Genomic DNA, 57,671 nt, shown 5'->3' with positions numbered 1-57,671 from the left:
GGTCTTGAGCTCCAGGACGTAGTCGCCGCCCCCGCCGGGCTCGCCGAGCAGCGCGAAGCCGGGCGCCTTGCGGCGCGGCGACGCGAGCGCCGCGTTGCCGAGTCCGCCGCGGCCGCCCTGGGCGAGCACGAACTTGGTGCCGACGCCGACGAGGTCCTCGACGAGCTCTTCCTTGCCGCCGGGCAGCAGGCGCTTGATCACGGTGCCGTCGGGCACCGGCAGCACCAGGTCGCCGCCGTCGGCGCCGCTGCGGTTGCCGCCCGCGCCGGGCTTGCCGCTGGTCGCCTTGCGGTGCGGCGAGTGGTGGTACTCCAGCAGCGTGGTGACGTTCGGGTCGACGACGAGCGACACGTCGCCGCCGCGTCCGCCGTTGCCGCCGTCAGGGCCGCCGAGCGGCTTGAACTTCTCCCGGTGGATGGAGGCGCAGCCGTGGCCGCCGTTTCCGGCCGCGACGTGCAGCACCACGCGGTCGACGAAGGTGGTCACGATGGTCCTCCAAGAGGAGTTGGTACCGACAAAGCCCGAAGGCGGACCGGCTTTCCGGTCCGCCTTCGGGGTCAAGCAAGGGTGTCCCTAGGCAGGCCTTCAGGCCGCCGGGACGATGTTCACGACGCGGCGCCCACGACGGGTGCCGAACTCGACCGCACCGGCGGAGAGCGCGAACAGGGTGTCGTCGCCGCCACGGCCGACGTTGGCACCCGGGTGGAAGTGCGTGCCGCGCTGGCGGACGATGATCTCGCCGGCGTTGACCAGCTGGCCGCCGAAACGCTTCACGCCGAGCCGCTGGGCGTTGGAGTCACGGCCGTTACGGGTGGACGATGCGCCCTTTTTGTGTGCCATGTCCCCTACTTCCCAGTCTCGATGCCGACGACCTTGAGCTGGGTGTGCTGCTGGCGGTGACCCATGCGCTTGCGGTAGCCGGTCTTGTTCTTGTACTTCAGGATGTCGATCTTCTTGCCCTTGGTGTGGTCGACGACCTCGGCCGTCACCTTCACACCCGCGAGGACCCACGGGTCGCTCGTCACGGCCTCGCCGTCGACCAGGAGCAGCACGGGGAGCTCGACGGTCTCGCCGGCCGCGCTCTGGACCCGGTCAGCCTGAATGACATCGCCGATGGCAACTTTGTGCTGCCGCCCACCGGCGCGAATGATCGCGTACACGCGAACCCGCTCTCTGTTCGATCGGAACCCATGACGCCAGCCGATCCCGACCGATGCCGGGCGGCCTCCCCCGGAGTGACTCCGGGAGGGGGGTGCTCAAGGGCTTGGCATAAACATGCCGAGGGTCAAGACTACGGATCCCGTCACCCCCGGGTCAAACCGGGGGTGACGAGGGCGTTGTCCGTACCGCCGGTCAGCCGCGGGAGGTCGCGGAAACCGGCTCGGGAGCCGTCTCCGCACCGTCCGAGCCGCTGCCGGACGCGCCGTCCGGCTGGGCCGCCTCCGGGGAGCCGGCCGGGCGGGTGGCCCGGCGCGGCGCCCTCTTGCGGGTCCGGGCCGGAGCGGGCTCCGGCGCGGCCTCGGGCGTCGCGGCGGGCGTCTCCGCCGCCTTCTCCGCCGCCTTCTCCGCCGCCTTCTCAGGCGCCTTCTCAGGCGCCTTCTCAGGCGCCTTCTCCGGCGTCTCCGACGGCTGCTCCGCGGCGGCCTCGGCCGCCGCCTTGCGGGTCGTCTTCTTCGCCGCGGTCTTCTTGGCGGTCGTCGTCTTCTTGGCCGCCGTCTTCTTGGTGGCGGCCGTCTTACGCGCGGCCCGCTTCTTCTTCGGCTCCTCGGCGGGCGCCTCCTCGGCGGCCGGCTCGGCTGCGGCCTCCTCGGCCGCCTCCTCGCCCGTCCCTTCGGCGGCCGCCTCGGGCTCGGCGGCGGGTGCCTCGGCCGGCTCGGCCTCGGCCGCCTCGACCGCCTGCACGGCCTCCACGACCTCGACCGCCTCGGCGACGGCTTCCGCGACCGCCTCCGCGGTCTCGGCGGCGGTGGGCGCCTCCACGGCCTCGACCGCCTCGACCGCCTCAGCCGCTTCCACGGCCTCGACCGCTTCGGCCGCCTCGATCGCTTCGATGACCTCGACGGCCTCAGCCGCCTCTTCGGCGTGCTCGTGCTCGTCGTGCGTGTGCTCGGCGGCGGCCGCGCCGTTGCCGTTCTGGCCGCCCTTGCCGCGCCGACGACGCCCGGAGCCGCCGCCCTGCTTGGCCTCGGGCGTGTCCATGCGGACGATCACACCGCGGCCGTTGCACTTGTCGCAGTTCTCGGAGAACGCCTCCAGCAGGCCCTGGCCGACCCGCTTGCGGGTCATCTGGACCAGCCCCAGCGACGTCACCTCGGCGACCTGGTGCTTGGTCCGGTCCCGGCCCAGGCACTCCAGGAGGCGCCGCAGCACGAGGTCGCGGTTGCTCTCCAGCACCATGTCGATGAAGTCGATGACGATGATGCCGCCGAGGTCGCGCAGCCGCAGCTGGCGCACGATCTCCTCGGCCGCCTCCAGGTTGTTCCGGGTGACGGTCTCCTCGAGGTTGCCGCCCTGGCCGGTGAACTTCCCGGTGTTGACGTCGACGACGACCATCGCCTCGGTGCGGTCGATGACCAGCGAGCCGCCGCTCGGCAGCCACACCTTGCGGTCCAGCGCCTTCATCAGCTGCTCGTCGACGCGGTACGTCGCGAACACGTCGACGTCGCTCGACCACTTCGACAGCCGCGGCGCCAGGTCGGGCGCGACGTGCGACACGTAGTCGTGGACGGTCTCCCACGCCTCGTCGCCGGACACCACGAGCTTGGTGAAGTCCTCGTTGAAGATGTCGCGGATGACCCGGACCGTCATGTCCGGCTCGCCGTACAGCAGCGCCGGCGCGTTCGCCGTCGCGGCCTTCTTCTTGATCTCCTCCCACTGCGCCTGCAGGCGGCTGACGTCGCGCGCCAGCTCCTCCTCGCTGGCGCCCTCGGCCGCGGTGCGCACGATGACGCCCGCGTCCTCGGGGACGATCTTCTTCAGGATCGTCTTGAGGCGCGCCCGCTCGGTGTCGGGCAGCTTGCGGCTGATGCCGGTCATCGTGCCCTCGGGCACGTAGACCAGGTAGCGGCCCGGCAGCGAGACCTGGCTGGTCAGCCGGGCGCCCTTGTGGCCGATCGGGTCCTTGGTGACCTGCACGAGCACCGACTGGCCGCCCTTGAGGACCGCCTCGATGCGGCGCGGCGAACCGGCCTCGAAGTTGACCTCGCCGGCGTACAGCACGGCGTTGCGGCCCTTGCCGATGTCGACGAACGCGGCCTCCATCGACGGCAGCACGTTCTGCACCTTGCCCAGGTACACGTTGCCGACGTACGAGGTCGCCTGCTCCTTGTTCACGTAGTGCTCGACGAGCACGCCGTCCTCGAGCACGCCGATCTGCGTGCGCTCGCCGGTCTGGCGCACGACCATCACACGCTCGACCGCCTCGCGGCGGGCCAGGAACTCGGCCTCGGTGATGATCGGCACACGTCGGCGGCCCTGCTCGCGGCCCTCGCGGCGGCGCTGCTTCTTCGCCTCCAGGCGGGTCGAGCCCTTGACGCTCTGCACGCCGTCGCCGGCGTCCTCGCCCTCGGTCGCACGGTCGCCGCGGCGGCGCGGCTCGCGGACCTTGACGACGGTGCGCTCGGGGTCGTCGGCGGACGGGGTGTCGCCCTCGGCGCCGTCCCGGCGGCGGCGACGGCGACGGCGGCGGCTCGTGGTGCTGCCGGCCTCGCCCTCGTCCTCGTCGGCGCCCTCAGCGTCCTCGTCGACGTCCTCGGCACCCGCCTCGTCGGCGTCCTCGGACTCCTCGCCCTCGGCGCGCTCGCCCTCGCCGCGGCCACGCCGGCGACGGCCGCCCCGGCGACGACGGCGGGTCGGGCGGTCGCCGGACTCGTCGCCCTCGGCCTCGAGCTCGGCGTCGTGCTCCTCGCCCTCCGCCTCCTGCTCGTCCTCGACGGCCTGCTGCGCGGCACCCGGCCCGGCGACGGTGACGCCGGCCATGCTCGCGGCGGCCTCGGCGGCCGGGTTGCGGCGGGTGCGGCGACGACGGGTGCGCGGCTCCTCGGCCGGCTCCTCGTCCTCGTCCCCGGCGGCGGCCGCGGACGGCGCGGACGGTGCGGCGAACACCGGCGCGGTCGCGTCGGGGGCCTGGAACAGCGGCTGGAAGATCGCGGCACGGCGCGCGCGGGGAGCGGGCTCCGGCTCGGGTTCGGCCTCCGGCTCGGCCTCGGGGGCCTCGGCCTCGGGCGCGGTCTCCTCGACCGGCTCCTCCTCGGCCGCAAGCTCCTCGGCGGGCTCTTCCGCCTTCGGCTCCTCGGCAGCGGGCTCCGGCTCGGGCTCGGCGGCCACACGCTTGCGGGTACGCCGCGTCCGACGCGGGGCGGGCTCCTCGGCCGGGGCGGCCTCCTCCGCCTTGGGCTCCTCGGCGGGCTCTTCCGCCTTCGGCTCCTCGGCAGCGGGCTCCGGCTCGGGCTCGGCGGCCACACGCTTGCGGGTACGCCGCGTCCGACGGGGAGCGGGCTCCTCGGCGGGGGCCGTCTCCTCCGCCTTCGGCTCGTCGGCCTTCGGCTCCTCGGCGGCGGGCGCGGGGGTTTCGGGGGTCTGCTCGGTGCTCGCCGCGGGCGGCCCGGCCGGGCGGGTCGCGGCGCGACGGCGCCGGCGCGGTGCCGGGGCGGACTCGGCGGGGTCGCCGGCCGTGTCCGCGGCGGTCACGGTCTCGTTGGAAGTGGCGGTGTCGTGCGCCTGGTCTCCCTGGCCACGGGCATCATCGGATGCCACACCGTTCGGCTCGTTGTCGAGCATGCGGGTCTGTCTCCCGTCACGCTTCCGGGCGCTCCACAAAGGGCGCCGCACAGAAGCTCGTTCTCGCTCGCCGGCCCCGCACCGGGCGGGGCCGACGAAAGTCTGTCGGAATGCGTCTCAGGCACGGTCGTTCCGGGCCGAGACGTCGACGACGGTCCGCTGCTTCGGTCCGCAGCACAGCCCGCCTACAGTTCCTCGTTCCCCGTCGAGGTCACCGCATGCTCGGGCGCGAGCGGATCGGTCACCGCACCGGTCTCGGCGTCGAGCGGCCCCTGCGCCAGGCGGGTCACCGCGGCGGGTACGGGCGGCGCGAGGTCGGCGACCAAGCGAAGACCGGACAGAACGTCGTCGGGTCGGACGGCGGGTGTGGTGTGCCGTACAACCAGTCGCAGTATCGCACAGGGTCGGTCGCCGCTCCCATCGACACCCGGGTGACCTGCGTCAATCTCATCATCGGACGGTGTGCCCCGCTCGAGGGGCGAGTCCAGGGCCGCGACCGCGGCCCGCGCGTCGAAGGTGCGCATGCCGTTCTTGGTCATCCGCTCGACCTGGACCGACTCAGCGCCCATGAACGCCGCGACCGCCTTGGCGGCCGTCTCCGGCTCGACCTCGGGCAGCCGGATCTCCCACACCGACGCCTGCAGCCGCTCGGCCAGGTTGCCCGGGGCGGCCTCGACGACCTCCAGCACGTCCAGGCCCGGGGGCAGCGACGCGTCGAGCAGCGCGCACAGCTCGGCCGGCTCGCAGCGGCGGGCCACCGACAGCTCCAGGTACTCGGCCTCGCTGGCCACGCCGGTCGGCGCGGCACCCGCGTACGACACCTTGGGGTGCGGGGTGAACCCGGCCGAGTACGCCATCGGCACCTCGGACCGGCGCAGCGCGCGCTCGAACGCCCGCTGGAAGTCCCGGTGGCTGGTGAACCGCAGACGGCCGCGCTTGGCGTAACGCAGGCGCAGTTTCTGGACGGCCGGTGCGGGCGGCGGTCCTTCGGGCATTCGGCGTGCCAGGGCTGCTCAGTCCTCAAGTAGGGATCAGTGTGATCACGGGATGGCTCTGGCTCCAGGGTACGGGGAGCGGGAGGCCTTCTGTCATGGGTGTGTCATCGTCCGCCCCGACGCAGGGCGCGCCGGACGTCACGCAGTGTCGCGCGCACGCTCCGTCCCGCCTCGCTCACGGAGCTCCGCACGGTGCTCCCCGCCGAGCGCAGCGCGGCGACGGCCTCGGCGAACACCTGGCGGAAGGTGCGGCCGACCGCGCGGGCCGCGTCACGCACCGCGTGGCCGACCGGGGTCAGCACCTGGCGGTACAGCGCGACGAACGGCCTGGCCAGCGCGCGCAGCCCGGCCCGCAGGAGCCGGCCGGCCCAGCGCAGCGCGTCCCGCGCGGCACGCAGGACCGGACGCAGCACGTACCGCCACGCGGCCACGAACGGCCAGGCGAGGACCAGGCCGAGGAAGCACAGGACGCGCCACACGACGCGGGCGCTCCACCGCAAGGCGCCGCCGACGACCCGCGCCGTGGCGCCCAGGCCGCGACGCAGCCGGCCGCCGCCCCACTTGACGCCCCGGCCGAGCCGGACGAACGGCCAGACCAGGACACCCGCGACCAGCACGCCGAGCCGGGCGGCGGCACGCGCGGCCCACGCCAGCGGCGGCCGCAGATTTCGTCCCAACCAGCGAAGCGCGAGCCCCACACGAGTGAACGGCCACACGACGACCCGCCACGTCCAACGCAGCACGTGCCCGAGCCCGACGGCGGTGGCTCGGGCGAGCCGGGCGAGGCCGCGGGCGAGGAACACCGCAGGCCGCGCGAGCGCACGGACCGAGCGGACAACCACATCCCGCCAGAGCCACCGCACAACACCGACGAGGAACGAGAGAAACCACGCGAACATCGTCACGAGCGCCGACATGGCGCGCCGAAGCCCGCGGCCGAACCGCCGCAGCCCGCGCGCGAGCCACGAGAGCGGCCGCCGGAGCAGCCGCCCGAACGCCGCCAGCCCCCGCGCGAACGCCCGCCCGAGCCACCGCAGCCCACGCCAGAGCCGCCGGAGCGGCCAGACGAAGCCGCGCACCAGCACGCGCAGCACCCGGCCGACGACCTTCAGCCCACGCCCGAACGCCCGGAACCCGGCGGCGAACCCCCGCCCGATCCAGCGCCCGAGCCACCGCAGCCCGAGCCAAAGCCGCCGCAGGGGCCAGACGAGACCACGGGCCAGAACCCGCAGCACACGCCCGAGCGCCCGGAGACCCCGGGCGATCCACCGGCCCAGCCACCGCAGCGCGGCCCCGAGCCGCCGGAACGGCCACGCGACCCCGCGCCCGAGCGCCTTGAGGCCCCGGACGACCAACCGCCCCAACGCCTTCAGCGGCGCGGCCGCCTTCCGCCCGACCCGGACCAGCCCGCGCCCGACCTGCCGAAACGGCCAGACGAGCCCGGCCCAGAGCACCCGCCCGACGCGCTTGGCCGCCTTCCCGAGGGCGAGAGCAAACGCGCGCACCAGCTGAACGGGCACGACGACGATGATGGCGACGACCCGAAGCGGCCAGACCAGCCACGCGGGCGCGTTCTGCGCCGCGGGCTCGACGGGCCGGCCGCTTTCGACGAGGCCGACAGGCTCGACCTGCTGGACGGGCTCGACGGTTTTGACGAGATCGACGGGCTCGACGTGCTGGACAGGCTCAGTCAGGTCAACGGGCTCGACGTGGTCGACAGGCTTGCCGAGATCGACGGGCTCCACGACCCGGGACGGCTCCCCGGCCCCCGGCTTGCCGAGGTCGACCCGCTCCGCATCGCCCCGCTCGGCCGCGACAGGCTCCCCCTGTCCGCCTCTGTCCTGCTCCCCTGCGGCCATGCGCCCTCCCCCGGAACCCCTGGCACCGGGCAGGACGCCCCCCGCCCGGCCACGGTTCCCCCAAAGCGCCGCAGCCTATGCGACGGTTGCCCCACCGCCGCGATGTGGCTGGAACTGCGACGGCGCTACGGGGTCGACCCGCTCCGCATCGCCCCGCTCGCCCGCGACGGGCTGGACGGGCTGGACGGGCTCGACGGCTTCGACGAGGCCGACCGGCTCGGCGGGGGCGACGGGTACAGGGGCTTGACGAGGCCGACGGGCTCCACCGCAGGGGACGGCTCCCCGCGTGCGCCTCCGTCCTGGTCCTCCACGGCCATGCGCCCTCCCCCGGAACCCCTGGCACCCGGCAGGACGCCCCCCACCCGGCCACGGTCCCCAAAGCGCCGCTGCCTCCGCGACGATGCGGTCGGGGCCGCGACGGCGCTCCGGAGACGTCGCGCACCAACGGGGCACCGGGCTCACGTGGGGACCCGCACACGCAGGCGCTCGATGCGCGGCTCGATCAGCGGCGCCGGCGGCACGGTGTTCGCGTTGTCCTCGAAGAACAGCTCGAGCGCCTCGCGCACCATGGCGAGCGCCTCGGTTTTCGTGCGGCCATGGCTCGTCACCTCGACGTCGAGGCAGCGTGCCACCCACCACGGGTCCTCATACGACAGGACCACCGTCAAGTCCAGCTCGCGGTCGTGCACGGCCTCAACCTACGGCCGTCGCGTGTCCGCAGGCGGCGAAACGAACGGGCCCGGAGGCCTCCCTTGCGGGTGGTCTCCGGGCCCGGGGGGCTCGTCGGGGCTACTTCACGACCGACAGGGGCAGCAGCTTCTGGCCGGTCGGGCCGATCTGGATCTCGGTGCCCATCTGCGGGCAGACGCCGCAGTCGAAGCACGGGGTCCAGCGGCAGTCCTCGACCTCGACCTCGTCGAGGGCGTCCTGCCAGTCCTCCCACAGCCAGTCCTTGTCGAGGCCGGAGTCGAGGTGGTCCCAGGGGAGGACCTCGTTCCAGTCGCGCTCGCGGGTGGTGTACCAGTCGACGTCGACCGGGTCGTCGGCGAGGGCCTTGTCGGCGCAGCGCATCCAGCGGTCGTAGCTGAAGTGCTCGCTCCAGCCGTCGAAGCGGCCGCCGTCCTCCCACACCGCGCGGATGACCTTGCCGACGCGGCGGTCGCCGCGGGACAGCAGTCCCTCGACGATGCCCGGCTTGCCGTCGTGGTAGCGGAAGCCGATCGACTTGCCGTACTGCTTGTCGGCACGGATGACGTCGCGCAGCTTCTGCAGGCGCTCGTCGGTCGTCTTGTGGTCGAGCTGCGGCGCCCACTGGAACGGCGTGTGCGGCTTGGGCACGAAGCCGCCGATGGACACCGTGCAGCGGATGTCGCGGCTGCCGGAGACCTCGCGGCCCTTGGCGATGACCTTCTTGGCCATCTCCGCGATCTGGAGCACGTCCTCGTCCGTCTCCGTCGGGAGGCCGCACATGAAGTACAGCTTCACCTGGCGCCAGCCGTTGCCGTACGCGGTGGCGACGGTGCGGATCAGGTCCTCTTCGCTGACCATCTTGTTGATGACCTTGCGCATGCGCTCGCTGCCGCCTTCGGGCGCGAACGTCAGGCCGCTGCGGCGGCCGTTGCGGGTCAGCTCGTTGGCCAGGTCGATGTTGAACGCGTCGACGCGGGTCGACGGCAGCGACAGGCCGATCTTGTCCTCGGTGTACCGGTCGGCGAGGCCCTTGGCGACCTCGGCGATCTCGGAGTGGTCGGCGGACGAGAGGGACAGCAGGCCGACCTCTTCGAAGCCGGTCGCCTTGAGGCCCTTCTCGACCATCTCGCCGATGCCGGTGATGCTGCGCTCGCGGACCGGGCGGGTGATCATGCCGGCCTGGCAGAACCGGCAGCCCCGGGTGCAGCCGCGGAAGATCTCGACGGACATGCGCTCGTGGACGGTCTCCGCGAGCGGCACCAGCGGCTGCTTCGGGTACGGCCACTCGTCGAGGTCCATGACGGTGTGCTTGGACACCCGCCACGGCACGCCGGAGCGGTTCGGCGCGACGCGCTGGATGCGGCCGTCGTCGAGGTAGTCGACGTCGTAGAAGCGCGGCACGTACACGCCGCCGGTGGCGGCGAGGCGGAACAGCAGCTCGTCGCGCCCGCCGGGGCGGCCTTCGGCCTTCCAGGCCCGGATCACGTCGGTGACCTGGAGCACGGCCTGCTCGCCGTCGCCGACGACGGCGGCGTCGATGAAGTCGGCGATCGGCTCGGGGTTGAAGGAGGCGTGGCCGCCGATGAGCACGATCGGGTCGTCGGCGCCGCGGTCCTTGGCCTCCAGCGGGATGCCCGCGAGGTCGAGCGCGTTGAGCAGGTTGGTGTAGCCGAGCTCGGTCGAGAAGCTCACGCCGAAGACGTCGAACGCGCCGACGGGGCGGTGCGCGTCGACGGTGAACTGGGGCACGGAGTGCTCGCGCATGAGCTTCTCCATGTCGGGCCACACCGCGTAGGTGCGCTCGGCGAGGACGTCCGCGACCTCGTTGAGCACCTCGTACAGGATCATGACGCCCTGGTTGGGCAGGCCGACCTCGTACGCGTCGGGGTACATGAGGGCCCAGCGGACGGCCGCCGCGTCCCAGTCCTTCACGGTCGAGTTCAGCTCGCCGCCGACGTACTGGATCGGCTTCTGCACGCGCGGCAGCAGCGGCTCCAGGCGCGGGAACACCGACTCGACAGACATGGTGCATCCTCCGGGAGGGGATGGGGGAACAGCCTCCCAGCCTAACGCCTGCCCGGAGCGGCTGAGACCGCTGCGACGGGCGGTACGCCGGGGCCCACGGGGACGACGCGCACGCACCGGCACGGGTTCCGGGCCGCCGCCGCAGTAAGTGCGGTGGTCGCGTCGGGCTCGAACGAGACGATGCGCAGCGGCGTCGGGGTCTTCCGGGCGTAGATCTCCAGGTTGTCGGCCCAGTTCCGGCTGACGTACCACATGGGGTCGAGCGCGGACCGCGCCTCTTCCTTGTCGACGGGCACGAGCGGCATCGTGGCGACGTAGTCCTCGAGCCTGCCGAGCTGGTGGTTCATGGCGGCGGCCTGCATGGTGACCAGGGCGCTCTGCCAGTCGGAGCGGCCGTGGCGCAGGACGACCATGGTGAACGTGCCGTCGCCGAGGAGCCGGCGCCGCTGCATCGCGACGAGTTCGTTCTGTGCGGGGCTGACGATGAGTCCGGCGGCCCATACGCGGCCCCAGGTGTTGTTCTCGGCGGGGCGGCCGGACGCGAACTCGGGGCGCCCGAAGCTGACGCCGCCCGCGATCAAGACTCCGGCGAGCGCGGCGGCGAGGGCGGCGGTGCCGCGCCGGAGCCACAGGCGCGCCCCGGTCGCGGCAGGTGCGCGTCGCTGTCTGCCGCGGCCGCGCAGCAGCGTGCCGCTGCCGCCGAGGGCGATCAGGGCGGTCACGAGCCACGCGTAGAGGAGTTTCTCCAGGTAGTAGGAGGACGCCCCGATGCGGACGCGCTGGTAGAGCCACAGTCCGCAGGCGACGCTCGCGGCGGCGGCGACCTGGACGGCCATGAGCCGCTGTGTCGGCGCCCTGCGTGCCGTGGTGACCGTCATCACGACCGTGACGAGCGCGGTGGCGGCGAACAGCAGGTGGCGCGGCGCCTGGACGATCGGGCCCCGCAGCAGCAGGTGCGAGCCCGCGTGGAAGTCGCCGGCCAGGCGCGGCACGGCGATCGGCAGCAGCACGAGCGGGGCGACGCAGAGCAGGGCGGCGGCGGTCGCGACCGGCCGCGTCTTGAGCCGGGCGCGCATGCCCCACAGCGTCACGGCGGCGGCGACGCCGAGGGCCGGCACGTACAGCGGATATGTGAACGCGACGCCGGTCAGCGCGAGTCCCGCGACGACGGTCTGCTCGACGGGCCGGTCCGGGTAGCGCACGAGCAGCGCGACGGTGAGCGCCGTGAAGACGAGGCCGAGCACCTGGGAGTCGAAGCCGTACCAGACGAACGCGGTCATGATGCCGGTCGCGACGAACGTGCCGATGGCCGTCAGGACGAGGACGCCGCGCCATCCGGCGGCGCGGTGCCCGGCGACCCAGCGGGCGGCCCAGACGACGACGAGGGCGAGGAGCGCGTAGCCGCCGAGCAACAGGCCGTAGTAGCGGTGAGCTTCGGCGACGCCGTCGCCCGTGGGGCCGCCGGACGTGCGGAAGGAGTCGACGAGCGCATAGAGGAAGCCGGTGCCGCCGGGGTAGTTCGTCGCCATGCCCGGCACGAGGACGTCGTGGGTGCGGCCGGGGTCGAGGAACGGGTAGCCGTCGAAGCGCAGCACGGCGTCGAACATGCTGAACTGGCGCAGCCGGTCGCCGGTGTCGTTGCCGGCGAAGAACGCGAGGGCGTCGACCGCGGGCCGGTTGACGGTGGGCCAGGCGGCCATGAGCCACGCGCCGAGGCCGGTGCCGAGGACGACGAGGTCGCCGCCGGTCACGCGGCGCGGCAGCGCGGGCGCGCGGCGGGCCGCCCAGCCTGCCGCGACGAGCACGCTCCAGCCGAATCCGCCGACGGCGACCGGGTGCAGGCCCCACGGCCACACGGAGAACAGCAGTCCGGCGGCCAGCGCGCCGCCCGCGACGGCTCCGGCGGCGATGACGAGCCGGTCGAGCAGCGTCCCGCCGGTGCGCAGCAGCGCGGCGGTCCCGACGACGAGCAGCGGCAGCACGACCAGGTCGGCGTGCGCCAGGTGCGCGAGCAGGACGACGGCCCAGCCGGCGGCCAGCAGACCGAGTGCGGCGGTGGTGCGCCGCGACGGGCTGCCGCGCCGCACACGCGGGCCGCCCGGAACCGCCGCGCGTGCGACGGGTGGTGCCTCAACACGGTCGAGCACCTGTTCCCCTCCCAAGAGCCGCCGTCAGATCGGCTTGCCGAGCCGGTCGACGCGGACGACGGTGACGCCCAGTTCGGGGCGTTTCGCGGCGAAGGCGCGCAACTCCCGTTCCACGGACGGGTCCCACACGACGACCCGGAGCGGTACCGGGCTCCCCGCGAGCAGGTTGTGCACGCGGCGCAGGCTCGCGACGGCGCGTTCCGACAGCGGGCCCTCGGGCTCCGCGGCGCCGGTGGGCGCGGGCCGCTTGGCGGTGCCGGGCGCGAGGTCGGTCACGGCGGCGAGCTTGCCGAGCGTCTTCTGCAGCGTCCCGTACTGGTGGTTGAGCATCGCGAGCAGGTTGGACGCGTCGACGTTGCGCCACGGGTCGTCGGAAAGCAGCGAGATGGTGGGCACGCCGTCGCCCGTGTAGCCGGCGAAGTTGAGGACGTCCATGCTGCGCATGGTCAGCGGGTACGGGTAGGTGATGCTCCGGGACGCCCACACCGTCCCCCAGTTCATGTCGGGGCCGGGCCGCTCGCCGCTGTACTCGGGTTTCCCCCAGTGCACGGCGCCGACGAAGGCCACGGCCGCGAGCGCCGTCCCGGCCGCGACGACCGCGCGCCGGCCGCGACGCGTGCGGCGGGGGTCCGGCACGGGGTCGCGGCGCAGCCGCAGCATGACCGGCGCGATACCGACGAGGCACAGCACCGCCCAGGCGTGCAGGGCCTTTTCGAAGTAGTAGAGGGTGCGGCCCACGGACACGATCTGGTACGCCCAGAACACCGCCAGCGCGGCGGTCGCGGCGACCAGCTGCCCGAACATGACGCGGTACGCCGTCGAGCGCCGCGTGCGGCGCCAGGACAGCCCGATGACCGCGGCGATGCCGAGCGCGACGAGGAAGCGCCGCTGCATGCGCACGATCGGGCCGGGCAGCAGCAGGTGGTTGCCGACGTCGAGGGTGCCGATGAGGCGCGGTACGACCACGGGCACCAGAACGAACGGCAGCGCGGCGAGCCCGACGCCGAGGTAGCCGCGCAGGTGGCGGCGCAGCCGTGTGCGGTAGCCGTACGCGCCGACCGCGATGCACAGCGCAGCGGGCACCGCGAACAGCGAGTAGACGGACACCAGGGCGACCACCAGCGCCCCGACCAGCAGCGCGTGGTCGCCGGCCGGCAGCGGCGGCCTGGCGATGACGGCCACGAGGACGGCGAAGAAGGCCAGGCCGAGGATCTCGGCGTCCGACTCGTTCCAGAACTGCGCCATGAGCGCGCCGGTGCACAGGTACGCGCCGACGCCCACGCACGCGAGGGTGCGCAGGCGCTCGTTCACGATGGGGCCGGCGACCCAGCGGCACGCCCACACGGTGCACAGCACGAAGAACGCGTATCCGGCGATCGCGAACAGGTAGTAGTGGTGGAACTGCGCGGTCGACGGGCCGGTGTCCGTGGTGGAGCGTGCGAAGAAGTCGCCCAGGGCGTACAGGAAGTGCATGCCGCTGGGGTAGTTGCTCTCCATGCCGGGCAGGGCGATGGTGCGGGCCTGGCCGACGTGCAGGAAGCCGTACCCGCCGACCTGCTGGATCGCGTCGAACAGCATGAAGTGCCGCATGCGGTCGCCTTGTCCGACGGCGAGCATGTACGGCAGCGACTTGCGGAAGCCCAGCCCGTGCGTGGGCCACCACAGCGTGGCCGCGGCGGCGAGGCCCGAGGCCGCCGCGACCGCGTCCGGCCAGCGAACGCGGAGTGGAAGCGACGGGCGCCGGCCGGTGGCGAACGCGACCGCGACCAGCGCGGTCGTGCCGCACGCGGCGATCGGCGCGGGCGCCAGCCCCCACGGCCAGACGGAGAACACCAGCCCCGCCGCGATCGCCGCGCCGCACAGCAGGACGGCCGCGAACACCAGGCGGTCGAGCAGCGCGCCGCCGGCCCGCAGCAGCGACGCGGTGCCGAGGTAGACGACCAGGAGCGACAGCGGGTCGGCGCCGACGGCGTGCGCGCCGAACGGCAGGGCCCAGGCGAGCGCCAGCAGCGCGGCCCACCGCGGCCATCCGCCGCGCCGCTCCGTGAACCGCCGGACGCGGGCGGTCAGGGCGCGGACGCCGGACAGCCGGTGGAGCATCATGCGGGCTCCCGCGCCTCGGGCACCGCCTTGGCGGTGTTGAGCACGCCCCGGGCGAGCAGCGCGGCGACGGCGGCGCTCACCAGGTCGGCGACGGTGAACAGGATGCGGGAGACCAGCGCGAGCGCGACCGCCTGGCCGCGCGGCATCGTGGTGGCCAGGGAGGCGACGATGACGATCTCGCGGACCCCCGCGCCCGACGGGAGCACGAACGCGAACACGCCCGCGGTGAGGCCGACCGCGATCGCGCCGACGCACAGCAGGAGTTGGCCGAGGTGCGCGGGCGCGACGGCGCGCGCGAGGATCCACAGGTGCAGGCCGAACAGGCTGTACCCGAGCCCCGACAGCCCCGCCACGCGGCCGACGACGCCCCAGGTGAGGCGCAGTTTGACGGGCGGCCTGCGCAGCAGCCGCAGCACGAGTTCCCCGGCCCGCGCCAGCACGGCGGGGCTGAGGGCGACGAACCCGACGGGGAGCAGGACGAACACCCAGGCCACGCCGGGTGCGTCGTCGAGGAGGACGGGCAGCGCGAGGATGCCGAGCAGCATCGACACGACGATCGAGATGATGACGTGCAGGATGGTCGCCGTGAACAGGCGGGCGCGGGAGACCTGCGCCTTGCGGCCGAGTTCGAGCTGGAGCACGTAGCTCCACACCGAGCCCGGCACGTACTTGCCGAGCTGGCTGACCAGCTGGATCTGCGCGCCGGTGCGGAAGCCGACCGGCCGTCCCATGCTGTCGACGAGGACCTGCCACGCCAGCACGCCCACGGCCATGCCGACGAGCAGCACCGCGCCGCTGACCGCCACGGCGTACCAGGGCAGTTCGCGCAGAGTCGCGGCAACGTCGCTCCAGTGCCGCAGGACGATGTACGCGATGCCGCCGACCGCCAGCACGAGCAGCAGCGGCCGCAGCAACGCCACCAGTTTGCCGACCCGGCCGAGCCAGGCCTTGGAACGGGACGGCGCGGGAGTGGGCTCGGGCACGGGACCGGCGGCACCGTCGCGGGCCCGGTCCGCCCGGGGAGTCCCGCCGACGTCGGCCCCGAGGTCGACCCCGAGGTCGGCCGCGTCGGTTCCGGGACGGGCCTCGTCCGGCGCGGCCTGCCCGGCCGCTGAGCCGCTCACCGACGGGCCTGGGCGGGACGCCCGACGGTCGTCAGCCGGGTGAACTCGCGCGGCAGGTCGTAGCCGTCCCAGACGGGGGCGAAGGACAGCGCGGATCCGAACGGCACGATGCGGTCGATACCGCGCCCGGCCACGGCGGTCGCGAACGCGGCGAGCTCGTCGGCGGCGAAGCCGAAGTGGGTGAGCGTCTGGTCGCGGCGGCCGAGCATGGGCGCGAGGTCGGCGAGGCTCGCGAGCGTCGCCGCGGGGAACGCCCCCGCGCCGAGCCAGCCGCGCGGTGTGTCGAGCGGATCGGCGAGGTCGAGGACGGCGAGCGTGTCGCCGGCCCGGAAGTCGAGCCGGGCGGCGCGGCCGACGGCGGCCTCTCCATAGGCGGCGACGCGCTTGTGTACGGCCATCGCGGGGTCGAGGGGTTCGCCGCGCGCGGCGAGCAGCGCCTCGAGGCGGGCGAACAGGTCGGCGCGCGTCTCGGCGGCGTCCGCGTCGGTGCCGACCACGTAGAGCGCGCGCGGCGAGGCGCACGCGGCCTGGTCGAACCAGTAGCTGTCGTTGTAGAGGTCGGCGACGGCGCGGTCGCGCTCGTCGGGTGCGGCGCGCAGCCAGCCCTCCGCGGAGACGACGGCGTACGAGGCGCGGTCGGGGAACGTGAGGTCGCGCGCGGCGGGGGCGAGGGGCGCGCGCCGGACGGCGTCGACCGAGTGGTCGCCGCCCCACACCACGCGCAGGTCGCAGCGCGCCGACAGGGCGGCGGTGGCCCGGTCGTCGCGGTCGTAGGTGATCATCTTCTGGGTCGCGGCGACCGCCGGGTGCGCGTCGGCGAGCGCGGCCCCGAGGCGGTCCAGGACGAGCTCCGCGGCCGCGCCCGAACGCGGCGAGACGCGGACCACGTTGCGGTTGCCGGTGAGCGCGGCGAGCGCCCACGCGTACACGAAGATCGTGTCGACGTTGGCTGGCGGGATGTGGAAGACCAGGCCGCGCGGGAAGCGCATCAGGCGGGCGCCCGCGACGTCGGGCTCGGCGATGCGGGCGAGCTGCGCGTCCAGTTCGGCGCGGCGCAGGAAGAAGCCGAGCGGCGCGAGTTCGGGGTGCCGCCGGACGAGCGCGGGCTCCAGCAGGGTGCGGCCGAAGCCGACGAGGAAGTCGGCGATCCGCGGGTCGCCGACCGCCAGCGGCCCGCCGGGCACGTCGGCGGCCAGCTCGTCGAGCAGTCCGTCGAGTTCCCGGTCGGGTCCCGCGGGACAGCGCTGACGGATCATCATGCGGGCTTGTCTCCCTGGGATTCTGCGTAGGTGTCGCTGCAGCCGCGGGCCTCCGCGCGGGGCAGTCGGCCGAGCACGGAGAACCGCTTGCCGGGCCAGTGGCCGTCGTCGACGCCGTGGACGACGCCGAGGTCCTCGGTGAGCAGGACGTGCCCGGGGTACGACCGCGGCAGCGCGCTGACCACCTCGATCACGCCGGGGACGCCGACCGGCTGCTCGGCCCACGTCACCGGGTCGCGGACCACGACGTCGGCGAAGTCGGGGCAGTACAGCGCGTCGCCGTCGGGGCCTTCGACGAACACGGTGCCGATCTGCTCGACCATGCCGTAGTAGTTGTGGATGCGGGTGAGGCCGGTGTCGGCGGCGAACCGCGCGCGGAACGTCGCGTTGTCGACGGCGCGGTCGGCGAGCTTCTTCCAGCCGCCGGAGTGCACGAGGATGCCCTGCGACAGGTCGAAGCGGTGCCGGGCGGCCACCTCGTACAGGTACTGCCACACCATGAAGGTGAAGCCGAACACCAGGAACGGCGCGTTCCCGTGCGCGGTGAGGAAGCGGGCGACCGCGTCGGGGTCGGGCCGGCCGTCGGCGTCCAGCACGTAGGTGTGGTCGCGGCCGAAGCCGGCCATGCCGAGCACGCCGGCGCCGCGCGCCGAGAACGAGCGGCGGTCCTTCACGACGGACGGCGTGTCCACCATCAGCATCGGCAGCCGCCGCCCGCCGAGCACCGCCTGGAGCGTGCGGCTGAGCGCGCGGGTCTGGTCGGCGGCGGCCTGCCGGTCGAGGTGGATGCGGGACACCTCGGCGCCGGTGGTGCCGGACGAGGTCAGCGTCTTGAACACCGCGTCGGCGGGCACGCTGGCCAGGTCGTGGTGCTTGAACAGCCGGACCGGCAGCCACGGCAGGTCGGCGATGCGCGCGCCAGGGTCGCCGGCCGGCACGCCGAGCGCGCGCAGCACGCGGTCGTACGGCGCGCAGTTGGCCCGGTGGTGCTCGGTCAGCCGGCGCAGCTCGGGCAGCAGGTGCCGCTCGCGGTCGTCCTGCGTGCGGGCGAACACGAAGTCCCGCACGGCGCTCGCTCCGGGGTCCGCCGCGATGGTCATACGCCGGCCTCCAGCGCGCGGTAGTCGATCTTGCCGCTGGCCAGCAGCGGCAGTGTCGGCACGGTGCGCACGTCGAAGCCCGACGCGTGCACGCGCAGCCGTTCGGCGAGGGTGCGCCCGGCGGCGCGGCACAGTTCGCTGTCGGCGCCCTCCAGCCACACCACGATGCGGTCGTCGCCGGGGACCGCGGCCGCGGCGGCGTGCCCGCGCAGCAGGTCCTCCAGGTCGTCGAGGCTGACCCGGGTGCCGAAGACCTTGCCGATGCGCTTGAGCCGGCCGGTGACGGTGAGGAAGCCCTCGTCGTCGAGCCGGCCGAGGTCGCCGGTGGCCAGTACGCCGCCGAGGTCGTCGCCGCGCATGAGCTCGGCCTCGGACTCGGCGTAGCCCATCATCACGTTGGGGCCGGAGTACACGACCTCGCCGACGGCCTCCCCTGCCGCCTCGGCGACAGGGTGGCCCACGCCGTTGCGCCCGGGCGCGGCCGTGTCGAGCGGCCGGATGGCGAACGCGCCGCCGGGGATGGCCCGTCCGGCGGTGCCGAGCTTGTCGGCGAGGCGCTCGGGCGGCAGCACGGCCATGCGCGCGGTGGCCTCGGTCTGCCCGTACATGACGACGAGCCGCCCGCCGACCTTCTCCATGCGGTCCGCGAAGTCCCGGACCAGGGAGGTGCGCAGCCGGCCGCCGGCCTGCGTGAGGGTGCGCAGCGCGGGGTGCCCGGCCGGGTCGAAGCCGATGCGGCGCAGCATCTCGTAGTGGTAGGGGACGCCGGCGAAGCTGGTCGCGCGGTGCTCGTCGACCGACCGCCAGAACTGCCGGGCCAGCACGCCGTTCGACTCGATGAGCACGGTGGCGCCGACCACGAGGTGGCTGTTGAGCACCGACAGGCCGTAGCTGTAGTGCAGCGGCAGGCTGGTCGGGGCCACCTCGCCGGGGCCGAGGCCCAGCGCGAGCGCGATGGAGCGGGCGTTGGCGAGGACGGCGGTGCGCGACAGCCGCACGAGCTTGGGGTTGCCGGTGGAGCCGCTGGTGGTGAGCAGCACCGCCAGGTCGGGGTGCGGTTCGGCGGCGTCCGGGTCGATGCGGACCCAGCCGGCCGAGTCCAACGCGCGGTAGCCGAGTGGGGCGGGGCCGTCGGCGCCGACGATCGCGGCCGGGCGGAAGCGGTGCGCGAGGGTCTCCAGCGCGGTGCGGTCCAGCGCGGGGTCGAGCAGCAGCACCGGGCGGGCGGCGGCCAGCGCGCCGAGGTAGCGCAGCACGCCCGGCAGGTCGGGCGAGGTGAGCGCGAACACGATGCCGGGCGCGAGGCGGGTGTAGCACTCGGCGGACTCCGCGACGCGGCCGCGCAGTTCGGACCCGGTCAGCCGGGTGCCGGAGGCGGCGTCGAGGAGCACGGCGCCGGGGTGGACGAGCTCGTCGGCGAGCGGGCCCGCGGTGTCCCCCTTCGGCCCGCCGCTCGACGGTGCGGGGTCGGACGCGTTCGTCACAGGACCAGGCCTCCGTCGACGCCGAGGATCTGCCCCGTCACGAACGCGGCGTCGGGGCCGCACAGGAAGCGGATCGCGCGGGCCACGTCGTCGGCGGTGCCGACCCGGCCGAGCGGGGTGTCGGCGGTGCGCGCGGCGACCAGGTCGTCGGGCAGGTGGGCGATCATGTCGGTGCGGATGACGCCGGGGGCGACGGCGTTGACGCGGATGCCGTACCGGCCCAGTTCCTTGGCGGCCGACTTGGTGAGCGCGCTGACCGCACCCTTGGACGCGGCGTACGCGGCCTGGCCGGCGTTGCCGCGTTCACCGACGATCGACGCAAGCAGCACGATCGCGCCCTGCCGCTTGCGCATCATCACGCGCGCGGCGGCCTGGAGGCAGGCCAGCGTTCCGGCGACGTTGGTGCCGAGCATGCGGTCGACCAGGTCGTCGCGGATCATGCCGATGAGCGCGTCCTCGAGCACGCCGGCGTTGGCCACCAGGCAGTCGACCGTGCCGTGTTCGCGCGCGACGTCGGCGAACAGCGCGCGGACGGCGGTACTGTCGGTGACCTCCAGCGCGCGGCCGGACACCGGGACGCCGTACTCGGCGGCGACGCGCGCGGCCGCGTCCTTCGCGGCCGCCTCGTCGCGGCCGGTCAGGACGACGGTCGCGCCGGTCTCGGCGAGCGCCCGGGCAGTGGCCAGCCCGATGCCGCGGGTGCCGCCGGTGACCACGCAGACCCGGTCGGCCGGCCGCGCGGCGCGCGTGTCACTCACCGACGCCCAACTCCCGCAGCATGTCGTACGCCACCTTGTAGGCGTTCATGTCGATCACCTGGTCGGTGTCGAACTGGACGTCGAACTCGTCCTCGATCGCGGCGACCAGCGCCATGTGCCCGAGCGAGTCCCACTTGTCGATCTCGCGGTAGCGCAGGCTCTCGATGTCGGTGTCGCCGTCGAGGTCCAGCGCGTACGCGAAGACGTTCTTCAGCCGGTCGTTGGTGGACACGGGTTTCCCCTTTCCTGCCCGTCCCGGGCATGTCGCTGGGTGGTGGACGTCAGGTGTGCGCGGGGGCCGGGCGCTCCCACGCGGCGAGCAGCGCGGCGATGTCGGCGGGCAGGCCGTCGGGCACCGCGGCGCGGCCCTTGACGTACTCGCCCATCGCGGCGGCGGTGTCGCCCTCGATGCCGACCCGGCTGAGGCCGACCTCGTTGACGCCGACGGTGCGCGCGGGATTGCCGACGGCGATGCTGAACGGGCCGACCTCGCGGCGCACCGAGGCGCCCATGCCGACCATGGCGCCCGGGCCGATGCGGCCGAACTGGTGGACGGTGGCGCCCATCCCGATGTTGGCGTGCGCGCCGACCTCGGTGTGGCCGCCGAGTTGCACCGAGCACGACAGGGTGACGCCGTCGGCCAGAACCACGTCGTGGCCGGCGTGGCTGCGCACGAGCAGGTAGCACTCGTCGCCGATCCGCGTGCTGCGCCGGGTGCCCTGGTGCACCGTGACGAACTCGCGGATGGTGTTGCGGTCCCCGATCTCGACACCGGAGCCGTCGAGTTCACCCTCCCAGGCGACCGGGTGCGGGCCGCCGCGCCATTCCGCGGGCGTGCCGATCGTCACGTGCGGGCCGATCCAGTTCCCGTCCCCGATCCGGCACGGCCCGACGATCACGCTGTACGGTCCGATGACGTTGCCGTCGCCGAGGACGACGCCGTCACCGACGACAGCGGTGGGGTGGATGCGGTTGGCCACGGTGATTCCTGACTTTGGGTGGGTTTCGCCGCACGGACCCGGCGCGCCTCGGCCTCGACGTGCTCCTCGTCGAACCGCTGGAACACCCGTGCGGGGTTGCCGCCGACCATGCAGCGGTCGGGAACGTCCTTGAAGACGACGGACAGCGGCTGGACCGTGACGAAGTCGCCGATGACGACGCCCGGCATGATCACGCTGTTGCCGCCGATGAAGCAGCCCTTGCCGATGGTGATCGGCTTGCGTTCGATCAGCTCCGAGCCGGAGTGGTTCTGCAGGGTCATGTTGGCGAGCCAGCTGGAATGCGTGAACACCAGCACGTTGAGGCCGATGCTGGTGTGCTCGCCGATGCGCAGGCCGCCGCTGGCGTCGAGCACGGCGCCCTCGCCGATCCAGCAGTGGTCGCCGATCTCGAGCCGCTCCGGGCTGACGATCTTGGCGCGTTCGCGGATGCGCGTGGTCGGCGGCAGCCCGTAGAGGGCGGCCCGCTCCGAGTCGTTCATGTACTGGCCGACCAGGTCGGTCAGGATGCCCGGCCGGAGCCGGCGGCTGCGCTCGTCATCCAGGAACATCCGCCGCCTCCTCGCGGACCAGGCCGAGCATCCGCTCGAACACCTCCAGGTGCTGCTCGGTGACCCGCTCGAGGGTGAACTCGGCGTGCACCAGCGCGCGCTGCCTGGCCGCGATCGCGGCGCGCTCGGCCGGGTCGTCGAGCAGCCGAATGAGCGCGAGCGCCAGTTCGTCGGCGTCGTGGTTGGACACCAGCACCGCGTTGTCCCAGTTGCGCAGCCGGATGCCCGGGAAGTTGGTCTCGCGCACCGCGACGACGGTGGCCCGTCCGGCCGCCATCGCCTCCAGGCTCGCGGTGCCGCAGCCGCCGCCCGACAGGTCGTGGACCTCGATGTCGGCGGCCGCGAAGTAGGACGGGACGTCGTCCTTCGGCACCGCGCCGACGCACACCACGGCGTCCGCGACGCCGAGTTCGCGGGCCCGCGCCAGGAAGGCGTCGTAGTAGATGTTGCCGACCACCACGAGCTTGGTGTCCGGGTACTTGCCGAGCACGGCCGGGAGCGCGTCCATGAGCAGGCAGCGGTCGCGGAGCGGGATGACGTGCCCGACCGAGACGATCAGCGGGCGGTCGCCGAGGCCGAGCTCGGCCCGGATGTCGCGGCTGGGCGGGCCCTCGAAGCGGGTCGGGTCGACGGCGACCGGGATGTAGTCGTAGCGGTCCGCGGTCGCGTCGTACCGGTCGGCGCAGTAGGTCGCGGCGAGTTCGTCCATGATCACGTAGCGCGGGTCGTAGCGGCGCAGCACGCGGCGCAGGAAGACCCGGTCGATCATGCGGAACGCGCGCGCGTAGAAGGCCCGCGGGCTCTCCAGGCGGGTGTGCACCGACAGCAGCACCGGGACGCCGCGCTTGCGCGCGTAGCGTCCGGTCAGCCAGCTCAGGTCGAGGAACTGGCCGTGCTGGTGGATGACGTCCGGCCGGAAGTCGTCGAGCAGCCGGAAGACCCGGCGCAGGTTGCGCGGCCCGGTGGTGAACGTGATGTCGAAGTCGATCGACAGGCCCAGCTTGGGCATCACGAACGCGGGCAGCCGGTGGATCCGGACGCCGTCGGCCTCCTCGTACGCGGGTGCGCCGCGGTACGCCGCGGTCAGCACGATCACCTCGTGCCCGCGCGCGGCGTACTCCTGGGCGAGTGCGGCGGACAGATGGGAGCTGCCGCCCACGCGTGGCGGGAAGAAGTTGTTGACGACGGCGATGCGCACGGCGGGAGACCTTCGGTGTTCCGGGAGTCGCGGGCTGAGGGGGTGGACGGGGTGCGCGTCAGACGGCGCCGCGCACCAGTTCCGCCATGCCCTGCTCGACCGAGACCAGCGGCTCCCAGCCGAGGACGTCGCGGGCCCGGGAGATGTCGGCGGCGCGCCGCGACACCAGCACGTCGCGCGGGTTGAAGCGCGGCTCCATGGACGCGCCGACCGCGGCGATGAGGATCTTGGCGAGCTGCGCGATCGAGGTGTCGACGCCGGTGCCGATGTTGACCGGCAGGTTGTCGCGCTCGCTCTCGAGCGCCGCGACGACGGCCCGCGCGATGTCGGTGACGTGCACGAAGTCCATCGACTGGTCGCCGCGGCCGTCGATGACCGGCGGCTCGCCCGAACGGATGCGGCGCAGGAAGGTGTTGATGACCGAGGTGTAGTAGGCCTCGGTCTTCTGGCCCGGGCCGTACACGTTGAAGAACCGCAGCGCGACCCACGACAGGCCCTTGGCGCGCTGGTAGAAGCCGAGCAGGTCCTCCCCCATGCGCTTGCTGATGCAGTACGGGGTGAGCGGCGCGAGCTTGTCGTCCTCGTGCATCGGGAGCTTCTCGGGGTCGCCGTACACCGACGCCGAGGACGCGAACACCAGGCGGCGCACGCCGTGGTCGGCCGCGGCGGCGAACACGTTGTGGTTGCCGGTGACGTTGATGTCGATGCTCTCGTACGGGTCCGCGATGCTCTTGTTGATCGACACCGTGGCGAAGTGGACCGCGTGCGTGCAGCCCTTCATCGCGTTGTGCACCGCGGCGCCGTACCGCACGTCCTGCTCGACCAGGTCGACCATGCCGGTCGCGGCGTACTCCTCGACCCGGGCCCGGTCGCCGCGCAGCATGTTGTCGAAGATCCGCACCCGGTAGCCGCGTTCGAGCAGGATCGGGATGGTGTGGCCCGCGATGAACCCGGCACCGCCGGAGAAGAACACGGTGGGGACGGACACGCTGAACTCCTGGTGGCTTGCGCTGGTCGGTGGGTGGGACGGGGTCTCAGCTGCTGTTCTCGACCGCCTTGCGCAGCGCGATGGCGACCCGCTCGACGTCGGCCTCGGACAGCTCGGCGTGCATGGGGACGGCCAGCTGGCGGCGGAACAGGTCGGCGGACACCGGGCAGGTCTCGCGCGCGCCGTACACCGGCTGCACATGCGAGGCGTAAGTGCCGAAGTTGCAGCCGATCTCCTGCTCGCGCAGGTGGGCGGCGACCCGGCCGCGGTCGACGCCGGGGTCGAGCGTCACCAGGTAGGACTGCCACGTGGTGGTGCGGTCGTCCGGGACGCCGGGCAGCGCCACGCCGTCGAGACCGGTCAGCAGCTCGGCGTAGCCCTGTGCGACGCGGGCGCGGGCGGCGAGCAGTTCGGGCAGCCGGGTCAGCTGCACGCGCATGATCGCGGCGGCGATGTCGGAGAGCTTGTAGTTGTAGCCGGCCTCGTCGAAGACCGGCACGGGCAGTTCGGTGCTGGCGGCGCGGTTCCAGGCGCTCTCCAGGCCGAACGCGGCGAGTTTGCGGACCTTGGCGGCGAACGCCGCGTCGTCGGTGACGACGGCGCCGCCCTCGCCGCAGGTGATGCCCTTGCGGCCGTGGAAGCTGAAGGCGGCGACCGGCGCGAGCGAGCCGGCGGGCCGGCCGCGGTACGTGGCGCCGGCCGCGCAGGCGGCGTCCTCGATGAGGAACAGGTCGTGGCGGGCCGCGAGTTCGCCGAGCTCGGCGTAGTCGGCGGGCAGACCCGCCGCGTCCACGGCGACGATGCCCACGGTGCGCGGCCCGATCAGCGCCGCGACCGCGTCGGGGTCGACGGTGCCGGTGTCCGCGCGGACGTCGGCGAACACCGGCGTGGCACCGGTGTACAGCACGGCGTGGCCGGTGGCGGGGAACGTGTAGTCGGCGACGATCACCTCGTCGCCAGCGCCGACGCCGTGCGCGAGCAGCGCGAGGTGCAGGCCGGCGGTGCAGTTGGCGACCGCTACGGCGTGGCCGACGCCGCACGCGCGGGCGAACTCCTCTTCGAACGCACGGCACGCGGGGCCCGCACCGGCCACCCAGCCGGACCGGAAGACCGCCGCCACGGCGTCCAGTTCCGCGGCGCCGAGGCTCGGCCACCCCAGGGGTACGGCCGCTGCCGCCCCGGACTTCCCCGCCATGGCGTCTCCCACTTCCGCGACGTGCGCTGCGTTGTCGGGTGGTCCGCGGCCCCGTGCCCGCTCCGCCGCCCCGACGTCCACCGGAGAGTCGAAACCCCCGGACTCCGAGTCATTAACCGGCGCGTGCTCCCGGGGGTTACTCACTCGAAGGGGCGAAATCCGCAGGAACGCGGCGTACCGCTGGGCGTGGTGCCGCCCCGCGCGGCCCCGGATCCCGTACACGGCGACGGCCGCACGCGCTTCACGGCATGCACAACGGCAGGCGCGCCGGGCCGGTCACGCGGACCGCCCCGCCTGCCGGGGTGCGGCGGGCGGGGCGGGTGGGGAGCGAGGTGCGGCGGAGCGGCCTTCGGAGGGTCAGGCGCGGGTGAACGCGCGGGCGCCGCGCATGTGCACCGACTGGAGCAGTCCGAGGGCGATCCAGATCGCGAACATCGACGATCCGCCGTAACTCACGAACGGCAGCGGCAGGCCGGCCACCGGCATGATGCCGATGTTCATGCCGATGTTCTCGAACATCTGGAAGCCGAGCCACGCCACGACGCCGGACGCGATGATCGTGCCGAACAGGTCGTCGGCGTTCGATGCGATCCGGATGCCGCGCCACAGCACGACGCTGAACAGGAACAGGATCACCGCGCAGCCGATGAGGCCCAGTTCCTCGCCGGCCACCGAGAACACGAAGTCCGTCTGCTGCTCGGGCACGAACTGCCCGGCGGTCTGCTGGCCGTGGAACAGGCCTTTGCCGGTCAGCCCGCCGGAGCCGATCGCCAGCCGGGCCTGCGCGGTGTTGTAGCCGACGCCCGCCGGGTCCAGGCTCGGGTCGGCGAACGCCGCGAACCGGTCGATCTGGTACTGGCTCAGTATCCCGAGCTTCCACACCGCGGCCGCGCCGACCGCGCCGAGCATCATCAGCCCGGCCATCCAGCGGGCCTGCGCGCCGGAGGCGAGCAGCACGCCCAGGATGATCACGCCGATGACCATCGCCGAACCCATGTCGGGCATCAGCATGATGACGCCGATCGGCGCCACCGCGACGACCAGCGACCAGAACACCGCGCGGTTGCCGGGGCGTTCCACGTCGCCGGTGTCGACGCGCTCGGCGAGCAGCATGGCCATGCCGAGGATCACGCCGATCTTGGCAAGCTCCGCGGGTTGCAGCGAGAAGCCCGCGGGCAGCAGGATCCACGCCTTCTGCCCGTTGATGGTCGCGCCGAGCGGGCTGAGCGCGGCGAACAGGCCGAACATCGCGACGATGCCGATGAACGGCACCAGGACGCGCATGCGCCGGTGCCCGACCACCGCGACGACGGTGAACAGCACCAGGCCGATCGCGAGATTCAGCAGGTGCTTCTTCAGGAACGCCTGCGGATCGCCGCCGGTCAGCTGGGTGCGCGGCCGGGTCGCCGACCACACCAGCAGCGCGCCGATCACCGACAGCGCCAGCGCCGAGCCGAACAGCATCCAGTCGAGCCGCCGCACCGGCGCGTCGCGCTCGATCGCACGGGCCGCGAACGACCGGCGCTGCGAGAACGCCGGGCTGAGCTTCTGCAGGGTCGGCGGCCCGCCGAGACCGAACGCCTTGGGCCGGCCGGCCCGCATCTTCAGGCCGAGATTCACACGAACCTCCCCCCTCGGTACGCCACCCGCTCAGGCGGCTGCGCGCCCGGCGCCGCGGCCACCACGCTGGTCCCGGGCCCGCCGTCCGGGGCGGGCGGGCGCGGCGCGTCGAACGTGAACGACGCCGCGGGCACGACCATGCCGTCCGCCTTGATCTGCGGCAGCGCGGTCGGCGGCGCCGGGAGCATCGCCTTGGACGGGTCGATCTGGCCCTTGTCGTCGACGCCGAACAGCGCCTCGTAGATCTTGCGGACGCTCGGCCCGGACGTACCGGAGCCGGTGCCGCCCTGGCTGACCATCATCACGATCGCGTACTGCGGTCCGTCGGCCGGCCCGCCCTCGGTCGCGAACCACGACGTGGACTGCTTGTTCTGCACCGAGCCGGTACCGGTCTTCGCTCCTATCGGCAGCTTGTCCATCGGCCATCCGGCGAACACCCGCGCGGCGGTGCCGTTGACCGACACGCTCTTGAGCGCGGTCTGCAGGTACGCCATGGTCGCCGGCGACACCGGCAGCTTGCCGGCCTCCTTCGGCTGGATCTCCCGGACCAGCTTGCCGTCCGGGGTCACGATCGCCTTGCCGATGGTCGGCTCCCACAGCGTGCCGCCGTTGGCGATCGCCGCGTACACACGCGCCATCTGCAGCGGCGTCACCAGCGTCTCGCCCTGCCCGATCGCGAAGTTGACCGCGTCACCGGCACGGAACTGCCAGCCGTCCAGGCAGTTCTCGTGGTAGACGATCTTCTCCTGCGACGGCGTCTTGGGATCGTTGGACAGCCGGCACCAGGTGTCCTTGTTCTTCTCCCACTCGGCGCGGCGCACGCCCTGGTCGACGATGCGGCCGGGCACCTCGCCCGGGATGTCGATGCCGGTCGGCGAGCCGAGGCCGTACGCGCGGGCCATGTCCACCATCGGGTGGTGGGTGCCCTTCAGGCCGCCCTGCTTGAGCCACATGTCGTAGGACAGCCCGTAGAACACGCTGTTGCACGACACCTCGAGCGCGCGCTGCAGCGAGATGTCGCCGTAGCTGGCCGACTCCAGGTTGTTGAACGTGATGCCGCCGACCGTGATGCCCGACGGGCACGGGTAGTTGGCCTTGAGCGAGTAGCCGTTCTCGGCGGCCGCCGAGGTCGAGATCACCTTGAAGATCGAGCCCGGGGCGAACTGACCCTGTATGGCCCGCGGCACCAGCGGCATGCCGGAGTCCGGGCTGGTCAGCGTCTCGTAGTTCTGCTTGGAGATGCCGCCGACCCACACGTTCGGGTCGTAGCTGGGGGCGCTGGCCATCGCGACGACCCGGCCGGTCTTGACGTCCAGCACCACGACCGCGCCGCCGTCGGCGACGAAGTTCTTGTGCGTGTTGCCCGCGTCGTAGGTCGACCGGGCCCGCAGGATCGCCTCCTGGAGCTGCTGTTCGGCGACCGCCTGGATGCGCGCGTCGATGCTGGTCACCAGGTGGTTGCCGGGCGTCGCGGGGGTCTCCGACACGGTGCCGGTCACCCGGCCGAGGTTGTCGACGGCGAGCTGGGTGACGCCGGTCTTGCCGCGCAGGTCCGTGTCGTACGTGCGCTCCAGGCCGCTGCGCCCGACCTGGTCGGAGCGCTGCAGGTCGTTCTTGCCGGCCGCCTTCTGCTTGGTCAGCTCCTCGTCGCTGACCGGCGACAGGTACCCGAGCGTGCTCGCCGCGTTGACGCCCTCGGGCGCCGGGTAGCCGCGCACCGCGGCCGGTTCGGCGTTCACCCCCGGGAAGTCCTCGCGGTGCTCCATGATGCTGAGCGCCTGCTCGGTCGTGGCGTTCTGGCTGACCGGGATCGGCTGGTACGGGGAGCCGTTCCAGCACGGCTGCGGCACGTTGCGCTCGCACAGCCGGGTCTTGAGCTTGAGGTCCTCCGGCTTCATGCCGAGCACGCCGGCCAGCCGCTCCAGCACCTTGGCGCCCTTGTCGGCCTGGGTCTCCAGCTCGGTGCGGCTGACCGACACCACCAGCGCGGTGTGGTTGTTGACCAGCGGCCGGCCCTTGTCGTCGAGGATCGAGCCGCGCACCGCAGGGGTGACCACGTTGCGCACGTTGTTGCTCGTCGCCGCCTTGGCGAACTCGTCGCCCTGGCGGATCTGCAGGTACCACAGGCGGCCGAACAGCGTGACGATCAGCGACAGGACGAGGACCTGGAGCACGATCAGGCGGACCCGGACGCCGTGGGCGCCGTCACCGCGCGAACGCCCCGCGTTCGTCAGGCTGGGCATCATCGGCGTATCACTCCCACGGGGTCGTACGGCGGACGGAGGAGCCGGCGGTCGGGCGGCGCACGCGCGCCGCCCGGGCCCGCCCGGTCACAGCGGCAGGAGCGGCTGCGGGTCGGTGCGCCGTGCGCCGGCCATCACCAGCGGCACCACGAACGGCGCCAGCAGCGCGTCGTAGATGACGGACGTGATGAGCAGGCTGCTCAGGCCGACGTCGCGCGCCGCGGTGTCGCCCACCAGCGCGCCGACGCCCGCGTACAGCGCCGTGGTCAGTGCCGCGAGGAGCACGACGACGAGGATCGGCGTTATCACCGACTGGCGGTTGCGGGTCGCGAACAGGCCCGCGATGTACCCGGCGACGCACAGCACGAACGCGTAGCGCCCGGCCGCGTGGTCGGCGGGCGGCGCGAGGTCGGCGCACAGCCCGGCGGCGAAGCCGATCGCGCACCCCGCCGTCGGTCCGTAGGTCATGGCCATCCCGACCACGACCAGCAGCAGCAGGTCCGGCACCGCACCGGGCAGGCCGAGCCGGGCGAGGACGCTGACCTGGACGACCAGGCCGACGACGATCAGGACGGCGGCGTACAGCACGCGTGCGGCGCCCATCGCTCAGTCCCTCCCTGTCGGGGTCTTGGTGGGCCGCCCGTTGGCCGACGACTTCCCGGTCGCGGTGGGCGGCGGGGTCGCGGGCGGCACCGCGGCGGCGGGGGCGGCCGGCGGCGCCGGAGCGGCCGGGGCCGCCGGAGCCGCGGGGGGCTGGTCGGCCGCGGCCGGCAGCACCGCGTCGCGCGGGTCGCTGCGCGGCGGTTCGATCACCACGCCGACGTTGTCCAGGCTGGTGAACTTCACGAACGGCTTGACCTCGACGGTGCGGGTCAGCGCGCCGGGCGTCGAGCGGATCTCCGTGACGGTGCCGACCGGCACGCCGGGCACGAACGGCCGGCCGCCCTGCGACCCGAAGGTCACCAGCCGGTCGCCGGTCTTGACCTGCGCCTGCGCGTTCAGCAGCTGGAGCCGCATCGGCCGGTCGCCCTGGCCGGTGGTGATCCCTATCTCCATGGACGCGGCCATGCGCGAACCGACCGAGAAGCCCGGGTCGGTGGCGAGCAGCACGGTCGCGGTCATCGGGCCGACCGAGGTCACCCGGCCGACCAGGCCTTCGCCGTTGATCACGGTCATGTCCGGCTTGATGCCGTCGCGGCTGCCCGCGTCGATGGTGACCGTCCACGAGAAGCCCTGCGCGGGCCCGACCGCGACGACGCGCGCCGGCTCGATCTTGTACTGGCCCGCGGACGCGACCTTGAGCAGCCGGTCCAGGTCGGCGACCCGGTTCTTGTCCAACTCGACGTTCTGCAGCTCCTGGCGGAGCCGCGCGTTCTCCTCCTGGAGCCGCTTCTTCTCGTCCTCGTGGTTCCCCGCGTCACGCACGGCGTCGATCGCACGGCCGACGGGGTCGACCGCGGACGCGGTGGCGCGCTCGGCCGGCCCGAAGACCGCCGACGCCCAGTCCCGGACATGGGAGATGGGCGAGTTGCGGCCGCCGTGGATGTCCACGGTGATCAGGGCGAAGGAGATCGCGAGCAGCAGCACGAGCACCATGCGGCCGCGGCGGGAGTCCTTCACGATGCGCCCGCCCCTTTCTCGGTGTTCTCGGGAGGTACCTTGCGACCCGGCTGACCGGGTGGGGGGCTAGCGGCGCGGCTGCGCGTCGAGGACCTGCTGAAGCGCCTCGTACTCCTCGACGCACTTGCCGGCGCCCAGCGCGACGGAGTCGAGCGGGTTGTCGGCGATGTGGATCGGCATGCCGGTCTCCGCGCGCAGCCGTTCGTCGAGGCCGCGGAGCAGCGCGCCGCCGCCGGTCAGGACGATGCCGCGGTCCATGATGTCGCCGGACAGTTCCGGCGGGCACTTGTCGAGCGTCGTCTTGACGGCGTCGATGATGGTGTTGACCGGCTCCTCGATCGCCTTGCGTACCTCGGCGGTCGAGATGACGATCGTCTTCGGCAGGCCGGAGACCAGGTCGCGGCCGCGGATCTCGCTGTGCGCGTCGTCGCCCAGGTCGTACGCCGACCCGATCGACATCTTGATCTCCTCGGCACTGCGCTCGCCGAGCAGCAGCGAGTACTCCTTCTTCACGAAGTTGATGATCGCCGTGTCGAGTTCGTCGCCCGCGACGCGGATGGACTGCGCCGTGACGATGCCGCCGAGCGAGATGACGGCGACCTCGGTGGTGCCGCCGCCGATGTCGACGACCATGTTGCCGGTCGCCTCGTGCACCGGCAGCCCCGCGCCGATCGCCGCCGCCATCGGCTCCTCGATGATGTGCACGCTGCGCGCGCCGGCCTGGCTGGACGCCTCGACCACGGCGCGGCGCTCGACGCCGGTGATGCCGCTGGGCACGCACACGACGACGCGCGGGCGCGCGAGGTAGCGGCGGCGGTGCACCTTGAGGATGAAGTAGCGCAGCATCCGCTCGGTGATCTCGAAGTCGGCGATCACGCCGTCCTTGAGTGGCCGGATAGCGACGATGTTGCCGGGGGTGCGGCCGATCATCTTCTTCGCCTCGGCACCCACCGCGAGGATGCCGCCTGTGCTGGTGTTCTTGGCGACGACGGACGGCTCGTTCAGCACGATGCCTCGTCCTCTGACGTACACCAGCGTGTTGGCCGTGCCGAGGTCGACTGCCATGTCACGACCGATGAACGACAAATTGTTCGCCATGAAGCAACCAGGGCCTTCCGGGGCTTGAAGCCATGAGGACATTAACCGGCCTGCGGCGGGGAGGCGGGACCGGTCTCAATCGTAGGCGTGCCACACCGAGCGGAACACCTGTCGACCACGATGACGTGATCATCAGACAGAACATCGTGTGCCACGCACGGCATTCGGGTCTTTTTTAATTTTTCGTGCCTAACGGTCCCGCAAACGGCCGATTTCCCGTCAGCGGACGACCCGTCAGGCCAGGCCCGGGAAGAAGTTCTTGATCTCGCGGGCGGCCGACTCCGGCGAGTCCGACCCGTGCACGATGTTCTGCTGCGTCACCGTCGCGAGGTCGCCGCGGATGGTGCCGGGCGCGGCCTTGATCGGGTCGGTCGCGCCGGCCAGCGCGCGGAACGCCTCGATGACCCGCTCGCCCTCGACGACCATGGCGACCGAGGGACCGGACGTCATGAACTCGACCAGGCTCGGGTAGAACGGCCGGCCGACGTGCTCCTCGTAGTGCCGCTCGATCGTCTCGCGGTCCATCACCCGCAGGTCGAGGGCCGCGAGAGTGAAGCCCTTGCGCTCGATCCGGCCGATGACCTCGCCGACGAGACCGCGCCTTACGCCGTCGGGCTTGACGAGGACAAGGGTGCGCTCGGACACGGGGACACTCCTCAAAGGGTTTCTGAACATGCTCGGGCGGCCGATCGGCTCCGATCGACTCAACGCCCCGAGCCTATCCGGGGTCACGGCGCCGACAACCGCCGACGGTCCCCCGGGCACCGGTCCGCACGGACCGGGCCACGCCGGGTCATCCGGCCCGGGCGGCCTTGGCGGCGTCGATCGTACGGCCGACGCGCACACACATGTACCAGATGCCGGCGAACAGCACACCCACGACGAACATCATCGGGACGACGAACCCGGCGGCGATCAACGCGATCTGCAGCGCCCAACCGGCCGAAACCGCCCACGGCGCGGACAGTCTGGCGCACAGCAGCACGCACAGCACCGCCGCCGGCCCGGCGACCGCCCACAACGTCCCCGTGGACACGTCGCTCAACTGCATGGCCACCAGCGCGCCGAGGCAGATCACGATCGCCTCGCCGATCAGGTGCGTCGAACACAACGCCCGCATGTCTCAGCCCTTCCCGTTCCGGCCGCCGGTGAGCAGCACCCGCGCCTCGCCCACCGTGACCACGGACCCGGTGATCAGCACGGCGGCGCCGCCCAGGTCGCCCTCGTCCTCCGCGAGCCGCACGGCCGCGTCGATCGCGTCGTCGAGGCGCGGCACGACCTCGACCCGGTCCTCGCCGAACACCTCGACGGCCAGCGCCGCCAGTTCGTCCACCTTCATGGCGCGCGGCATCGAGTTCTGGGTCACCACGATCTCGGCGAACACCGGCTCGAACGCCTCGAGGATGCCCCGCACGTCCTTGTCCGACATCGCCGAGACCACGCCGACCAGGTGGGTGAAGTCGAACGACTCGGTCACCGCCTCGGCCGCGGTGCGCGCGCCCGCCGGGTTGTGCGCGGCGTCCAGCACCACCGTCGGGCCGCGGCGCACGATCTCCATGCGGCCCGGCGAGGTGACGCCGGCGAACGCCTCGCGCACGATGTCGGCGTCCAGCTTGCCGGTGTAGTCCAGGCCGACCCGCTGGCCGCTGCCGACCCCGAAGAACGCCTCCACCGCGGCCAGCGCGACGGCGGCGTTGTGCGCCTGGTGCGCGCCGTGCAGCGGCAGGAAGATGTCGGGGTACTCCCCCGCGAGGCCCTGCAGCGTCACCATCTGCCCGCCGACCGCCAGGTCGCGGCGCACCACGCCGAACTCCATGCCTTCGCGCGCGACCGTCGCGCCGACCTCGACGCTACGGCGCAGCAGCGTCTCGGCGGCGTCCAGCGGCTGCTGCGCGAGCACCGCGAGCGCGCCCGGCTTGACGATGCCGGCCTTCTCGACGGCGATCTCCCCGGGCGTCTCGCCCAGCTTGTCGGCGTGGTCGACGGCGATCGGCGTGATGACGGCGACCGAGCCGTCGGCGACGTTGGTGGCGTCCCAGGTGCCGCCGAGGCCGACCTCGACGACCGCGACGTCGACCGGCGCGTCGGCGAACGCCGCGTACGCCATGCCGGTGAGCACCTCGAAGAACGACATGGCCATCGGCTGCGATCCGTCGACCAGGTCGACGTACGGCTTGATGTCGCGGTACGCCTCGACGAAGGCCTCGGGGCTGATCGGCGCGCCGTCCAGGCTGATCCGCTCGGTCACCGACTCCACGTGCGGGCTGGTGTAGCGGCCGGTGCGCAGCGAGAACGCGCGCAGCAGCGCCTCGATCATGCGGGCGGTCGAGGTCTTCCCGTTGGTGCCGGTGATGTGGATGACCGGGTAGGAGCGCTGCGGCTCGCCGAGCACGTCCATGAGGGCGGCGACCCGGGTGATCGACGGCTCGATCTTGGTCTCCGGCCAGCGGGAGACCAACTCGGCCTCGACGGCGCGCAGTTCGGCGAGGGCGGCAGGGTCGGTCATGTGGGTTTCACCGGTTCGTCGTGGGTCTGCGATGGGGTCGGCGGTCGGGGCCCCGGGTGCGCGCCGTCCCGCGCGGCGCGCACCCGGCGGGCCTCAGGCCTGCGGGAGGCGGTCCAGCTGGCCGCTGATGCGGGCGATGTCCGCCTCGGCGGTCTCGAGCTGGCCGCGGACCTTGGCGACCACCTCGGCGGACGCCTTGCTCAGGAAGCCCTCGTTGGCGAGCTTCTTGGTGCACTGGTCGCGGACCTTCTCGGCGGCCGCGCGGTCCTTCTCCAGGCGGCGGCGCTCGGCGGGCACGTCGATCGCGCCGGACAGGTCCAGTTCGACGACGGCGCCGGCGACCGGCAGCGAGGTGGTCGCGGAGAAGCCTTCCGCGTCCGGCTCCAGGCGGGCCAGCGTGCGGATCGCCGCCTCGTGCGCGGCCAGCGCGGTGCCTTCGAGGGTCAGCCGCGCGGGGACCTTCTGGCCGGGCTTGAGGCCCTGGTCGCCGCGGAACCGGCGGACCTCGGTGATGACCTGCTGAAGGGTCGTCACCTCGGCCTCGGCGGCCGCGTCGCGGCGGCCCTCCGGGGTCGGCCAGGCGGCGATGACGAGCGACTCGCCGCCGGTGAGCGTGGTCCACAGCTCCTCGGTGACGAACGGGACGATCGGGTGCAGCAGGCGCAGCGTCACGTCCAGGACGTGGCCGAGCACGCGGCGGGTGGCCGCGGCCCCGTCGCCGCCGGCCTGCAGTGTGATCTTGGAGAGCTCGACGTACCAGTCGAAGACCTCGTCCCACGCGTAGTGGAACAGCGCGTCCGCCAGCTTCGCGAACTGGAAGTCCTCGTAGAGCCCGTCGACCTCGGCCACGGTCGCGTCGAGCCGGGACAGGATCCAGCGGTCGACGGTCGACAGGTCCTCGGCGGCGGGCAGCGGGCCCTCGACCGTGGCACCGTTCATGAGCGCGAACCGCGTCGCGTTCCAGATCTTGTTGCAGAAGTTGCGGGACGCCTGGACCCAGTCCTCGCCGATCGGCACGTCGGTGCCGGGGTTGGCGCCGCGGGCGAGCGTGAAGCGCAGCGCGTCGGTGCCGAACGTGTCCATCCAGTCCAGCGGGTCGACGACGTTGCCGAACGACTTCGACATCTTCTTGCCGAACTGATCGCGGACCAGGCCGGTGAGCGCGATGGTGTGGAACGGCGGGGTGCCGTCCATCGCGTACAGGCCGAACATCATCATCCGGGCGACCCAGAAGAAGATGATGTCGTGGCCGGTCAGCAGCACGTCGGTCGGGTAGAACTTGGCCAGGTCCGGCGTCTCGTCCGGCCAGCCGAGCGTGGAGAACGGCCACAGGCCGGAGGAGAACCACGTGTCGAGCACGTCGCTGTCCTGCGTCCAGCCCTCGCCGGCCGGCGGCTCGTCGTCCGGACCGACGCACACCGTCTCGCCGTTCGGGCCGTACCAGACCGGGATGCGGTGGCCCCACCACAGCTGGCGCGAGATGCACCAGTCGTGCATGTTGTCGACCCACGCGAAGTAGCGGCCGGCCAGCTCCTGCGGGTGGATGGTCACCCGTCCGTCGCGCACCGCGTCGCCCGCGGCCTGCGCGAGCGGCGCGACCTTGACCCACCACTGCAGCGAAAGGCGCGGCTCGACGGTGGTCTTGCAGCGCGAGCAGTGCCCCACCGCGTGCGAGTACGGCCGCTTCTCGGCGACGATCCGGCCCTCGGCGCGCAGCGCGCCGACGATCGTGGAACGGGCCTCGAAGCGGTCCAGGCCGAGGAACGGGCCGTGCACGGTGATGTTGCCGCGCTCGTCCATCACGGTCAGGTTCGGCAGGTTGTGGCGGCGGCCGATCTCGAAGTCGTTCGGGTCGTGCGCCGGGGTCACCTTGACCGCGCCGGTGCCGAACTCGGGGTCGACGTGGTGGTCGGCGACGATCGGGATACGGCGGCCGGTGAGCGGCAGTTCGATCTCGGTGCCGACGAGGTGGCGGTAGCGCTCGTCGTCCGGGTGGACCGCGACGGCGGTGTCGCCGAGCATCGTCTCGGCGCGGGTCGTCGCGACCACGATGGCGTTGTCGCCCTCGCCGTAGCGGATCGACACGAGCTCGCCGTCGTCGTCCTGGTGCTCGACCTCGATGTCGGACAGCGCGGTCAGACAGCGCGGGCACCAGTTGATGATGCGCTCGGCGCGGTAGATGAGGCCGTCGTCGTACAGCTTCTTGAAGATGGTCTGGACGGCGCGGGACAGGCCCTCGTCCATCGTGAAGCGCTCGCGCGACCAGTCGACGCCGTCGCCGAGGCGGCGCATCTGGCCGAGGATTTTGCCGCCGTACTCTTCCTTCCACTGCCACACACGGTCGACGAACGCCTCGCGGCCGAGGTCGTGGCGGGACACGCCCTCCTTGGCCAGCTCGCGCTCGACGACGTTCTGCGTCGCGATGCCGGCGTGGTCCATGCCCGGCAGCCACAGCGCCTCGTAGCCCTGCATGCGGCGGCGGCGGGTGAGCGCGTCCATCAGCGTGTGCTGGAACGCGTGGCCCAGGTGCAGCGATCCGGTGACGTTCGGCGGCGGGATGACGATCGTGTAGGCCGGCTTCTCGCTCTTCGCATCGGCCTCGAAGTAGCCCGCGGCTACCCAGCGCTCGTACAGCTTGCCCTCTACCTCGGTGGGGGCGTACTGGGACGAGAGGGTCTGCGCTTCGGCAGCGGCTGCGGAGGAAGGAGTCTCGGTCACAGTAGGCAAGTCTACGGAAGAGCAAGGGGCGCTTCGGCACCGCACGGACCCGCACGGGTGGCGGAGGCGGAGCGGCTCGGCCGCGGGCGGCAAGGGCGGCGGGCGGGCGCCTTCTCGGTCTCGGGGGCGTCCCGGTCGCCGCGGAGCGGTCACCGATGTGTCACTGTGCTGTCACCGCGCCGGGCGATGGAGGAAACCCCCTGGTCGGCGGGCTAATGTTCGTGCCGAGCCGGAGAGCGGCCCGCCGAGGGGGGAACCAAGGCGGATCGCTGTGGACTCCGGCCGACCGCTACTCATCCCTGGGGGGATCCACCGTGTCTACCCGTCTCGTCTCGGGCCGCCTCGCCTCGACCGCCGTCGCCCTTGCCGTCGGGGCGCTCGCCCTGACCGCCTGCAAGATCCCGGGCCAGGACGACGCCAAGGACGACAAGGCCTCGTCGGCCCCGACCGCGACCGCGTCCGCCGCGCCCGCGTCGTCGCCGGCCGCCGACAAGCCGACCGACGCCGCCACCGCCGCGCCCACGGCCACCAAGAAGCCGTCCGCCCCGGCGACCACCGGCGCGTCCGGCACCCACGTGCTGGTCTCGGCGGCCCGCACCGGCGGCTACACGCGGCTGGGCGCCGAGGTCACCGACGTCCCGCTCGACCCGGGAGACATCCAGCCCGGGATGAACGTGCTCGTCGCCGCGTACGGCAAGACCGCGTCGGGACCGCGCGAGGTGCTGCTCGAGGGCATCGACGGCCTGCCCGCCATGGACGGCAAGCGCTTCGAGCACATGATCCGCGAGATGGTCGACTACGTGAACCGCGACGGCGGCAGCGTGCCCCAGGGCGCGACCATGACGACCTACGCCGCGGGCCCGCTCGGCGGAACGCTCGAGTGCATGCCCGCGCAGGACGCGTACCCGGCGGCGATCTGCGGCTGGGCGGACAAGAACACCGTGCTCGTCGCCTACTTCGACAAGCTGTCGGCCGACGCCGCCGCGAAGAAGCTGCAGGAGATGCGCGCCGACCTGGAGAAGTGACGGCGTCCCGCGCCACACAGCGTCACCCGGAGGTGTGACGCGGCGCGGTGCCGCCGGGGGGCGGGCAGCGCGCTGTGACGCGGACGCGAAGGCCGGCGACGCCGGTTCGCGGACCCGCGTCGGACCATCAGTGCCGTCCTGGGGAGTGGCGGCACGGAATCGACGCGGGAGTTGCGAACCGGCCTGCGGGCTTTCGGAAAACAGGGGGACGGCCGAGTGGGGGGTCGTCCCCCTGCCGCGCGTTCGCGCCGGAGTGCGCGGCTGGCCGGTGCCGGACCCGCCCGGTATCGTGCGGGCCGCGCAGTTCGTCCGTGTCGTCCGCTGCCGCCGAGGTGCAGGTGCCGCACGAAGCCGTCCCGTACGACCGGGCCGCTCCTCCCGTCCGGCGCCGCTACGCGCGCCCCGCGCTGGGGCTGCTCGCGGCCGTCGCCGTGGTGTTCGGCGCGCTGGCGCTGATCGGCCGGTGCGCCCGCGACGACACGCCCCTGCGGGTCGGGACGCCGGTCGCGGCGGGCGGGCTGGTGCGTCTCGACGGCGCGGTCGACCTTGCCGACGTGCGCGCGCGGTTGCACGGCGACGGGGTGACGGCCGCCTACGGCCAACCCGGAGCGTCGGCGGCGGACGTCATCGTGGTCGCCGCGGCCGACACCCGCCCCGGCGGCACGGCCGCCAAGCTCGACCGCTTCTACGCCGAACTGCGGGCACACGCCCGGCCCGTCGACCCGGCCGACATCCGCCCGATGGACGCCGGCCCGCTCGGCGGCGTGCTGCGGTGCCACCCGGTCACCTACCTGGCCGGCGGGCTGACGCTGCCGATGTGCGTGTGGGCGGACCGGCACAGCGTCGGCTCGGTGCTCGCGCTGCCGGGCCGCACGGCGTTCGGGACTCTCGACCAACTCGGGGCGCTCACCAGGGAGATGCGTCCCGACATCGAACAGGCGCGGTAGCCACGGCACCGCGCGGGGGAAAACTCCACGAAACGGACGACGCGGCAGCGCCGTCCGAGCATGGGAGAGGAGGGGCGGCGGGGCCGTTCGGCCGCGCCGCGGCGTCTCATGAGCGGAAACGACGGGGACTACCCGGGGTGGGGGCCTCCTTCCGGTAGCGGGCCGCCGCCCGGCGGCTATCCGGGCGGGCCGAGTTCGGGATATCCAGGCGGGCCGCAGATGCCGCCGCCCGGCGGCGGGTACGGAGGACCGCCGGGACCGCCGGGCGGCGGTTACCCCGGCGCGCCGATGCCGCCCGGGGGCGGATACGGCGGGCCCTCGTACCCGTCAGGGCCGCCCGGCCCGCCGTATCCGCCGCCGCGGCCGCCTGGTTCGGCCAAGCGCACCGCCGTCGTCGCGGGCGTGATCGGCGCGGTGGTCGTGCTCGTCGCGGCCGTCGTGCTCGTCCTGGTGCTCAAGAAGGACGACAAGGGCTCGACCGCGCACGGGTCGAACAGCCCGCCGGTCACCGGCACGACGCAGCCCCGCCCGAGCACGTCCGGCGGCAGCAGGTCACCGACGGCGGCACCCAAGGCGCTCACGCTCCCCACGACCATCGACGGGGCGACGCAGCAGGCCGACGCCGACGTGCCACCCGTGGTCCAGGACGTCAACACGGTCTTCAGCCGCGACTTCGACGCCGTGGTCACCAAGGTGTACGGCCCCGCGACCAGCCCGAACGCCAAGATGGTCGTGCTCGGCGCCAAGCGCGGCACCGTCCCGTCCGACTACGTCCGGGCGTTCGTCCCGAAGATCGACAACGCCGTTGAGCAGCAGGTCTCGTGGTCCGACCCGGGGCTCACCCGGTGCTGGACCGCGCAGGGCGCCACGGCCTGCATGTGGGGCGACGACAAGAACGTGCTCTACGTGAGCAGTCCGCAGAGCGTCACGCTGACCGTCAAACTGATCGAGAACATCTACTTCGGCCGCGCCGGCTGACCCGACGCCGACAACGCCGACGGCCCCCGTTCCCGGTGCGGGAACAGGGGCCGCGGCACAGGTTCGTGGCGGTGGCCGGAGCGCTCAGGCGCTCTTCTCGCGCCGCTCGCGCTTGACGATCTCGCGCGGCACCAGCGTCGGGTTGACGTGCTTGAGGACGACGTCGTGGGTGATGACGACGCGGGCGATGTCCTTGCGGGACGGCACCTCGTACATCACCGACATCAGCACCTCCTCCATGATGGCGCGCAGACCGCGGGCTCCGGTGCCCCGAAGGATCGCCTGGTCGGCGATCGCCTCCAGCGCCTCCATCTCGAAGTCCAGCTCCACGCCGTCCAGTTCGAACAGCCGCCGGTACTGCTTGACCAGCGCGTTCTTCGGCTCGGTGAGGATCTGGATGAGCGCCTCGCGGTCGAGGTTGTGCACCGAGGTCAGCACCGGCAGGCGGCCGATGAACTCGGGGATCATGCCGTACTTGAGCAGGTCCTCCGGCATGACCTCGCCGAACGCGTCGGCGGTGTCGATGTCGCGCTTGGAGCGGATCTGCGCGCCGAAGCCGATGCCCTTCTTGCCGACCCGGCCCTCGATGATGCGCTCCAGACCCGCGAACGCGCCGCCCACGATGAACAGCACGTTCGTCGTGTCGATCTGGATGAACTCTTGGTGCGGGTGCTTGCGGCCGCCCTGCGGCGGGACGCTCGCGGTGGTGCCCTCGAGGATCTTCAGCAGCGCCTGCTGCACGCCCTCGCCGGACACGTCCCGGGTGATCGACGGGTTCTCGCTCTTGCGGGCGATCTTGTCGACCTCGTCGATGTAGATGATCCCGGTCTCGGCCTTCTTGACGTCGTAGTCGGCCGCCTGGATCAGCTTGAGCAGGATGTTCTCGACGTCCTCGCCGACGTAGCCCGCCTCGGTCAGCGCCGTGGCGTCCGCGATCGCGAACGGGACGTTCAGCATGCGTGCCAGCGTCTGGGCCAGCAGGGTCTTGCCGCAGCCCGTCGGGCCGAGCAGCAGGATGTTCGACTTCGCCAGCTCGACGCCGTCGCCGCCCTTGCCGCTCTCGCCGGCCTGCACCCGCTTGTAATGGTTGTAGACGGCGACCGAGAGCGCCTTCTTGGCGACCTCCTGGCCGACGACGTACCCGTCCAGGAACTCGCAGATCTCGCGGGGCTTGGGAAGCTCTTCGAACTTCAGCTCGGAGGACTCGGAGAGCTCCTCCTCGATGATCTCGTTGCACAGGTCGATGCACTCGTCACAGATGTACACACCCGGACCGGCAATGAGCTTCTTCACCTGCTTCTGGCTCTTACCGCAGAACGAGCACTTGAGCAGATCGCCACCGTCACCGATGCGTGCCACGAGGTGCATCTCCTTCGCCTGGGCCCCGGTGTGAGAACCGGACCTGGTGCCTGGTCTTTCGACGGTACCCCGCCGCAAACGCCCGTCCCCCGGTTTTGCCCCCACCGGGGGTCATTCGGGTGGGCAACCGCTCCCTCGAACCGCGGTCGCCACCCTGTTACCGCCGGAAACGGGCCCATCGGCCGGTCGAAACCGTTCGACCGGCCGATGCCGCCGTCATCCGGACGACCGGGGCGACTTCCGCGGCGAGGTGATCTCGTCGATGAGGCCGTACTCGCGCGCCTCTTCGGCGGTGAGGATCTTGTCGCGCTCGATGTCCTCGCGCACCTGGTCGAGCGAACGGTTGCTGTGCTTGGCGAGCATCTCCTCCAGCAGCGAGCGCATGCGCAGGATCTCGTTGGCCTGGATCTCCAGGTCCGACACCTGTGCGCGCCCAGTTTCACTGTACGGCTGGTGGATGAGGATGCGGGAGTTCGGCAGCGCCATTCGCTTGCCCGGCGTGCCGGCGGCGAGCAGGACGGCCGCGGCGGACGCCGCCTGGCCCATGCACACCGTCTGGATGTCCGGGCGGACGAACTGCATCGTGTCGTAGATGGCGGTCAGCGCGGTGAACGAGCCGCCGGGCGAGTTGATGTAGATCGAGATGTCGCGGTCCGGGTCCATCGACTCCAGCGTGAGCAGCTGGGCCATCACGTCGTTGGCCGACGTGTCGTCGATCTGGACGCCGAGGAAGATGATGCGCTCCTCGAAGAGCTTCGCGTACGGGTCGTAGCGCTTGATGCCCTGCGACGTGCGCTCTTCGAACTGCGGGACGATGTAGCGGCCCTCGGCACGCCCCGGCATGTACGCCTGGGCGTCGGGCCTCGGGAAGGGGAACGACAGGTCGGTCATGGCTTCAGATCCTCCGGACTGCTGCTGCTGGTTGGCTCGGCGGCGGGACGGGCCCGTCGGATCGCTCAGCTCGCGCTGCCGTTGCTCGGCACCTCGCGGGCGCTGATGACGACGTGGTCCACGAGGCCGTACTCCTTCGCCTCGGCCGCGGTGAACCAGCGGTCGCGGTCCGAGTCGCGCTCGATCTCCTCGTACGTGCGCCCGGAGTGCTCCGCGATCAGCTCAGCCATGCGGCGCTTGAGGCGCAGCAGCTGCTGGGCCTGGATGCGGATGTCCGACGCCGCGCCGCCCAGGCCCGCTGAGGGCTGGTGCATGAGGATCTCGGTGTTCGCGAGCGCGATGCGCTTGCCCGGCGCCCCGGCGGTCAGCAGGAACTGGCCCATCGAGGCGGCCAGGCCCATCGCGACGGTCGAGACGTCGTTGCTGATGAACTGCATGGTGTCGTAGATCGCCATGCCCGCCGTGACGGAGCCGCCCGGCGAGTTGATGTACAGCGAGATGTCCTTTTCCGGGTCTTCGGCGTTGAGCAGCAGCAGCTGCGCCGAGATCGCGTTCGCGATCTGGTCGTCGACCGGCGCCCCGAGGAAGATGATCCGCTCGCGCAGCAGTCGGTTGTAGACCTGGTCGTCGAGCCCCATACCGCCCTGGGGTGCGCGCATGGCGGGCACCGCGAGTCCCGGAGTCACGATCTGCGGATTCGTCACGTATCCACCTGCTCGTTTCCGACGGCAACCCGAGCCGTCCTGAAGTCGACCTTGCGGGGGCACCCGATGCACACGGGTCCGGCCGGGTGCGGCACGGGCCTGCGGTGGTGTCCCCCCTCGTACAGCGACCCTAACGCGCTGATCCGCCGTGACCATCCCCGACGCCGGGCTGTTCGCCCAGAGCGCACCAGCCCGCGCCCATACGCGCGAAGGCGCTCTCGGGGGTATGCGTGAGGGCCCGGCCGCTGGAGGCAGCGGCCGGGCCCTCACACCACGTCACAGGTCGCGAACGGACCGGCGGATCAGTGGTCGTGGCCCTCGTGGCCCTCGTCGTCCGCGTGCAGGTCCTTGCCCAGGTCGACCTCGTTGCCCGACGCGTCGACGGCCTTGGCCGCACCGGCGATCAGGTCGAGCGCCTTGCCGCGCGCCACCTCGCCGACCAGCACCGGCACGTAGCCGGCCTGCATGACCTGCTGGGCGAACTGGTCGGGGCTCATGCCGGACTGCTGGGCACGGGCGATCAGGTGCTGGGTCAGCTCGTCCTGGTTGACGGACAGCTGCTCCTTCTTGACGACCTCGTCCAGCAGGAACTGGACGCGCATGCCCTTGGAGACCGACTCCTCGAGCTCCGCGTCGTACGCCTCGGCGGTCTGGCCCTGGATCTCCAGCCACTTCTCCAGCGAGACGCCCATCATGGCGAGCTGCTGGTCCATCTGGTCCTTGCGCTGCTGGATCTCGTCGGCGACGACCTTCTCCGGCAGCGGGACCTCGACGAGCTCGAGGAGCTTCTCGAGGACCTTGTCGCGGCCGTCGTTGATCTGGTCGTGCGCCTTGGTGTGCTCCAGGCGGGTGCGGACGTCGCCCTTCAGCTCGTCCAGCGTGTCGAACTCGCTGGCCAGCTGCGCGAAGTCGTCGTCCAGCTCCGGCAGTTCCTTGGTCTTGACCGAGGTGACGGTGACCGTCACGTCCGCGGTCTGACCCTCGCCGCTGCCGCCCTGCAGGTCGCTGGCGAAGGTCGCGGTCTCGCCGGCGGACAGGCCCTCGACGGCCTCGTCCAGGCCGTCGAGCATGGTGCCGCTGCCGACCACGTACGAGAGACCCGACGCCACGCCGTCCTCGAGGACCTCGCCGTCGACCTTCGCCTCGAGGTCGAGCACCACGGTGTCGTCCTTGGCGGCGGCGCGCTCGACGACCTTGAGCGAGCCGAAGCGGTCGCGCAGCTGGCCGAGCTGCTCCTCGATGTCCTCGTCGGAGACCGCGAGGTCGTCCACGGTGACCTCGATGCCCTCGTACTCCGGGACCTCGATGGTCGGGCGGGTGTCGACCTCGGCGATGAACTTCAGGTCCGCGCCGTTCGACAGCTCGGAGACCTCGGTGACCTCGGTCACCTCGGGCTGGCCGAGCACGCGCAGCTCGTTCTCCTCGACGGCCTTGCCGTACGACGAGGACAGGATGTCGTCGAACGCCTCGACGAAGACGGCCTCGCGGCCGAAGCGCTGGTCGATGATGCGCGAAGGGATCTTGCCCTTGCGGAAGCCCGGCACCGTGATCGACTGGCTGATCTTCTTGTACGCCGCATCGAGGCTGGGCTTGAGCTCCTCGGAGGGAACCTCGACGGTGAGCCGAACCCGGGTCGGGTTCAGAGTCTCCACGGCGCTCTTCACGGTTGGGTCTCCTTGTTGCGGGCGGCTGTGCTGACCTGTGCTTCTGGTTGCCTTCGGCCAGGCGCGATCGGTTGGTATGCGGGTGCGCTGGGGGCGGTTGTCCGCACCGGACGAATGGTCGGGGCGGGGAGACTCGAACTCCCGATCTCCTGCTCCCAAAGCAGGCGCGCTAGCCACTACGCTACGCCCCGTGGCGCTCGGAAGAGTCTAGAGGACGCCACGCTACAGTTTGCACTGCCTTGTTTGGCGCCCTTGCCTGCGGTCCGCACACGACCCCGGCTGATCCGGTACCCTAGGCACCGAGCGCCCGGCGTGAGCCGGACGCTGTTTCACATGCGGATGTAGCTCAATGGTAGAGCCTCAGTCTTCCAAACTGATTACGCGAGTTCGATTCTCGTCATCCGCTCTCTGAGATATCGGCCCTGACCTGCGGCGACGCGGTGTCGGGGCCGATGTGCGTCCGGGGGGTTCGGCGGCGGAGCCAGGGGGCGCCGGCGAGGGCCAGGACGAGGGCGAGGGTGCCGGCGGCGACCGGGACGAGGTAGCCGGCGGCGGCGCCGTGGCCGTCGACGACCATGCCGCCGAGCGAGGATCCGGAGGCGACGCCGAGGGCCAGACCGGTCATGGTCCAGGAGATGCCCTCGGTGAGCTGGCGCTCGGGGACGAACTGGCCGACGAGGGACATCGTGGTGACCATCGTCGGGGCGATCGACAGGCCTGCGAGGAAGAGCGCGCCGGCGACGTACCAGAGGTTCACGGCGAAGGCGAGCGGCACGAGGCTCGCGGCCATCACGGCGACGCCGACCAGGAAACGGGTGGCGGCGCTGCCGCGCGGCTTGACGAGGCCGAAGGCGATGCCGGCGACGCAGGAGCCGAAGGCGTAGACGGCGAGTGCGGCGCTGGCGAGGCCCTTGTGGCCGTCGTCCTCGGCGAAGGCAACGGTGACGACGTCGACGGAGCCGAAGATGGCGCCGGTGGCGGCGAAGGTCAGGACGAGGACGCGCAGGCCGGCCGAGCGGATGGCGGAGCCGTGGTTCTCGCCGTCGTGGACCCGGACGGGCGGCTCGGTGCGGCGCTGCGCGCAGAAGAGGACCGAGCCGACGGTGAGGAACGTGGCGGACAACAGCACGCCGGCCTCGGGGAAGACCACCGTGGACAGGCCGACCGACAGGATCGGGCCGGCGATGAAGCACAGCTCGTCGACCACGGACTCGAACGAGTAGGCGGTGTGCAGCCGCTGCGGGTCGCCGCGGTAGATGTGCGTCCAGCGGGCGCGGACCATCGAGCCGTAGGTGGGCATGCACCCGATCGGGAGGGTGGCCGCGAAGAGCGTCCAGTCCGGGGCGTCGAGGCGCGCGCAGAGCAGCAGCGCGGCGCAGCCGCCGACGGTGACGACGGTGGCGGGGAGCGCGACACGGCGCTGGCCGTACCGGTCGACGAGGCGGGATATCTGCGGGCTGAAGAAGGCCCCGGAAAGCATCATGACGGCGGTGACGGCGCCCGCGAGGCCGTAGGAGCCGCGCATCTGGGAGAGCATCGTGACGATCCCGATGCCGGTCATCGAGAGCGGCATCCGGCACAGGAATCCCGCGGCGGAGAACGCCAGGGCGCCGGGCGCCTCGAATATTCGGCGGTACGGGGCCAGCACGCGTGCTCCTGGGCTCGGGACGGGAACGATTCTGCGGGGTCTCAGGCTACGCGCGTGGCGGGCGCGGGCCGACGCCAGGATAGTCGTTTGTTTGGATTCAAACGATATGCATGGCGGCTGATGCGGCCAGGGTCACGGGCCGCCGGACCGCTTCGTCCTGGCTTCGTGGCCGGATCTCGGATATGACGAAGCGTCACATCCTGAAGGAGGCGCGCACGATGCTGTCCGGCGAGAAGATCCTGATCACCGGCCCCGCGGGGCAGATCGCCTATCCGCTGACCGAGTACCTCGCCAAGGACAACGAGGTGTGGGGCATCGCCCGGTTCTCCAACCCGGACGACCGCGCCAAGGTCGACGCACTCGGCGTGACCACGCGCGCCGTGGACCTCGGCGCCGCGGACTACAGCGAGCTGCCGGACGACTTCACCTACGTGCTGCACCTGGCCACCTTCCAGGCCCCCGGCCTGGACTACGACGAGGCCCTCCGGGTCAACGCCGAGGGCACCGGGCTGCTGCTCCAGCACTGCCGCAAGGCCAAGGCCGCGCTGGTCATGTCGACCGCGTCGGTGCTCAGGCCGCACGAGGACCCGATGCACGTGTACACCGAGACCGCGGCGCTCGGCGACGCCAACGTCGCGCACGCGCCCACGTATTCGGTGTCCAAGACGGCAGAGGAGGCGGTCGCGCGGTTCTGCGCCCGGGCGTTCGACCTGCCGGTCACCATCGCGCGCATGAACGCGTCGTACGGCCCCAACGGCGGCCTGCCCACCCACCACCTGACCGCCGTCCTCGAGGGCCGCCCGGTGGTGACCCGGTGGGACCCGTGCATGTACAGCCCCATCCACCAGGACGACATCAACACGCAGGCCGCCGCGCTGCTGGCCGCCGCGTCGACGCCCGCCACGGTCGTCAACTGGGGCGGCGACGAGCCGGTGAGCGTCCAGGAGTGGACGGCCTACTTCGGCGAGCTGACCGGGAAGACCGCCGAGGTCCAGGTCGTTGAACAGCCGGGGACGCTGCGCGGGCAGGTGCAGGACACCGCCAAGCGCGCCTCGTTCACGGGCCCCTGTGCGGTGGATTGGCGTGAAGGCATGCGCCGTACCGTGGAGGCCTGGACATCCCGCGAGAACTCGTAGGACCGCATAGCACCGCATCGACGGAAGGACAGCGGCAGTGAGCCTGCTCGACACCTCTATCGCCCGCCTCGACGGCACCCCGGCCACGCTCGGCGAGCTGACCGGCGGCAAGCCCGCGCTGATCGTCAACGTCGCCTCCAAGTGCGGGCTCACGCCGCAGTACACCGGCCTCGAGCAGCTGCAGAAGGAGTACGGCGACCGCGGCTTCACCGTGCTCGGCGTGCCCTGCAACCAGTTCATGGGGCAGGAGCCCGGGTCGTCGGAGGAGATCGCCGAGTTCTGCTCGACGACCTACGGCGTGAGCTTCCCGCTGACCGAGAAGATCGAGGTCAACGGCGAGGGCCGGCACCCGCTGTACGCGGTGCTGACCGAGGCGCCCGACGCCGAGGGCAAGGCCGGCGACGTCCAGTGGAACTTCGAGAAGGTGCTGATCACGGCCGACGGCGCCGTGGCCGGCCGGTTCCGCCCCACGACCGACCCGCACGACCCGGCGCTGGTCGCGGCGATCGAGGCGCAGCTCGCCTGACGCGCCGCCCGGAACGCACGGAAGCCCGCCGCCCCCGGCGGCGGGGGTGCCGGGGTGCCCGCCGCCGCGCCGCGGGCCGCGCCGCCGGCACCGCCCGGACCCCCGCCTCCCGAGGAGGCGGGCTTCCGTGTGTCCAGGCCGCCGCGAGGCGGCGGGCTCAGCTCGGGTCGGCCGAACGGCGCCGGCGGCTGACCCCGACGGCCGTCGCGGCGACGCCGAGCAGCAGCGCCGCACCCGCGCCCAGCACGATCGGCGTGCTGCTCGAGCCGCCGGTCTGCGCCAGCGGCGGCCCGGTGACCTCGGCCGGCGGCGACGCGGGCGGGGCGCTCGTCGTCGGGGTGCCCGGCGTCTCGCGCGGCTTGGGCGGGATCACGGTCTCGCACGGCGGGACGGGCGGCGCGGGCGGCAGCGGCTTGCCCGGCGTCGCGGGCGGCGTGGGAGTCGTCGGAGTGTTCGGCGTGGCCGGGGTGCCGGGGGTGTCCTTGCCCGGCAGGCAGCCGGTGAAGCCCATGTGGTGGGTCTCGGCGCCGGGGATGGTGACGAGTTCCTTGGCGATCACCGAGCCGTTGAGGTGGCCGGGGGCGATCTGCGAGCCGCCCAGGGCGCGGCCGAACTCGACCTTGGCGTACGGCGCGAGGATCGTGCCGGGCCACGACGTGCCGTTCTTGAGCACCGAGGTGGCCTCGGGGAGGTTCCACAGCAGCTTGCTGCGGACGTCCTTGAAGGCCGCGCTGCCGGCGCCGTAGTCGTCGGTCACCCACGCGTTGGCGGCCGGGTCCCACAGGTTGACGTGGTAGGTCGCGACGCCGGTGCGGGCGTTGGCGTCCATGTTGTACGCGCCGCCCAGCACGTTGATCACGGTGGAGGCGCCGGCCGGCACCTTGATGTCGATCTCGGGAGCGTTCTGCAGGTCCGCGGCGTTGACCGCGAAGACGTTGAGCCTGGCGTCCTTGCCCTCGAACAGCAGCGACTGGCCGGGCTTGCCGGGCTCGACCATGGGGTGGCCGACGCTGCCGTTGCGCGTGGTCTCGGCGAGGCCGCGCGAGAGCGTGCGCAGCTTCGCGAACTCGGCCGCGAAGTCGACGGGCGACGCCCCCTGCTTGGCCGCGCCGTCCACCGCGAAGTTGGCGGTGTGCCGGTCGACGAGCTTGCCGTAGACACCGGGTCCGGCCAGCACGACCTGGTTCGCGTACAGCGTCCCCGCGACGACCATCGCGTCGCCGCCAGGCAGCTTCTTCAGGTCGGCGGGGGTCAGCCGCGAGCCTATGGAGAAGCCCTGGTTCGTCGCGCCGTCGCCGAAGTACGCGTCGCCGCCGACCGCGACGGCGCCCTCGGAGTCCGAGTACCGGGTCGCGTCCCCGGCGACGAACTCGGCGTACAGCCCGGCGGTGCCGAGCGGGTTCGCGGCACAGACGGGGGCGGTGGCGGCGGACGCGGACGGGGTCACGGCGAAGGCCAGACCACCGGTCACCGCGAGAGCCGCCGCTGCTGCGGGCATGCGCATGCGGAGGTCTCCAGACCTGGAGCGGAGTGGGAGGGTCGCGAGGGCGACGGGGAGACTCTCCGGCCTGGGCTGATGCACCGTCAACTGCGACAGGACAGGGCGAACCCGGCGGATCAGGAGACACTTCCTTAAGCGCCTCTAAAGGTGTGACGCAGGTCACGAACACCCTTGCGATGCGGGCCGATTCCCGCATTCCGGGCGGCCCGGAACAGCCAGGCCGAACGGCTGAAAAGCGGCCGTCAGCGCCGCCGGATCAGCACCACCGCACGGTCGTCGGCGATGTTGCCGCTCGCCGAGTCGACGATGCGACGCGCGCCGTCCAAGAAGTCGTCGGAGACCAGCTTCTCGGCCTCGCCGAGCAGCCGGTCGATGCCCACGTCGATGTCCTGGCCGGGCAGTTCGACCATGCCGTCGGTGAAGAGCAGCAGCGCGTCGCCCGCCCGCAGTTCGCCCGTGACGCTGCCGAACGTGGCGCCCGGGATAATGCCGAGCAGCGGCCCCTCCGCCTCGCTGACCTCCCAACGCCCCGACGCCGCGACCCAATGCGCGCCGGGCGGGTGTCCGGCCGACAGCAACTGGTACTTCCCCGTCTCCAGGTCGATGGCGACGTGCACGGCGGTGGCGAAGCCCTCGTCCCAGCCCTGCCGCATGAGGTAGTCGTTCGCGGCCGGAAGGAAGCCGCGCGGCGGCAGCGAGCCCAACAGCCCGCCGAACGCGCCGGACAGCAGCAGCGCCCGGGTCCCGGCCGCAAGGCCCTTGCCGGACACGTCGATCAGCGCGATCTCGAGCGTGCGGCCACCGCGCCGGCCCCGCGTGGCCACCACGAAGTCGCCGGAGAACGCGGTCCCGCCGGCCGGCCGTATGACGACATCCGTGTGCCACTGCGCCGGCAGTTCCGGCACCAGGCCGTGCGCGCGCAGCCGGTCCTGGAGGTCGAACAGCATCGACTCACCGCGTACTCCACGCAGTCCGAGCCGCGTCCGCTTGCGCGCTACGAACAACACCATGAAGGCCACGACGGCGACCACGCCGACGGCGCCCGGGGTGACCTGGTCCGGCTCACGGGCGCGCTCCTCGGCGAGCAGCACGCCGGCGCACGCCCCGTAGAGCAGCAGCAGGCTGGGCATGCTCAACACGAGACCGCCGATGATCACCGGAATCACGAGCATCGTGACCGGGAACCACGCGTCGTCGACGTCGGGCAGCAGCCCGCACATCGTGACCACGGCCAGCAGCAGCACCAGCAGGAACCGGTCGGACGGCAGCAGGACATGCCGTCCCCAGAACATCAACTGCCGCGCTCGACGGGCGAGTCGCCGCACTCGCGATCGCCTCGTCTGCGCCATTGCGCGACCCTACCGAGACCGTAGCGCCACGTCGACAAAGTCAGCCAACAGTGATGCGCGTAACCGGCACGTATCAGCAGAAATTCAGTCGCCTTTCGCCGATCCGCCTTGATAGGCAGGCCTGATGAGCAGTGATCCTGGTCACCGATCCCCCATCAGCGTGCGTCCCTCCGACCCCGGGGCATGGGACGCCTGGAACGCGGTCCTGGCACACGCGTTCGGCGAAGAGGAGCCCCCGGAACGCGCCGCCTTCTTGGAGTCCGTCCGCGAGCCGGAGCGGTGCGTCAGCGCCTATCTCGGCGCCGACCTGGTCGGCGTCGCCGCCGCGTTCTCCTTCACCATGACCGTTCCCGGCGGCGCGGCGCTGCCGGTCGCCGGCGTCACCGCGGTCGGCGTGATGCCGACCGCCCGCAGGCGCGGCACGCTCCGTGCCATGATGCGCCACCAACTCGACGGACTACACGAAGGCGACGGGGAGTTCCTCGCCGCCCTCACCGCGTCGCAGCCCGACATCTACGGCCGCTTCGGGTACGGCCTCGCGACCTGGCGCATGTCGCTCCGCACCCCGTCCGGCCCCGGCCGTCTGTCCACCGCGGGCCTGCCCGTGGACGCGGTGCGGATCCGCCTCGCCGACCCCGCCGAGGCGCTGCCCGACTGCCTCAAGGTGTACGAGGAACTGATGCCCGTCCGCCCGGGGGTGATGCTCCGGAGCGGTGGCTGGGAGAAGCGCCACCTGGTCGCCCCGTTGGGCGAGCACGCGTCGCCGCTGCGTTGTGTGCTGGCCGAGACCGACGGGCAGATACGCGGCTACGCGTACTACGCCGTCGCCCCGCACTGGGACCAGGGCGGGGCGAACGGCACCACCGTGGTCCGCGAGGTGTTCGCGACCGACCCGGTCGTCCGGGTCGCGCTGTGGCGGTACCTGTTCGAGCTCGACCTGATGACGTCGCTGCAGGTCGACAACCTCCCGGTCGACGACCCGCTGCTGTACCGGCTCGCCGACCCGCGGGCCGCCAAACCGTCGGTCATGGACGGCCTGTTCGTCCGGCTCGTCGACGTGGGGCGGGCGCTCGCCGCACGCACGTACAGCGCACCGGTCGACGTGGTACTCGACGTCGCCGACGAGTTCTGCCCGTGGAACGCGGGCCGTTGGCGGCTGGTCGGCGACGAGCACGGCGCGCGTTGCGAGCGCACCTCGGACGCGGCGGACCTGGCGCTCGGGGTGCGCGGGTTGGGCTCGCTGTACCTGGGCGGCGTCTCGGCGGCGGCGCTCGCGCAGGCCGGGCGGATCACGGAGACGAGGCGAGGCGCGCTGGCGCACGTGAACCGGGCGTTCGCGCACGACCCGAAGCCGCTGATGGCCTTCGGTTTCTGAACGGGAGCGCGGCTCGGGCCGCGCGCGGTCAGGCGGCTCGCGGCTTGCGCCGTGCGCGGGCCTTGCGCTGGCAGGTCGGGCACCAGAACAGGTTCCGGCCTGCCAGCCCCTCGATGCGGACCTCGGTGCCGCAGACCAGGCACGGCATCCCGGTGCGCCGGTAGACGTACACCTCGCCACCGTGGTCGTCCTTGCGCGGCGGGCGGCCCATGGCCTCGGGGGTGTGCTCGGGGCGCACCGTGTCGATGCGGTTGAGGCGGACGCCCTCGGCCATCAGCTCGACCAGGTCCGCCCACATGGCGTCCCACGTCGCGCGCTTGACCAGGCGCCCCTCGCGGTGCGGGTCGAGGCCGGCGCGGAACAGCGCCTCGGCGCGGTAGACGTTGCCGACGCCGGCCAGCACCCGCTGGTCCATCAGCAGCTCGGCGATCGGCTTGGCGCTGCGCTGGATGCGCGCCCACGCCAGGGCGGGGTCGGCGTCGGGCCGCAGCGGGTCGGGGCCGAGGCGGGCGTGCACGGTGTCCTTCTCGGCGCGGGTGACGACCCGGCAGGTGTTGGGGCCGCGCAGGTCGGACCAGGCGTCCTCGCCGACGATGCGCAGCCGCACGACGCCGACGACCGGACCCGGTCCCACACCGCCCGCGGGGTCCTCGACCTCCGCGAACTCGCCGAACCGGAAGACGCCGGCCAGGCCGAGGTGCACGTGGATCCACTGCTCGCCGGGGAACTCCAGGAACAGGTGCTTGCCGTGCGCCTCGGCGCCGACCAGCTCCTGCCCGTCGAGCAGCGCGGCGCCGTCGGAGAACCGGCCCTGCGGGCTGGACAGCGCGACGGGGCGGCCGGCGAACCGGCGGGCGTGCTCGTTCGCGAGCCGGTGGATCGTGTGTCCTTCGGGCACGGCGGGACCCCTTTCGGCGGCATGCCAAACAAGCGGCGGTACCCCCGAACGTACCGGATCGCACCGACATGCCGACGGCCCGGCACCGGCGCCCGAAGGCGCCCGTACCGGGCCGTGCGGTGAGGGTCGGAACGTGTTCTGCGATGCCTCGTGACGAGGGTTGTGGTGCCGCGTGCGCGCCCGGCGAGGACGCGCCGGGAGGCGTCAGGCCTCGGGCAGCGGGGGCAGCTCGCCCGTCGTCTCGTAGGCGCTCATCTGGTCGATGCGCTTGATGTGCCGCGGCGCCTCGGAGAACGGGGTGTCGAGGAAGACCTGCACGAACTTCGCCGCCTCGTCCTCGGTGTGCATGCGCGCGCCGATGCTGATGACGTTGGCGTTGTTGTGCTCGCGGGCCAGCGCCGCGATGTCCTCGCGCCACACGAGGGCGGCACGGATGCCCTTGACCTTGTTCGCGGCGATCTGCTCGCCGTTGCCGGAACCGCCGATGACGATGCCGAGGCTGCCCGGGTCGGCGGCGACCGCCTCGCCCGCACGCAGGCAGAACACCGGGTAGTCGTAGGCCTCAGCCTGGACGGCGGGGCCGCAGTCGACGGCCTCGTGGCCGTTGGCGGTGAGCCATCCGATGAGGTGCTGCTTGAGGTCGTAGCCGGCGTGGTCGGAGCCGAGGTAAACACGCATGGCAGCAGTCTCTCAGGCCCCCGCGGGGTTCTCACCTCGCGGGGTCCTGTCGAGGGCCGCCGCGGCTTTTCGCATGGTTCGCGGCGGGGTGTCCCGGGTGCCCCGGACGCCCGGTCAGTAGCGGTATCCGCCCGCGCTCGGCGGCATCGACGGGGGCGGCGGGGCGGACGCGGACGGCAGGCTCGCGGCCGCGTAGCCGCTGCTCACGGCCATGACGCACACCAGGCCGACGGCCCAGCCGGTGACCAGCCCGTAGCCGGCGCCCTCGGTGACGACGTTGAGGTACTGCATGAGGGAGCGCTGGCTCTCGTCGTAGCGCGTCAGGCTGTCGCCGGCGATGGTCAGGTACGTGACGCCGTACACGGCGCCGCCGATCACCAGCGCGAACCAGCCGGAGATGAACGTATTGAAGCCGGGCCGCCGCGCGGCGATCGCGATCACCACGCCGACCGCGACGACGAGCAGGATCGCGCCGACCAGCATGCCGGCCATGACCTTGCCCTGGACGTTCTCGAACTTGTCGCTCTTGTCGACGATCCAGTGCGGGAAGGAGATGCGGGCGACCAGCTGCCAGCCGGAGTTCTTGCCCGAGTCGTAGTGATCGAGGAGCTTGTCGTACAGCCACTGGTTGCCGAGTCCGGCGACCAACAGGAAGGCGGTGAGGGTTCCGGCCACCGCCGCGCGCCGTGTCTGCCCCGTATCCATGGCGCGGATGCTAGGCCGTGTGCTCGGGCGGCCGGAAGGCTTTCACAGCTATTGCCGGAAATCCGAGGGCTCTCCGGAAATCCCCGGAGAGCCCTCGGTGTTCGCGGTCTTCCGCGGCGTCAGCCGCGCGGTCCCCGGACCCGGTCGACAACCTTCCAGGCGGTCGGCAGCAGGCCCATCGCCAGGGCGATCTTGAGGGCGTCGCCGAGCAGGTAGTCGCGCATGCCGATGTCGTACGCCTTGGACAGGCTGATGCCCAGGTCGTGCGCCAGGTAGCTGACACCCGCCGCGTAGATGACGGCGTTGCCGAGGAGCATCACACCGGCGGTGCGCAGCGCCCCGCGGTCGGCGCCGCGGCGGGCCAGCGCGCCGGCCAGCGCCGCCGCGCCGAGGAACCCGACGAGGTAGCCGAACGTCGGCATGCCGGTGCCGGAGGTGCCCTCGGCGAACCACGGCATGCCGGCCGCGCCGGCCGCCAGGTAGAGCGCCATCGCGGCGAGCCCGCGCCACGCGCCGAGCGCGGTGCCGGCGAGCAGGACGGCGAAGGTCTGGCCGGTGACCGGCACGGGCGACCCGGCGATCGGAATCGACAGCTGGGCGGCGAGGCCGACGAAGCCGGCGGCGCCGCCGACCAGCACGGCGTCGCGCACGAGCGCGCCGCGGAACGCCTGGGCGGGCACCAGGTCGGCGAGGACGATCGGGTGGGAACTGGGCAGGGCGGTGCTCACGGAGCCTCCACACTCGGGATCAGTTGCGGGACTCCGTGAACGTACCGAAGCGGGTTAACGACCGTTAATGTCGGGGTGCACAACGCACCCGGCCCGGATCTTGTCGAACCCCGCCACAGCCCTCCCCCCGCGCGTCACAGCTGCATGGACTTCACTTCCAGGTACTCCTCCAGGCCGTAGCGGCCCAGTTCGCGCCCGTTGCCCGACTTCTTGTAGCCGCCGAACGGCGCGAGCGGGTTGAACGCGCCGCCGTTGATCTCGACCTGGCCGGTGCGCAGCCGGCGCGCGAACGCCAGGGCCTCCTCCTGGGTGCCCGCCCACACCGCGCCGGACAGGCCGTAGTCGGTGTCGTTGGCGATGCGCTCGGCGTCGGCCTCGTCGGCGTACGCCATGACGGACAGCACCGGACCGAAGATCTCCTCGCGGGCGACGGTCATCTCGGGGGTCACGTCGCCGAACACCGTGGGGCGCACGTAGTAGCCGGTCTCGACGCCGTCCGGACGCCCGGAGCCGCCGGCGACCAGCGTCGCGCCCTCGTCGACGCCGCGCGTGATGTAGCCCTGCACGCGCTCGTACTGCACGGCCGAGACCATCGGGCCGATCTTGCCGTCGAGCGCGGCGGCCGCCTCGGCGGCGATCTCGACGGCGCGCGCGTGGTCGTCGCGGTGCACGAGCATGCGGGTCAGCGCGCTGCAGGTCTGGCCCGAGTTGAGATAGGCGCCGTTGACGCCGGCGCGCACCGCCTTCTCCAGGTCGGCGCCGGGCAGGATGACGTTGGCCGACTTGCCGCCGAGTTCGAGCGCGACGCGCTTGACGGTCGGCGCGGCGAGCTCGGCAACGCGGGTGCCGGCACGTGTCGACCCCGTGAAGGAGACCATGTCGACGTCCGGGTGCGCGGCGATCGCCTCACCCACCACCGGGCCGGTGCCGGAGACCAGGTTGACGACGCCGGCCGGGATGCCGGCCGCGTCCAGGATCTCCAGGAACAGGTAGGCGGCGGTCGGGGCGACCTCGCTCGGCTTGAGCACGACGGTGCAGCCGGCCGCGAGCGCGGGCCCGACCTTGTTGGTGATCTGGTGCAGCGGGTAGTTCCACGGCGTGATCGCGCCCACCACACCCACGGGTTCGCGCACCACGAGGGAGTTGGCGATGCGCTCCTCCCAGGCGAACTCCTCGGCGAGGCGCACGTAGCTGCCGAGCACGCCGATCGGCAGGCCGACGTGCACCCGCTGGGCGAGCGGCGCGGGCGCGCCGAGGTCGCGGACCACGGCTTCGGCCATCTCGGCGGCGCGCTCGGCGAGCAGGTCGCGGACCTTCGCCAGGTGGGCGGCGCGTTCGGCGGGCGGCGTCGCGGCCCACGCCGGGAACGCGCGGCGGGCCGCGGCGACGGCGCGGTCGACGTCCTCGGAGGTGCCCTGCGGCACCGTCGCGTGCACGCGCTCGGTGGCGGGGTCGACGACCTCGATCACCGACGTGCCGCTCGACGGCGTCCACACGCCGTCGATGTAGATGGTGTCGTACGCGGTCACTTCGCCCTGCTGTGCGGCCTGCTCGGTCATGCGGTGTGGCCCTCCTCGTCCGGCTGTTCGCCTCGTCCGCACCGTACGTCGAACGCGCTGAGAGGTCACCCCTCACCCCCGTCGCACACGCTTTCTGCATAGGATCTCTAATTGCAAATGACTTGCAGGTGAGAATCTCTCGGAGGAAGCCATGACGTACACGCTGCCGGAGCTGCCGTACGACTACACGGCGCTGGAACCGGTGATCAGCGGCGAGATCATCGAGCTGCACCACGACAAGCACCACGCCGCGTACGTCAAGGGCGCCAACGACACGCTCGAGCAGCTCGCCGAGGCCCGCGACAAGGACCAGCTCGGCGGCATCGTCGGCCTCGAGCGCACACTGGCCTTCCACCTCGCCGGCCACGTGCTGCACTCCATCTACTGGACCAACATGTCCGGCGACGGCGGCGGCGAGCCCGGCAGGGACGGCGCCGAGGGCGAGCTGCGCGAGGCCCTCGACGAGCACCTGGGCGGCTTCGCGAAGTTCAGGAGCCAGCTGACCAGAGCCACCGCGACGACGCAGGGCTCCGGCTGGGGTGTGCTCGCGTGGGAGCCGCTCGGGCGGCGCCTCATCGTCGAGCAGGTCTACGACCACCAGGGCAACATCGGCCAGGGCGCGGTCCCGCTGCTGGTGTTCGACGCCTGGGAGCACGCGTTCTACCTGCAGTACCGCAACGTGAAGCCGGACTTCGTCGACGCCATGTGGAAGATCGTCAACTGGCAGGACGTCGCCGCCCGGTTCGCCCGAGCGAAGGCCGCCGGCGCGCTGGTCTGACGCGGCACCGACCCCCCGGGAGGACGTGACTCCCGGGCGCCTTTCGGAGTGGTCGTCTTCCCAACGCGGCTTCGGTGAGGCACGCGGCGGGGGCCGCCGCGGCCCCCCCCCCCCCGGGGGGGCCGCCACCCGGGGGGGGGGGGGGCCGCGGACGGGGGGCGGGC

The 57,671-nt window shown here is 72.5% G+C and carries 47 protein-coding genes, 2 tRNA genes and 2 pseudogenes (1 of these 51 running past the window's edge); 8 read left to right on the top strand and 43 right to left on the bottom strand.

What is annotated here, in order from left to right; genetic code table 11:
- The 30 genes and pseudogenes from obgE to QI554_RS14570 form a co-directional block, all read right to left on the bottom strand.
- On the bottom strand, positions 1-486 hold the 5' end (the start) of the coding sequence (gene obgE / locus QI554_RS14715; RefSeq protein ID WP_281470120.1) for a GTPase ObgE. The gene continues 954 nt to the left of window position 1, outside the view; the window shows 486 of its 1,440 coding nt (coding positions 1-486); its start codon is at positions 484-486; its stop codon lies off the left edge, out of view.
- A gap of 99 nt (positions 487-585) precedes the next feature.
- On the bottom strand, positions 586-840 hold the full coding sequence (rpmA, locus tag QI554_RS14710; protein WP_235058254.1) for a 50S ribosomal protein L27: 255 nt from the start codon (positions 838-840) through the stop codon (positions 586-588).
- A gap of 5 nt (positions 841-845) precedes the next feature.
- The gene (gene rplU, locus QI554_RS14705) at positions 846-1,160 is read right to left on the bottom strand and encodes a 50S ribosomal protein L21 (RefSeq protein WP_281470115.1); all 315 of its coding nucleotides are present in this window, start codon (positions 1,158-1,160) and stop codon (positions 846-848) included.
- A gap of 193 nt (positions 1,161-1,353) precedes the next feature.
- Positions 1,354-4,830 (bottom strand): Rne/Rng family ribonuclease, encoded by a 3,477-nt coding sequence (locus QI554_RS14700; RefSeq protein ID WP_425527977.1) that lies wholly within the window; start codon positions 4,828-4,830, stop codon positions 1,354-1,356.
- A 134-nt stretch (positions 4,831-4,964) separates the two neighbouring features.
- Positions 4,965-5,774 (bottom strand): TIGR03936 family radical SAM-associated protein, encoded by an 810-nt coding sequence (locus QI554_RS14695; protein ID WP_281470111.1) that lies wholly within the window; start codon positions 5,772-5,774, stop codon positions 4,965-4,967.
- A gap of 104 nt (positions 5,775-5,878) precedes the next feature.
- Positions 5,879-7,633, bottom strand: a complete 1,755-nt coding sequence (locus QI554_RS14690; RefSeq protein ID WP_281470109.1) for a hypothetical protein — start codon at positions 7,631-7,633, stop codon at positions 5,879-5,881.
- A 458-nt stretch (positions 7,634-8,091) separates the two neighbouring features.
- On the bottom strand, positions 8,092-8,322 hold the full coding sequence (locus QI554_RS14685) for a type II toxin-antitoxin system HicB family antitoxin (RefSeq protein ID WP_281470107.1): 231 nt from the start codon (positions 8,320-8,322) through the stop codon (positions 8,092-8,094).
- Between the two features lie 100 nt (positions 8,323-8,422).
- Complete coding sequence (locus QI554_RS14680; RefSeq protein ID WP_281470105.1) at positions 8,423-10,348, bottom strand: TIGR03960 family B12-binding radical SAM protein; 1,926 nt, start codon at positions 10,346-10,348, stop codon at positions 8,423-8,425.
- A 41-nt stretch (positions 10,349-10,389) separates the two neighbouring features.
- Positions 10,390-12,495 carry a hypothetical protein gene (locus QI554_RS14675; protein ID WP_281470104.1) on the bottom strand — a complete coding sequence of 702 codons (2,106 nt, stop codon included), beginning with the start codon at positions 12,493-12,495 and terminating at the stop codon, positions 10,390-10,392.
- 24 nt (positions 12,496-12,519) lie between these two features.
- Positions 12,520-14,598, bottom strand: coding sequence for a hypothetical protein (locus QI554_RS14670; protein ID WP_281470102.1), 2,079 nt, complete (start codon positions 14,596-14,598; stop codon positions 12,520-12,522).
- Positions 14,595-15,722: a lysylphosphatidylglycerol synthase transmembrane domain-containing protein gene (locus QI554_RS14665; RefSeq protein WP_281470100.1), complete on the bottom strand. Its 1,128-nt coding sequence runs from the start codon at positions 15,720-15,722 to the stop codon at positions 14,595-14,597. Before QI554_RS14665 ends, QI554_RS14670 begins: the two co-directional genes overlap by 4 nt.
- Positions 15,719-16,981: an acyl-CoA reductase gene (locus tag QI554_RS14660; protein ID WP_281470098.1), complete on the bottom strand. Its 1,263-nt coding sequence runs from the start codon at positions 16,979-16,981 to the stop codon at positions 15,719-15,721. The genes QI554_RS14665 and QI554_RS14660 overlap by 4 nt, the downstream gene beginning before the upstream one ends.
- Positions 16,978-18,081: a LuxE/PaaK family acyltransferase gene (locus QI554_RS14655; protein ID WP_281470096.1), complete on the bottom strand. Its 1,104-nt coding sequence runs from the start codon at positions 18,079-18,081 to the stop codon at positions 16,978-16,980. The genes QI554_RS14660 and QI554_RS14655 overlap by 4 nt, the downstream gene beginning before the upstream one ends.
- On the bottom strand, positions 18,078-19,565 hold the full coding sequence (locus QI554_RS14650) for an AMP-binding protein (protein ID WP_281470094.1): 1,488 nt from the start codon (positions 19,563-19,565) through the stop codon (positions 18,078-18,080). The genes QI554_RS14655 and QI554_RS14650 overlap by 4 nt, the downstream gene beginning before the upstream one ends.
- Positions 19,562-20,323 (bottom strand): SDR family NAD(P)-dependent oxidoreductase, encoded by a 762-nt coding sequence (locus QI554_RS14645; RefSeq protein ID WP_281470092.1) that lies wholly within the window; start codon positions 20,321-20,323, stop codon positions 19,562-19,564. Before QI554_RS14645 ends, QI554_RS14650 begins: the two co-directional genes overlap by 4 nt.
- On the bottom strand, positions 20,316-20,555 hold the full coding sequence (locus QI554_RS14640) for an acyl carrier protein (RefSeq protein WP_281470090.1): 240 nt from the start codon (positions 20,553-20,555) through the stop codon (positions 20,316-20,318). Before QI554_RS14640 ends, QI554_RS14645 begins: the two co-directional genes overlap by 8 nt.
- A gap of 49 nt (positions 20,556-20,604) precedes the next feature.
- Positions 20,605-21,303 carry a hypothetical protein gene (locus QI554_RS14635; RefSeq protein WP_281470089.1) on the bottom strand — a complete coding sequence of 233 codons (699 nt, stop codon included), beginning with the start codon at positions 21,301-21,303 and terminating at the stop codon, positions 20,605-20,607.
- Complete coding sequence (locus QI554_RS14630) at positions 21,219-21,872, bottom strand: acyltransferase (protein WP_281470087.1); 654 nt, start codon at positions 21,870-21,872, stop codon at positions 21,219-21,221. The genes QI554_RS14635 and QI554_RS14630 overlap by 85 nt, the downstream gene beginning before the upstream one ends.
- Positions 21,859-23,070, bottom strand: coding sequence for a glycosyltransferase family 4 protein (locus QI554_RS14625; protein WP_281470085.1), 1,212 nt, complete (start codon positions 23,068-23,070; stop codon positions 21,859-21,861). Before QI554_RS14625 ends, QI554_RS14630 begins: the two co-directional genes overlap by 14 nt.
- A gap of 58 nt (positions 23,071-23,128) precedes the next feature.
- Positions 23,129-24,058, bottom strand: a complete 930-nt coding sequence (locus QI554_RS14620; protein ID WP_281470083.1) for an NAD-dependent epimerase/dehydratase family protein — start codon at positions 24,056-24,058, stop codon at positions 23,129-23,131.
- A 46-nt stretch (positions 24,059-24,104) separates the two neighbouring features.
- Complete coding sequence (locus QI554_RS14615; protein WP_281470081.1) at positions 24,105-25,253, bottom strand: DegT/DnrJ/EryC1/StrS family aminotransferase; 1,149 nt, start codon at positions 25,251-25,253, stop codon at positions 24,105-24,107.
- Positions 25,254-25,610: 357 nt separating this feature from the next.
- Positions 25,611-26,873 carry a rod shape-determining protein RodA gene (rodA, locus tag QI554_RS14610; RefSeq protein WP_425527976.1) on the bottom strand — a complete coding sequence of 421 codons (1,263 nt, stop codon included), beginning with the start codon at positions 26,871-26,873 and terminating at the stop codon, positions 25,611-25,613.
- Positions 26,870-29,119: a penicillin-binding protein 2 gene (gene mrdA, locus QI554_RS14605; protein WP_281470080.1), complete on the bottom strand. Its 2,250-nt coding sequence runs from the start codon at positions 29,117-29,119 to the stop codon at positions 26,870-26,872. The genes rodA and mrdA overlap by 4 nt, the downstream gene beginning before the upstream one ends.
- 96 nt (positions 29,120-29,215) lie before the next feature.
- A pseudogene (mreD, locus tag QI554_RS14600) lies at positions 29,216-29,719 on the bottom strand (rod shape-determining protein MreD); the annotation flags it as partial.
- A gap of 3 nt (positions 29,720-29,722) precedes the next feature.
- Entirely contained in the window at positions 29,723-30,736 is a 1,014-nt protein-coding gene (gene mreC / locus QI554_RS14595; protein ID WP_281470078.1) for a rod shape-determining protein MreC, read from the bottom strand.
- Between the two features lie 66 nt (positions 30,737-30,802).
- On the bottom strand, positions 30,803-31,822 hold the full coding sequence (locus tag QI554_RS14590) for a rod shape-determining protein (RefSeq protein WP_281470324.1): 1,020 nt from the start codon (positions 31,820-31,822) through the stop codon (positions 30,803-30,805).
- Between the two features lie 246 nt (positions 31,823-32,068).
- On the bottom strand, positions 32,069-32,479 hold the full coding sequence (gene ndk, locus QI554_RS14585; RefSeq protein WP_281470076.1) for a nucleoside-diphosphate kinase: 411 nt from the start codon (positions 32,477-32,479) through the stop codon (positions 32,069-32,071).
- Positions 32,480-32,627: 148 nt separating this feature from the next.
- Entirely contained in the window at positions 32,628-32,954 is a 327-nt protein-coding gene (locus QI554_RS14580) for a DUF4233 domain-containing protein (protein WP_281470074.1), read from the bottom strand.
- A gap of 3 nt (positions 32,955-32,957) precedes the next feature.
- Positions 32,958-34,415, bottom strand: a pseudogene (folC, locus tag QI554_RS14575) (bifunctional tetrahydrofolate synthase/dihydrofolate synthase); the annotation flags it as partial.
- An 18-nt stretch (positions 34,416-34,433) separates the two neighbouring features.
- A complete protein-coding gene (locus tag QI554_RS14570; RefSeq protein WP_281470069.1) occupies positions 34,434-37,058 on the bottom strand; it encodes a valine--tRNA ligase in 2,625 nt (874 codons plus the stop codon).
- Positions 37,059-37,372: 314 nt separating this feature from the next.
- Here QI554_RS14570 and QI554_RS14565 point away from each other — a divergent pair, with 314 nt between their 5' ends.
- The 3 genes from QI554_RS14565 to QI554_RS14555 all read left to right on the top strand — a co-directional run bounded on the left by QI554_RS14565 (position 37,373) and on the right by QI554_RS14555 (position 40,008).
- On the top strand, positions 37,373-38,083 hold the full coding sequence (locus tag QI554_RS14565; RefSeq protein ID WP_281470067.1) for a hypothetical protein: 711 nt from the start codon (positions 37,373-37,375) through the stop codon (positions 38,081-38,083).
- Positions 38,084-38,394: 311 nt separating this feature from the next.
- Positions 38,395-39,030: a hypothetical protein gene (locus QI554_RS14560; protein ID WP_281470065.1), complete on the top strand. Its 636-nt coding sequence runs from the start codon at positions 38,395-38,397 to the stop codon at positions 39,028-39,030.
- Positions 39,031-39,318: 288 nt separating this feature from the next.
- On the top strand, positions 39,319-40,008 hold the full coding sequence (locus tag QI554_RS14555; RefSeq protein ID WP_281470063.1) for a hypothetical protein: 690 nt from the start codon (positions 39,319-39,321) through the stop codon (positions 40,006-40,008).
- An 84-nt stretch (positions 40,009-40,092) separates the two neighbouring features.
- Here the strand turns inward: QI554_RS14555 and clpX are convergent, their stop codons facing one another.
- The 5 genes from clpX to QI554_RS14530 all read right to left on the bottom strand — a co-directional run bounded on the left by clpX (position 40,093) and on the right by QI554_RS14530 (position 44,817).
- The gene (clpX, locus tag QI554_RS14550; protein WP_281470061.1) at positions 40,093-41,367 is read right to left on the bottom strand and encodes an ATP-dependent Clp protease ATP-binding subunit ClpX; all 1,275 of its coding nucleotides are present in this window, start codon (positions 41,365-41,367) and stop codon (positions 40,093-40,095) included.
- A 216-nt stretch (positions 41,368-41,583) separates the two neighbouring features.
- The gene (locus tag QI554_RS14545) at positions 41,584-42,258 is read right to left on the bottom strand and encodes an ATP-dependent Clp protease proteolytic subunit (RefSeq protein WP_281470059.1); all 675 of its coding nucleotides are present in this window, start codon (positions 42,256-42,258) and stop codon (positions 41,584-41,586) included.
- Between the two features lie 65 nt (positions 42,259-42,323).
- Positions 42,324-42,917, bottom strand: a complete 594-nt coding sequence (locus QI554_RS14540) for an ATP-dependent Clp protease proteolytic subunit (protein ID WP_281470323.1) — start codon at positions 42,915-42,917, stop codon at positions 42,324-42,326.
- Between the two features lie 347 nt (positions 42,918-43,264).
- Positions 43,265-44,626, bottom strand: a complete 1,362-nt coding sequence (gene tig / locus QI554_RS14535) for a trigger factor (RefSeq protein WP_281470057.1) — start codon at positions 44,624-44,626, stop codon at positions 43,265-43,267.
- A gap of 115 nt (positions 44,627-44,741) precedes the next feature.
- A tRNA-Pro gene (locus QI554_RS14530) sits at positions 44,742-44,817 on the bottom strand.
- A 144-nt stretch (positions 44,818-44,961) separates the two neighbouring features.
- On the opposite strand from QI554_RS14530, the gene QI554_RS14525 reads away from it, so the two are divergent.
- Positions 44,962-45,032, top strand: a tRNA-Gly gene (locus tag QI554_RS14525).
- On the opposite strand, the gene QI554_RS14520 is transcribed toward QI554_RS14525, so the two are convergent.
- Positions 45,024-46,274, bottom strand: a complete 1,251-nt coding sequence (locus QI554_RS14520; RefSeq protein WP_281470054.1) for an MFS transporter — start codon at positions 46,272-46,274, stop codon at positions 45,024-45,026. The two genes, QI554_RS14525 and QI554_RS14520, sit on opposite strands and share 9 nt — an antisense overlap.
- A 182-nt stretch (positions 46,275-46,456) precedes the next feature.
- On the opposite strand from QI554_RS14520, the gene QI554_RS14515 reads away from it, so the two are divergent.
- Positions 46,457-47,410, top strand: coding sequence for an NAD-dependent epimerase/dehydratase family protein (locus QI554_RS14515; RefSeq protein WP_281470052.1), 954 nt, complete (start codon positions 46,457-46,459; stop codon positions 47,408-47,410).
- A gap of 37 nt (positions 47,411-47,447) precedes the next feature.
- Entirely contained in the window at positions 47,448-47,936 is a 489-nt protein-coding gene (locus QI554_RS14510) for a glutathione peroxidase (protein ID WP_281470050.1), read from the top strand.
- Positions 47,937-48,093: 157 nt separating this feature from the next.
- Here QI554_RS14510 and QI554_RS14505 read toward each other — a convergent pair whose 3' ends face one another.
- Both QI554_RS14505 and QI554_RS14500 read right to left on the bottom strand, forming a co-directional pair.
- Positions 48,094-49,440 carry a choice-of-anchor A family protein gene (locus tag QI554_RS14505; RefSeq protein WP_281470048.1) on the bottom strand — a complete coding sequence of 449 codons (1,347 nt, stop codon included), beginning with the start codon at positions 49,438-49,440 and terminating at the stop codon, positions 48,094-48,096.
- A 239-nt stretch (positions 49,441-49,679) separates the two neighbouring features.
- Complete coding sequence (locus tag QI554_RS14500; protein WP_281470046.1) at positions 49,680-50,729, bottom strand: PP2C family protein-serine/threonine phosphatase; 1,050 nt, start codon at positions 50,727-50,729, stop codon at positions 49,680-49,682.
- Between the two features lie 181 nt (positions 50,730-50,910).
- Between QI554_RS14500 and QI554_RS14495 the strand changes: the two genes are divergently transcribed.
- Positions 50,911-52,161, top strand: coding sequence for a GNAT family N-acetyltransferase (locus QI554_RS14495; RefSeq protein WP_281470044.1), 1,251 nt, complete (start codon positions 50,911-50,913; stop codon positions 52,159-52,161).
- Between the two features lie 28 nt (positions 52,162-52,189).
- Here QI554_RS14495 and QI554_RS14490 read toward each other — a convergent pair whose 3' ends face one another.
- The 5 genes from QI554_RS14490 to QI554_RS14470 all read right to left on the bottom strand — a co-directional run bounded on the left by QI554_RS14490 (position 52,190) and on the right by QI554_RS14470 (position 56,699).
- Positions 52,190-53,059 (bottom strand): Fpg/Nei family DNA glycosylase, encoded by an 870-nt coding sequence (locus tag QI554_RS14490; protein ID WP_281470042.1) that lies wholly within the window; start codon positions 53,057-53,059, stop codon positions 52,190-52,192.
- Between the two features lie 204 nt (positions 53,060-53,263).
- On the bottom strand, positions 53,264-53,737 hold the full coding sequence (locus QI554_RS14485; protein ID WP_281470040.1) for a ribose-5-phosphate isomerase: 474 nt from the start codon (positions 53,735-53,737) through the stop codon (positions 53,264-53,266).
- Positions 53,738-53,851: 114 nt separating this feature from the next.
- Positions 53,852-54,442: a hypothetical protein gene (locus tag QI554_RS14480; RefSeq protein WP_281470038.1), complete on the bottom strand. Its 591-nt coding sequence runs from the start codon at positions 54,440-54,442 to the stop codon at positions 53,852-53,854.
- A gap of 119 nt (positions 54,443-54,561) precedes the next feature.
- Positions 54,562-55,170 (bottom strand): biotin transporter BioY, encoded by a 609-nt coding sequence (locus QI554_RS14475; protein ID WP_281470036.1) that lies wholly within the window; start codon positions 55,168-55,170, stop codon positions 54,562-54,564.
- A gap of 134 nt (positions 55,171-55,304) precedes the next feature.
- Positions 55,305-56,699 (bottom strand): aldehyde dehydrogenase family protein, encoded by a 1,395-nt coding sequence (locus tag QI554_RS14470; protein WP_281470320.1) that lies wholly within the window; start codon positions 56,697-56,699, stop codon positions 55,305-55,307.
- 181 nt (positions 56,700-56,880) lie between these two features.
- Between QI554_RS14470 and QI554_RS14465 the strand changes: the two genes are divergently transcribed.
- Positions 56,881-57,507 carry a superoxide dismutase gene (locus QI554_RS14465; protein WP_281470033.1) on the top strand — a complete coding sequence of 209 codons (627 nt, stop codon included), beginning with the start codon at positions 56,881-56,883 and terminating at the stop codon, positions 57,505-57,507.
- The last annotated feature ends 164 nt before the right edge of the window (positions 57,508-57,671 follow it).

It is taken from the genome of Yinghuangia seranimata, assembly GCF_029953285.1.
Lineage (GTDB): Bacteria > Actinomycetota > Actinomycetes > Streptomycetales > Streptomycetaceae > Yinghuangia > Yinghuangia seranimata.
This window is presented reverse-complemented; position numbering and strand designations above follow the sequence as displayed.

What these genes read in the sequence shown, in the direction of transcription:
- QI554_RS14655 (WP_281470096.1), bottom strand. Translation starts at nt 18,081, where the DNA reads ATGACCATCGCGGCGGACCCCGGAGCGAGCGCCGTGCGGGACTTCGTG.
- QI554_RS14670 (WP_281470102.1), bottom strand. Translation starts at nt 14,598, where the DNA reads ATGATGCTCCACCGGCTGTCCGGCGTCCGCGCCCTGACCGCCCGCGTC.
- QI554_RS14555 (WP_281470063.1), top strand. Translation starts at nt 39,319, where the DNA reads ATGCCGCCCGGGGGCGGATACGGCGGGCCCTCGTACCCGTCAGGGCCG.
- QI554_RS14540 (WP_281470323.1), bottom strand. Translation starts at nt 42,917, where the DNA reads ATGCGCGCACCCCAGGGCGGTATGGGGCTCGACGACCAGGTCTACAAC.
- QI554_RS14680 (WP_281470105.1), bottom strand. Translation starts at nt 10,348, where the DNA reads ATGTCTGTCGAGTCGGTGTTCCCGCGCCTGGAGCCGCTGCTGCCGCGC.
- QI554_RS14660 (WP_281470098.1), bottom strand. Translation starts at nt 16,981, where the DNA reads ATGATGATCCGTCAGCGCTGTCCCGCGGGACCCGACCGGGAACTCGAC.
- QI554_RS14630 (WP_281470087.1), bottom strand. Translation starts at nt 21,872, where the DNA reads ATGTTCCTGGATGACGAGCGCAGCCGCCGGCTCCGGCCGGGCATCCTG.
- QI554_RS14615 (WP_281470081.1), bottom strand. Translation starts at nt 25,253, where the DNA reads ATGGCGGGGAAGTCCGGGGCGGCAGCGGCCGTACCCCTGGGGTGGCCG.
- rpmA (WP_235058254.1), bottom strand. Translation starts at nt 840, where the DNA reads ATGGCACACAAAAAGGGCGCATCGTCCACCCGTAACGGCCGTGACTCC.
- QI554_RS14690 (WP_281470109.1), bottom strand. Translation starts at nt 7,633, where the DNA reads ATGGCCGCAGGGGAGCAGGACAGAGGCGGACAGGGGGAGCCTGTCGCG.
- QI554_RS14465 (WP_281470033.1), top strand. Translation starts at nt 56,881, where the DNA reads ATGACGTACACGCTGCCGGAGCTGCCGTACGACTACACGGCGCTGGAA.
- QI554_RS14500 (WP_281470046.1), bottom strand. Translation starts at nt 50,729, where the DNA reads ATGTTCTGGGGACGGCATGTCCTGCTGCCGTCCGACCGGTTCCTGCTG.
- QI554_RS14695 (WP_281470111.1), bottom strand. Translation starts at nt 5,774, where the DNA reads ATGCCCGAAGGACCGCCGCCCGCACCGGCCGTCCAGAAACTGCGCCTG.
- mrdA (WP_281470080.1), bottom strand. Translation starts at nt 29,119, where the DNA reads ATGATGCCCAGCCTGACGAACGCGGGGCGTTCGCGCGGTGACGGCGCC.
- QI554_RS14495 (WP_281470044.1), top strand. Translation starts at nt 50,911, where the DNA reads ATGAGCAGTGATCCTGGTCACCGATCCCCCATCAGCGTGCGTCCCTCC.
- QI554_RS14580 (WP_281470074.1), bottom strand. Translation starts at nt 32,954, where the DNA reads ATGCGGGCGTTGTGTTCGACGCACCTGATCGGCGAGGCGATCGTGATC.
- QI554_RS14545 (WP_281470059.1), bottom strand. Translation starts at nt 42,258, where the DNA reads ATGACCGACCTGTCGTTCCCCTTCCCGAGGCCCGACGCCCAGGCGTAC.
- QI554_RS14505 (WP_281470048.1), bottom strand. Translation starts at nt 49,440, where the DNA reads ATGCGCATGCCCGCAGCAGCGGCGGCTCTCGCGGTGACCGGTGGTCTG.
- QI554_RS14515 (WP_281470052.1), top strand. Translation starts at nt 46,457, where the DNA reads ATGACGAAGCGTCACATCCTGAAGGAGGCGCGCACGATGCTGTCCGGC.
- QI554_RS14480 (WP_281470038.1), bottom strand. Translation starts at nt 54,442, where the DNA reads ATGGATACGGGGCAGACACGGCGCGCGGCGGTGGCCGGAACCCTCACC.
- QI554_RS14485 (WP_281470040.1), bottom strand. Translation starts at nt 53,737, where the DNA reads ATGCGTGTTTACCTCGGCTCCGACCACGCCGGCTACGACCTCAAGCAG.